This window comes from Rhizobacter sp. P5_C2, assembly GCF_054049715.1.
Genome location: NZ_JBFULV010000009.1, coordinates 57,672 through 102,026 on the forward strand (window position 1 = coordinate 57,672; position 44,355 = coordinate 102,026).

Below are 44,355 nucleotides of genomic sequence, written 5' to 3' on the forward strand. Positions count from 1 at the left end.
TCCTGGTTCGGAGCCCAGACATACAAGAGAGACTAGAGGTCAAGCATGGGCAAGTTGGTCGTATCGCTCGACGGGGTCGTGATCAAGGAAGTGCAGATCACCAAGGACAAGACGACCCTTGGCCGGCGGCCCTACAACGACATCGTGATCGACAACCTGGCCGTCAGCGGCGAGCACGCGGTGCTCCAGATGGTCGGCTCCGACGTGTTCATCGAAGACCTGAACAGCACCAACGGCACCTACATCAACGGCAAGGCCGTCAAGAAGCAACTGCTGGCGCACAACGACACCGTCGAGATCGGCAAGTACAAGATCAAGTACCTGGTCGAGGATGGCACCGACTACGAGAAGACGATGATCATGAAGCCCGGCGCTGCGCCGGTGCCTTCGGCCCAGGGCTTCGCGCAGACACTCGCGCCGGCTTCAGGCTTTGGTGGCTTGAGCACGTCGTCGAGCCCGGCGACCATCAAGGTGCTCAATGGTGCCGCTGCGGGCCGCGAGGTCGCGCTGACCAAGGTGGTCACGACCGTCGGCAAGCCCGGCGTGCAGGTCGCGTCGATCACGAAACGCCCGGGCGGCTATGTGTTCGCCCACGTCGAAGGCTCGTCGCGCCCGACGATCAACGGCAACCCGCTGGCCAGCGACACGCTGCCGCTGAAGAACGGCGACGTGATCGAACTCGCCGGCACGCAGATGCAGTTCGTGCAGGTCTGACGGGCTCGGCACCGGACGAGATTTTCTGTAGCCCGGCCGGCGTGAAGCAATTCACGTCGATCCCGAATGCCGGGTATCGAGGTGTTCAAGGCGGGCCCAATCGCGGCTTCGCACCTTGCATCACCGGGCGGTCGCGGTCAGCATTCAGCGTTCTGTCCTGCTGGCGTGCCTGTGTCGCGCGCCTCCTGCCACCGCCATGAAAATCCGCGTCCTCGGGTGCTCCGGGGCCATTGCCGCAGGCAGCCGGACCACCGCCTTCCTGATTGAACACGATGTGCTCGTCGATGCGGGCACCGGCGTGGGCGACCTGTCGCTCGACGAGCTGGCGCAAATCGACCACATCCTGATCAGCCACTCGCACCTCGATCACATCCTGTCGATCGGCCTGCTGGCCGACAGCGTGATGCGCCGGCGCATGGCCGCCGGCCGGCCGCCGATCCAGGTGCATGCGCTGCCGCAGACGCTCGAGGCGCTGCGCCAGCACATCTTCAATGGCGTGATCTGGCCCGACTTCACGCGGCTGCCGAGCCGCGAGCAACCGGTGCTGCAGTTGCGGCCGTTCGAGGTCGGCCAGCAGCTGGTGCTCGGCGGCAAGACCTTCGAGGTGCTGAGCGCGGCGCACACCGTGCCGGCGGTCGGCTTCGGGCTGCAAGGCGCCGAGGGCTGGTGGATCTACACCGGCGACACCGGGCCGAACCCGCTGCTGTGGGAGCGGCTGTCGTCGCTCAAGATAGAACACCTGGTGATCGAGACGGCGTTCAGCGACGACGAGCGGCAGCTCGCCCGCATCAGCCGCCACCTGTGCCCGGCGGCGCTCAGCCATGAGCTGGCGTCGCTGAAGGGCGCGGTCGATGTTCACATCACGCACATCAAGCCGGGTGAAGTGGCCTCGGTGATGAAGGAAGTTGCCAACCTGGTCACGCCGCATCGCATCGCCGCGCTGCAGGCGGGCCAGATGATCGAACTGGCTTGAAGCATCTGACAACCGTTTGCGCAATCCCGTTTACAGAAACGAAGTGACGGTTTTGGTCAATGCAGAACGGGCGCGGTAGGCATTTGGTGCAAGCGGTGACCGGCTGCGTCAGAACAACGGTCGAAAATCACATCAAAACTAGGGATTGAGCTTGGCACGAGGGCTGCATCTTATTCTTCGTGTCCCACCCGTTCCCATCTCAGGAGAGCTCTACATGAAGCGCGTTCAACAAGGTTTCACCCTCATCGAACTGATGATCGTCGTTGCGATCATCGGTATTCTGGCTGCCGTCGCACTGCCGGCTTACCAGGACTACACCAAGCGTGCCAAGGTCTCTGAAGTCATCCTGGCTGCCTCCGGCTGCCGCACGGCCGTGACGGAAGTCTACGGTTCGAGCTCGCTGTCGGTCATCCCGACCGGCGGCTGGGGCTGCGAGCAAGTCAGCTCGACGTCCAAGTATGTCAGCTCGATCGCTGTCAGCGCCAACGGCGCCATCACCGTCGGCGCTCAAGGCACCGGCGACACGGCCAACATCGACGGCTTCGTTGTGACCCTGGTCCCGGCTGATGCTGCAGGCGCTGCGCTGTCCTACGTGCCTGGCACGGTCATCAACCGCTGGATTTGCGGCTCGAAGACCGTCACCCCGGCCACCACGGTCAACCAGAAGTACCTGCCGGGCTCGTGCCGCGGCTGATCGACTCTCGCAGTCGATACGCAAGGAAGGGCAGCCATTGGCTGCCCTTTTTTATTGGATCCGCGGAAGATGAAATCAACCACCGATTGGCGCTTCGTGCCGGTCGCGCTCATTGGCCTGGCGTGGCTGAATCCGAACCACTATGCACCGTGGGCCGCATTCCACTCCGACTGGCTGGCCACGCTCGCCTTGATCGCCATGTTGGCCGTAGTGGCCTTTGATCGGCGGCGACCGGCTCTGAGCCTTCCCGCGTCGGCGCTCGCAGTGGCCGTGCTGGCACTGGTGCCGCTGCTTCAATCCCTGGCCGGACAGACACTGTTCTTCGGCGACGCCCTCATCGCGGCCGCCTACATGGCCGGACTGTCGATTTCGATCGCCGCGGGAGCCAATGCCACCCGCGGTCAGCTCGCCGACACCCGCTTCAGCGAGGTCGCGGCACTGCTGGTCCTGCTTGCCGCGCTGCTCTCACTGGGCGTGGCACTGACGCAGTGGCTTCGCCTCGATGGCTTCGGCATCTGGTCGGTCGACATGCCTGTCGGCGGCAGACCTTACGGGAACCTTGGGCAGCCCAACATGCTCGCCACCCTGCTGTTTCTCGGCCTGTGTGGCGCACTGTTCCTCTACGAACGAACGGCGATCGGGCTGACCGGGCTGATGCTGTCTGGCGTTCTGATCTGCTTTGGCGTCGCCATGACGCAATCTCGCGTCGGCTGGGTAGAATTCACCACCCTGATCGGTTGGCTGCTGGTGCAGCGTCGGCGCGCTCGGCTCCGGGTTCCGCCGTGGGTGTTGTTCTTCTTCGCCGCCGTGCTGCTGATCTCCGTCGTCGGCTGGGAACGTCTATGCGAGACATTGATGCTGTCGCAAGGGCGCGAACTGCGGGAACAGTTGACGGGCGGTGCCCGGCTCATCCACTGGGAAACCATGCTCGATGCCGCGCTGCGGCAACCCTGGCTGGGGTACGGCTGGAACCAGAGCGCCGTTGCGCAAGCTGTTACGGCCAACGACCACCGCGCCAGCTTCGAGATGGTGGAGCATGCTCACAGCATCCTGCTGGACCTCGTGATCTGGAACGGATTCCCGCTGGCATTGCTGATCCTGGCCGGCGCGATCGCCTGGCTCTGGTCGCGGTTTCGGGCATGCCGTGACGCCGGCACCATCATGCTGATGGTCGCCGTGCTGATCCTGATCGTCCACAGCCTGATCGAGTTTCCGCTGGAGTACGCCTTCTTCCTGTTCCCGTTCGGATTCATGCTGGGCGTACTGGACACCTCCGCGCCGGTGACATGGGCCGTGCGGATTCCACGTGTCGCCGCCGTGTTCGCGTTGCTCGGCTGCATCGCCTTGACGTCGTGGATCACGTGGGAATATGCACAAGCCGAAGAAAGTTACCGCGATCTGCGCTTCGAGGGTGCGAGGATCGGCCCGCCGCGCACTCTGCACGCACCCGACTTGGTGCTGCTGACCCAGCTGCGCGAATTCCTGCACTTCGCCAACACACAGGCGCGGCGAGGCATGCCCCCCGAGGAACTCGACATGATGCGTGATGTCGCAGCGCGATACGGCCACCCGCCGGTCCTGTTCCGATACGCGCTGGCTTCTGCGTTGAATGGCCGTCCCGATCAGGCGCGCGACACTCTGCGCCGCCTCTGCAAGACGCAAATGATCGAGCGATGCGAAGAAGGCCGCGAGGCTTGGGTGGCGGCCAGCCAGGGAGAGTTTCCTGAGCTTCGAGCCGTTGAGTTCCCTGCTGTCCCGACACTGAGCAAGCGGTGAGGGCCTCAGCCGGGCGTTCGCGCATTTGAGAGAATCCGCGATCAGCATCCCTCCCGGCCCATGAAACGCTTCTCCGACCTGCCGCGCCGCCTGCGCGCTACCGTGTTGCACCTGCTGTTCAGCGTCCTGGTCGCGACGGCAGCCAGTCTGCTCGTCTTCGTGCTCTGGTATCCCTCGCCCTACGGGGCGCTGACCGGTGGCCTTGAACTGTTCGGGTTGTTGACCGGCGTCGACCTGATCCTCGGCCCCCTGCTGACGGCGGTCGTCGCGAACGGGGCCAAGCCCAGGCGCGAATTGTTCAGAGACATCGCCGCCATTGCCGTGGTGCAGCTCGCCGCACTGGGCTATGGGCTCCATACCATTGCGCTGGCTCGCCCGGTGGTGATCGCCTTCGAGGTGGATCGCATGCGCGTGGTGACCGCTTCGGAAGTGGCCGTCGACGAACTGCCGTCGGCTCCTGCGGACTTGCAGCACCTTTCTTGGACCGGCCCGAAGCTCATCGCCGCCCTCAAGCCGACGTCGGCCGACGAGCAGTTTCGTTCGATGACGCTCGGAATGAGCGGCGTCGACCTGTCGATGGTGCCGAAGTACTGGGCTGACTACGCGCAGGCACGCGCCGATGTGCTGCGTGTTGCCAAACCGGTCTCCGTGCTGGTTCAACACTATCCGGCCGCGGCCGAGTCGGTGCGCGCTCTGTCCGCCAAGGCCGGTGTGGAAGTGAAGGACCTTCGCTTCCTGCCGCTGATGTCGCGCCGGGCGAGCTGGGTCACGCTGGTCGCGCAACCTGATGCGCGCATCGTCGGCCATCTCCCGCTGGACGGCTTCTTCTGATGGTCGCTTCGCGTTCCACCTCCAATGTCGAACCTGCCCTGGCCAGTGGCCTGTTGCTGGTCGCCATCGCCGTTCCGACGCTGCTGGCCTTCAATGTCCCGCCATCGGCAACGCTGCTGAACCAGGCTGCGGCACTGGCGGGATGGGGTGTGGCTGCGCTGATGCTGTCGCTCACCATCACCCTGCATGCCGTTCCTCCCCGTGGTGCTGCTGCGTCGCTCGCGGCCATAGCGGCGCTGCTGATCCTCTCTGTCTCGGCGCTGGTCGCGCCCGTTGCGACAGGTGCGCCGTGGCCGTTGGCCCTGTCGTCAACCGGCACAATTTTCGCTGCGGCCGTCACGCTGGTCGTCGGCGTCACTGTGGGACGCTCGCTCGAGCAGCGGGACCCGGTGTTCCACTCGCTGTGCCTCGCGCTGTTCATCGCCGGCCTGCTCAGCGTCCTGGTGGCCCTCATCCAGTCCTTCGTCCCCCAGTGGGCCGACGGCAACTGGATCGCCCGGCCTGCCACACCGGGGCGCGCCGGCGGCAACCTGCGCCAGCCCAATCACCTGAGCAGCCTGCTGGTCTGGTCGCTCGCGGCCTTGGCGTGCTTGCACGAGGCCTGGGTCGAGCGTCCGCGGGACCCGCGCCTGGCCATGGCCCGCGTGGCCTCGTTGCTCGCCATGGGCTCGCTGGTCCTCGGGGTTGTGCTGACCGTCTCGCGCACCGGCATGGTCTGCGTGCTGTTGCTTGCCGTCTGGGGCGTGGTCGATCGACGCCTGTCGCGCTTCACGCGCATCTTGCTGTTGCTGATGCCGGTCCTCTACGTGCTGTCGTGGATGCTCGCAACCGCCGGCGTCCAGACCTTCGCCGGCGACTCGCAGATCCACGGATCGGACCCGTCCAGCTCGCGCTTCGGCATCTGGGCCAATGCGCTGTCGCTGATTGCGCAGCACCCCTGGCTCGGCGTGGGATGGGGCGAGTTCAACTTCGCGTGGACCCTCACGCCCTTCCCCGGCAGGCCGGGTGCCTTCTTCGACCACACCCACAACCTCCCGCTGCAGCTGCTGGTCGAGCTCGGCATCCCGCTCGGCACCCTCGTGATGGCCTTGCTGCTGTGGGCCCTGTGGAAGGCGTTCGTCGCAGCGCGGCGAGCGGCGTCGACCGATGGCCTGACCCAGCGCGGTGCCCTCGTGATGGTGCTGACGATGGCGGTCCACAGCATGCTCGAGTACCCGCTGTGGTATGCCTACTTCCTGCTGCCGACGGCCTTCGCGTTCGGCATCTGCCTGGGCGGCATTCGCGAGCCCCGTGAGCTTGCGGCGCCCGCGGCGGCGCGCCGCATCTCGACGGCCCTGGCCATCGGCTCGGCCCTGCTGGTGGTCGGCGCCATCGTGTCGGTGCTCGACTACATGCGCGTCGTGGTCATCTTCTCGCCGCCCGAGAATGCGGCCCCGCTGCCGGAACGCATTGCCGACGGCCAGCGCAGCTGGCTGTTCGCCCACCACGCCGACTACGCCGCCGGCACCATCGCCGAGCATCCCGGCGAGGCGCTGGGCAGTTTCAAGCGCTCGACCCACTACCTGCTGGACACCCGGCTGATGATGGCCTGGGCCAAGGCGCTCGAAGAAAGCGGCGACACCGACCGCGCCCGCTATGTCGCCCAGCGGCTGCGCGAGTTCAACAACCCGGGCGCTGCCGAGTTCTTCGCCCCTTGCGAAGCACCGAAGGCGGCGTCGACCCCGCTGCCGTTCCAGTGCCTGCAGCCGAGCCGCCCGCTGAGCTTCGAAGACTTCAGGTAGCCGCCACCCAGTCCCCCGACTTCCCGCCGTGCTTCTCCAGCACCCGGATCTCCCCCATCACCATCCCGCGGTCGACGGCCTTGCACATGTCGTAGACCGTCAGCAGCCCGACCTGCACCGCCGTCAGCGCCTCCATCTCGACGCCGGTGCGCCCGAGCGTCTCGACCTGCGCAATGCAGCGCACCAGGTTCTGCGCGGGATCGATCTCGAAATCGACCGCCACCTTCGTGATCGGCAGCGGGTGGCACAGCGGGATCAGCTCGGCGGTGCGCTTGCTGGCCTGGATCGCCGCGATGCGCGCGATGCCGATCACGTCGCCCTTCTTCGCGGTGCCACTCTGGATCAGCGCCAGCGTGGCCGGCAGCATGCGGATCACGCCGGCGGCGCGTGCGATGCGGTGCGTCTCGGCCTTGGCCGACACGTCGACCATGTGCGCCTGCCCCTGCGCGTCGAAATGGGTCAGGGCGGGGTCGCTCGCCGGCAGGGACTGCACTGGGGGAAGGGGCTTGGACATGAAGGGAAACATCCGGGCAACGTGGCGCTGGCATCATAGCGATCGGCCGCTCTTCGCCTTCGCGCCCCACCGGATGACACGCCCGATCCCCATCACCGCGCTTATCACCGCGCCTCCCACCCGCCCGACCGTCGCCGCCCGCCTCGTCGCGTCGCTGTGCGCGCTGGCCTTGCTCGGCAGCAGCGGCTGGGCGCAGGCGCAAGGCGCGGCATCCAGCCCCGGCCCCGAGCCGGTGCCGGCCACCCAGAACGCGCTGCCCGCGCTCGGCGATTCGGTGTCGGATGACCTGAGCGTCGGCACCGAGCGCCGCATCGGCGACCAGATCATGCGGGCGATCCGACAAGACCCCGACTACCTCGACGACCCGGTGCTGCTCGAGTACCTGCAGTCGCTCTGGCAGCCGCTGGTCGCGGCCTCGCGCGCCCAGGGCAACATCGGCGGCGAGATCGACCAGCGCTTCGCGTGGGAGCCCTTCCTGGTGCGCGACAAGACCGTCAATGCGTTCGCGCTGCCCGGCGGCTACGTCGGCGTGCACCTGGGCCTGATCGCGATGACGGCCACGCGCGACGAGCTCGCGTCGGTGCTGGCACACGAGATGTCGCACGTCACGCAGCGCCACATCGCGCGCGGCATGGTCAACAGCCGGCGCCAGTCGCTGATCGGGCTGGCCGGCATGATCCTCGGCGTGATCGCCGCCACGCGCAGCACCCGCGTCGATGGCGCCAACGCGATCTTCACCGGCGCGCAGGCCGCCTCGGTGCAGGGCCAGTTGAACTTCTCGCGCGACATGGAGCGCGAGGCCGACCGCGTCGGCTTCAACGTGCTGACCGGCGCCGGCTTCGCACCCGGCGGCATGGCCGCGATGTTCGAGAAGCTCGACCAGGCCTCGCACCTGAACGACAGCGGCGGCTTCCCGTACCTGCGCACCCACCCGATCACCACCGAGCGCATCGGTGATGCCCGCCAGCGCCTGGGCACCGCCGCGCCGGTGCCGCCGGTCAGCGTGCTCGCGCACGTCGCGGCGCAGGCCCGTGCTCGCGTGATGATGGATGCGCGCACCGATGCGCTGCGCCGCTGGCAGTCGCAAGACAAGGTCGCGGCCACCGCCAGCGTCGGCGAGCGCCTGAACGCCGCCTATGCCAGCGCGCTCGCGTCGACGCTGCTGCACGACTGGGCGCGCGCCGATGCCGCGCTGCAGGTGGCGCTCGGCGTGGTGCGCGGCAGCCCGCGCAGCGATGCCACCGCCGAGCGCGAGGTCGTGATGCTGCAGGCGCAGTCGCTGGCCGAACGCGGCGACGGCGTGCGCGCCGGCCAGGTGCTGAAGCCCTACCTCGACGGCGGCGCCACGCCGTCGCGGGCGGTGCTGCTGCTGCAGGCCCAGGTGGCGCTGGCCTCGCCGAAGACCGACCCGGCCATCAAGCGCAGCGCCGACGACCTGCAGACCTGGACCACGCTGCACCCGACCGACGCGCTCGCCTGGCAGCAACTCAGCCGCACCTGGGAGCAGCTCGGCCTGCAGCTGCGCTCGCTGCGCGCCGATGCCGAATCGCACTACGCCGTCGGCGACCTGACCGGCGCGGTCGATCGCCTGCGCGCCGGCCAGCGCCTGGCCCGCACGCCGGGCGGCAAGGTCGATTTCATCGACGCGTCGATCATCGATGCGCGGCTGCGCGACCTCGAAGGCCAGCGCCGCCGGCAGATGGAAGACGAGCGCCGCCAGGAAGGCTGACGTCCCGCTGAATCCGGCCCGGTGTGCCTTATCCTCCCGGCACTTCAGGAGGAGACGGCATGCCACGATCCATCGCCCGGGCCATCGGCGCCGCCACGTTCGCGCTGCTGGCCGCAGCGGCCGTTTCCACGCAGGCCGCCACCATCGCGTCGGTCAGTCCGCAAGGCGAGGTCGCGCAGGTCCGCCAGCTCACGGTGAAGTTCTCCGAAGCGGTGGTGCCGTTCGGCGACCTGCGCCTACCCGACCCGCTCGGCGTGGCCTGCGAAGGCCAGTCGCGTGCCGGCTCGGGCCGCTGGGCCAACGACCGCGTCTGGCTGTACGACTTCCGCGAGGCGCTGCCGCCCGGCACGCGCTGCACGCTGAAGGCGAAACCCGACTGGAAGCCGCTGAACGGCGCGCTGACCGGTGGCACCGAGTTCAGCTTCAGCACCGGCGGCCCGGCCGTCGAGTCGACGCTGCCGTACGCCGGCAACCAGGTCGAAGAAGACCAGCATTTCGTGCTGCGGCTGACCGGCCCGGCGGTCGAGGCCAGCGTCGCGGCGCATGCGGCCTGCGAGGTCGAGGGCATCGGCGAGCGCATGCCGGTGCGCGTGGTCGGCGGCGCGATTCGCGACGAGGTGATCAAGGCGCGGCAGCTCGAGAAGCAGGCCGAGCGCGTCGTCGTGCTGACCTGCCAGCGCCCGCTGCCGCCCGACAGCGTGCTGCGCCTGGTCTGGGGTGCCGGCATCGCGGCGCAGGTCAACCCGAAGATCGTCACGCGCACCGAGCAGCGCTTCAACTTCCGCGTGCGCAAGGCCTTCAGCGCCGAGTTCAGCTGCGAGCGCGAGCGGGCCGAAGCACCGTGCCTGCCGATCCGGCCGATGACGCTGCGATTCTCGTCGCAGCTGCCGCGCGAACTGGCCGCGGCGATCCGCCTGCAGCCGGCCTCGGGCCAGGCGATCGCGCCGGCCTTCGATGCGGACGACAAGTCGACCGAGGTCGACAGCCTGCGCTTCCCGACGCCGCTGCCCGAGCGCGCCACCTTCACGATCGAGCTGCCGCGCAACCTGAAGGACAGCTCGGGCCGCGCGCTCGCGAATGCCGCGAGCTTTCCGTTGAAGGTCGCGACCGGCGATGCTCCGCCGATTGCGAAGTTCGCGGCCGCGCCGTTCGGCGTCGTCGAGCTGAATGCCGACGCGATGCTGCCGGTCACGCTGCGCCATGTGCAGGGCGACCTGCGGCCGGCCGCCGGCGGGGGCGCGGTGCGCATCAAGACGCTGCGCACCGATGCCGACATGCTGCAGTGGTACGCCCGCGTCGCGCGCTACCACGAGAGCCGGCTGACCGCGAAGGAAGCCGGCCTGCCGGCCGCGCAGCACTACGAGATCGAGCGCGTCGTCGACGCCAAGGGCCGCAGCAAGGAAGTGCGCCATGAACGCTACGTCGAGACCCGCGAGCTGTCGCTGCTGAACAGCGCGGGCGACGCGAAGCGCATGGACCTGCCGCAACTCGCCGGCGGCGACCCACGACCGTTCGAGGTCGTCGGCATCCCGATCGCCGACCCCGGCTACCACGTGGTCGAGATCGAATCGCGCCGCCTCGGCGAGGCGCTGCTCGACAAGAAGGCGCCGATGTACGTGCGCGCCGGCGTGCTGGTCACCAACCTCGGCGTGCACTTCAAGCTCGGCCGCGAGAACAGCGTGGTCTGGGTCACGACGCTCGACCGCGGCAAGCCGGTCGCCGAGGCCGACGTCGCCGTCAACGACTGCCGCGGCCGCCGGCTGTGGGCCGGCCGCACCGATGCGAACGGCCTCGCGCGCATCGACCAGGTGCTGGAGCGCGCCGACGAATGCCCGGCCGACACCGGCTTCTTCGTCACCGCGCGCAAGCCGACGCCGAAGGGCCTGACCGACACCGCCTTCGTCTTCAGCAGCTGGCAGAAGGGCATCGAGACCTGGCGCTTCAGCTTCCCGACCAGCAGCGACGCGCAACCCGACGTGCAGGCGCACACGGTGTTCGACCGCACGCTGCTGCGCGCCGGCGAGACGGTGTCGATGAAGCATTTCCTGCGCCGCGAGACCAGCAGCGGCCTGGCCGCGTTGCCGGCCGAGCGGCTGCCGACGCGGCTGAAGATCGTGCACCAGGGCAGCGGGCAGGAAGTCACCGTGCCGCTGAGCTGGAACGGCACGCGCAGCGCGGTGTCGAGCTGGAACATCCCGCCGGCCGCCAAGCTCGGCGTGTATGACGTGACGCTGGAGCGCGAAGGCAGCGAGGCCGAGCGGCAGCGCAGCAGCTGGTCCGCCGGCAGCTTCCGCGTCGAGGAATTCCGGCTGCCGCTGGTCGACGCGCGCGTCAGCGGGCCGAAGGAGGTGCCGATCGCGCCGAAGGAGCTGCCGATCGGCGTGCAGCTGAACTACTTCGCCGGCGGCGGGATGGCGCAGGCCCCGGCGCGGCTGACCGCGCTGCTGCGCCCGCGCGCCAGCGGCTTCGCGGGCTACGACGAATTCAGCTTCGAGCCGCCGCGCGACCCGAAGCAGGCCGGGCGCAGCGACGACGGCGACGAAGGCGCGCCCGAATCGAGCGGCAAGGTGGTCGCCGACAAGCTGCCGGTGATGACCGACCGCGACGGCGCGGCCAGCATCACCGTGAAGGACCTGCCGCCCATCCAGCGGCCGAGCGAGCTCGTCACCGAGCTCACCTTCAACGACCCGAACGGCGAGGTGCAGACCGCGTCGACCACGGTCGCGCTGTGGCCGAGCGCGGTGGTGCTGGGCATGAAGACCGGCTCGTGGGCGAGCGCGCGCGGCAAGGTCAAGCTGCAGGTGCTGGCGCTCGACACCGCCGGCAAGCCGGTCAAGGGCCAGGCCGTCGAGGTGCGCGGCCGGCTGTCGCAGGTCATCAGCACGCGCAAGCGCATGGTCGGCGGCTTCTACGCCTACGACAACCGCACCGAGGTCAAGGAGCTCGGCACGGTGTGCAGCGGCAGCACCGACGACCGCGGCCTGCTGCTGTGCGACGCGGCGCTCGAGAACGCCGGCCAGGTCGAGCTGATCGCGAAGGCGAGCGACAAGGCCGGCCACCTGGCCGAGGCGGCGTCCAGCGTGTGGGTCACGAAGCAGGGCGAACTGTGGTTCGCGCAGGACAACGACGACCGCATCGACGTGCTGCCCGAAAAGAAGAGCTACGAGCCCGGCGAGACCGCGCGGCTGCAGGTGCGCATGCCGTTCCGCGAGGCGACCGCGCTGATCAGCGTCGAGCGCGAGGGCGTGATCGCGACGCGCGTCGTCACGCTGCGCGGCGACGACCCGACGGTGGAGCTGAAGATCGAGCCGTCGTGGGGCCCGAACGTCTACGTCGACGTGCTGGTGCTGCGCGGGCGCATCCGCGAGGTGCCGTGGTATTCGTTCTTCAGCTGGGGCTGGAAGGAGCCGCTGAACTGGGCGCGCTCGTTCTGGTACGAGGGCCGCGAGTACCAGGCGCCGACCGCGATGGTCGACCTGTCGAAGCCGGCCTTCAAGCTCGGCATCGCGGCGCTCAAGGTGGGGTTGCAGGCGCACCGGCTGCAGGTCAGCGTGACAGCAGACAAGCCGCAGTACGCGGTGCGCCAGACCGCGAAGGCGCGCATCAAGGTGCTGCACGACGGCAAGCCGCTCGCGAACACCGAGGTGGCCTTCGCCGCGGTCGACGAGGGCCTGCTCTCGCTGCGCCCGAACGATTCGTGGGACCTGCTCGGCGCGATGCTGAAGCCGCGCGCGCTCGGCGTCGAGACCAGCACCGGGCAGAGCGAGATCATCGGCCGGCGGCACTACGGCCGCAAGGCGGTGGCGGCCGGCGGCGGTGGCGGCAAGAACGCGACGCGCGAGCTGTTCGACACGCTGCTGCTGTGGAAGGCGCAGGTGCTGCTCGATGCCAACGGCGAGGCGGTGGTCGACGTGCCGCTCAACGATTCGCTGACCAGTTTCCGCTTGGTCGCGGTGGCCGATGCCGGGCTGCAGCAGTTCGGCAGCGGCAGCACCAGCATCCGCGTCACGCAGGACCTGCAGGTGCTGTCGGGCCTGCCGCCGCTGGTGCGCGATGGTGATCGGTTCAGCGCGATGCTGACGCTGCGCAACACCACGACGCACGAGATGACCGTGCGGGCCACGCTGACTGGCACCGCCAACAGCGGTGGCGAGCGCGGTGCTGACATCGTGCGCACGCCGATCGAGCTGCCGCCGCAGGAGGTGGTGCTGCCGGCCGGCGGTGCGAAGGAGCTGGTGTGGCCGGTCGACGTGCCGGCCGAGGTGTTCAGCATCGCGTGGGAGGCGGGCGCCGAGGAGCAGGCCGGTGACAAGGCGAAAGACAGGCTGAAGCTCACGCAGCTTGTCAGCGCCGCGGTGCCGGTGCGCGTGCTGCAGGCGACGCTGTCGCAGCTCGACGGCCCGTTCACGCTGCCGGTGGCGGCGCCGGCCGATGCGCTGCCGGAGAGCGGCACCAAGCGCGGCGGCCTGAACGTCGGCGTTCAGCCGAAGCTGACCGGCGCGCTGCCCGGCATCCGCCGCTACTTCGAGACCTACCCATTCATCTGCCTGGAGCAGAAGACCTCGAAATCGGTCGGCCTGAAGGACGCGAAGCTGTGGGCCGGTGTCGCGAATGCGCTGCCGACCTACCTCGACAGCGACGGGCTCGCGAGCTACTTTCCGCCGCGTGCCGAAGACGGCGCGCGCGGCAGCGACCGGCTCACCGCCTACGTGCTGGCCGCTACGCACGAGGCCGGCTTCGAGCTGCCGCCGGCCGCGCGCGACAGCATGCTCGACGGGCTGACGGCCTTCGTCGAGGGCCGCATCGAGCGCAAGTTCTGGTCGCCACGTGCCGACCTGGACGTGCGCAAGCTCGCCGCCATCGAGGCGCTGTCGCGCTACGGCCGTGCGCAGCCGAAGATGCTGGGCTCGGTCAACATCACGCCGAACCAGTGGCCGACCGCCGCGGTGATCGACTGGCTCAACATCCTGCGCCGCGTGCAGGGCGTGCCGGAGCAAGCGAAGCGGCTGGAGGAAGTGCAGCAGATCCTGCGCGGCCGGCTCACCTATGCCGGCACGACCTTGCGCTTCAGCAACGAGGGCGACGACTTCTGGTGGTGGCTGATGGACAGTGCCGACGCCAACGCGGCGCGGCTGATCCTCGCGGTGCTCGACGACCCGGCCTGGCGCGACGACCTGCCGCGCATGGTGGTGGGCAGCCTGGGCCGCCAGCGCGGCGGCGCGTGGCTGACGACCACGGCCAACCTGTGGGGCTCGCTCGCGCTCGACAAGTTCTCGGCGAAGTTCGAATCCGCCAAGGTCGCGGGCCGCACGGTGGCGAGCACCGGCGGCGCGCCGGTCGCGATCGACTGGGGCAAGTCGGCCGACGGCGGCACGGTGACGCTGCCGTGGCCCGACAAGGCCGGCACGCTGGGCGTGGTGCAGGAGGGCGGCGGCAAGCCGTGGCTGACGGTGCAGAGCCTGGCCGCGATCCCGCTGAAGGAGCCGATCCGCGCCGGCTACAGCCTCGCGCGCACGGTCACCGCGGTCGAGCAGAAGGACAAGTCGAAATGGTCGCGCGGCGACGTGCTGCGGGTGCGGGTCGAGGTCGACGCGCAGTCGGACATGACCTGGGTGGTGGTCAGCGACCCGGTGCCGGGCGGCGCGACGCTGCTCGGCTCGGGCCTCGGCCGCGACAGCGCGATCGCGACGCAGGGCGAGAAGCGGCAAGGTGCATGGCCGGTGTACGAGGAGCGCAGCTTCGAGGCCTTCCGCAGCTACTACGACTATTTGCCGCGCGGCAAGCACGTGATCGAGTACACCGTGCGGCTCAACAACCCCGGCCGCTTCGCGTTGCCGCCGACGCGGGTGGAGGCGATGTACGCGCCGGAGAGCTTCGGCGAGCTGCCGAACACGGCGATCGAGGTCGCGCCGTGAAGCGGGCCGCCTGCTCTGCGTTGCTGCTGTTCGCAGCGGCCGCAGCGCAGGCGCTGCCGAGCTTCAGCGAGGTGAAGACGGCGTGGAGGCCGTCCGACGTGACGCTGCTTGCGCGCGACGGCACGCCGCTGCAGACCGTGCGTGTCGACAAGAGCGCGCGCCGGCTGGCCTGGGTGCCGCTGCAGGACATCTCGCCGGCACTGCTCCAGGCAATAGTGCTCAGCGAAGACCGGCGCTTCTATGAGCACAGCGGCGTCGACTGGGGCGCGGTCGCGACCAGCGCCTGGGCCAACGTGTGGAACACCCGCACGCGCGGCGCGTCGACGCTGACGATGCAGCTCGCCGGCCTGCTCGACGACGATCTCGCGCGGCCGGCCGGCGGGCGCAGCGTCGCGCAGAAGCTCGGCCAGGCCGTCACCGCGACGCGGCTCGATGCGCGCTGGAAGAAGAGCGAGATCCTCGAGGCCTACCTGAACCGGGTCGCGTTCCGCGGCGAGGTGGTCGGCATCGATGCGCTGTCGCAGACGCTGTTCGGCAAGCACCCGGGCGGGCTGGACGTCGACGAGGCGGCGATCGCGGCGGCGCTGCTGCGCGGGCCGAACGCGGCGCCTGCCGTCGTCGCGCAACGGGTCTGCGGCGTGCTGCAGCTGCAGAAGCTCGATTGCAAGGGCGTCACCGCGCTGGCGCAGACGGCACTGCTGCGCCAGGGCGGCATGCCGCTGGGCGAGCAGCTCGCGCCGCATTTCGCGCGCCAAGTAGTGGTCGGCGATGCGGCGGTTCAGGCCAGCGTGCAGCGCACGACGCTCGATGCGCGGCTGCAGCGTTTCGCGGTCAACACGCTGCGCCGGCAACTGGCCGAGCTGTCGGGCCGCAACGTCGAGGACGGCGCGATCGTCGTGCTCGACAACGCGAGCGGCGAGGTGCGCGCGTGGGTCGGCTCGAGTGGCAGCTATTCCGACGCGGCCCAGGTCGACGGCGTGCTGGCGCGCCGCCAGCCGGGCTCGACGCTGAAGCCTTTCGTCTACGAACTGGCCTTCGAGCGCCGGCTGATCACGCCGGCCAGCCTGCTCGACGATTCGCCGGCGCAGCTGGCCACCACCAACGGCCTGTACCTGCCGCAGAACTACGACCACGCGTTCAAGGGCTGGATCAGCGCGCGCACCGCGCTCGGCGCGAGCCTGAACGTGCCGGCGGTGCGGGTCGGCGCGATGCTCGGGCCCGATGCGTTGGTCGAGCGGCTGAACGCGCTGGGGCTGGCGCTGCCCGAGACTGGTGGCTTCTACGGCCATTCGCTGGCGCTCGGCAGCGCCGACGTGAGCCTGCTGGCGCTGACCAACGCGTACCGCACGCTCGCCAACGGCGGGATGTTCTCGCCGCCGGCGCTGCGCGGCGCGGCGGGCGCACCAAGGCGTGTCGCGAGCGCGGCGGCGAGCTGGCTCGTCACCGACATCCTGGCCGACAACGCGGCGCGGGCGCGCACCTTCGGGCTGGACAGCAGCCTGGTCACGAAGGGCTTCGCCGCGGTGAAGACCGGCACCAGCAAGGACATGCGCGACAACTGGTGCGTCGGCTTCACCGACCGCTACACCGTCGGCGTGTGGGTCGGCAATGCGAGCGGCGAGGCGATGCACGACGTGAGCGGTGTCAGCGGCGCCGCGCCGGTGTGGCAGGCGCTGGTGCGGCATCTGCACGACGGTGCGCCGTCGAAGCGGCCGGTCGTGCCGGCGGGCGTGGTGACGATGCCGATCCGCTTCGACGACCAGCGCGAGGCGGCGCGCGACGAGGTGTTCGTCGCCGGCACCGAGCAGGCGCTGTGGAGCCCGAGCGCGCAGGTGCGCGGCACGCAGCGCTTCGGCATCGTCAGCCCGCGCGACGGCAGCATCTTCGCGATCGACCCCGACATGCCACCCGCCGCGCAGCGCATCGTGCTGGAAGGCGAGGGCGGCAGCTGGTGGATGGACGGCAAGGCGCTGGGACAGGGCGAGCGGCTGCACTGGGCGCCGTGGCCGGGGCGGCACGAGCTGAAGCTGATGGGGCGTGATGGAGCGCTGTTGCAGGCGGTGAAGTTCGAGGTGCGGGGGGCGGATGTGCGGGCGGCGAAGCGGCGGCTTCGTTGAGTCCGGTGGAACTTGCGCAGGCCGAGCGTCACTCAGGGGTGCAACATGGGCGTGGTGCCCGTGAGCATCTTCTGGAGACTGGCATGTTCAAGGCTATCGGGAATCTCTTCGCAAAGCGTGCAGACGGGCACAAGCGCTTGCCCGAACCAGCCGATGACAAGGCGCTCAACAGCCCGCGAGAGACCGAACCAGTCAACACGGCAATGGCCGCGGAGCGAAAAGGTGCGCAGGACACGACGTCCGATGCGATGACGAAAGAAGAAGACAAAGCCAGAAAAGCCGAGGCCTTCAAGAATTCCCTCAAGGACAAGGGCTTCCTCTGAGCGAGCCGCCGTCTATCATGTGTCCGGGCCGCGCCTCATGCGCGGCTCACGTCGCTCGGACGGTTCCGGGCGCTCACGTGAAAGTCTTCTTCAATGTCCTCCTCCGCAGGCCAGCGCCGCTTCGCGCGCATCGACCGCCTTCCCCCCTACGTCTTCAACATCACCGCCGAGCTGCGCGCTGCCGCACGACGGCGCGGCGAAGACATCATCGACATGAGCATGGGCAACCCCGACGGGCCCACGCCGCCGCACATCGTTGCCAAGCTCGCCGAGGTGGCACAGCGGCCCGACACGCACGGCTACTCCACGTCGAAGGGCATCCCGCGGCTGCGCCGCGCGATCTCGCACTGGTACCAGGACCGCTACGGCGTCGCGATCGACCCCGACACCGAGGCCATCGTGACGATCGGCTCGAAGGAGGGCCTGTCGCACCTGATGCTCGCGACGCTGGACCGCGGCGACACCGTGCTGGTGCCCGACCCGAGCTACCCGATCCACATCTACGGCGCGGTGATCGCCGGTGCCGACATCCGCTCGGTGCCGCTGGTGCCGGGCGTCGACTTCTTCGCCGAGCTGGAGCGCGCGATCCGCGGCAGCTACCCGAAGCCGAAGATGATGGTGCTGGGCTTCCCGAGCAACCCGACGGCGCAGTGCGTCGAGCTGGACTTCTTCGAGCGCGTGGTGGCGCTCGCGCGCAAGCACGACATCTTCGTCGTGCACGACCTGGCCTATGCCGACATCGTGTTCGACGGCTGGAAGGCGCCGTCGATCATGCAGGTGCCGGGCGCGAAGGACATCGCGGTCGAGTTCTTCACGCTGTCGAAGAGCTACAACATGGCCGGCTGGCGCATCGGCTTCATGGTCGGCAACCGCGACCTGGTGGCGGCCCTCGCGCGCATCAAGGCGTACCACGACTACGGCACCTTCACGCCGCTGCAGGTGGCGGCGATCGCCGCGCTGGAGGGTGATCAACAGTGCGTGAAGGACATCGCCGCGCAGTATCAGCGCCGCCGCGACGTGCTGGTGAAGGGCCTGCACGAGGCCGGCTGGATGGTCGAGACGCCGAAGGCCTCGATGTACATCTGGGCGCGCATCCCCGAGACCTACCGGGCGCTCGGCTCGCTGGAGTTCGCCAAGCAGATGCTGGCGAAGGCGAAGGTGTCGGTGTCGCCGGGCATCGGCTTCGGCGACCACGGCGATGACCATGTCCGTTTTGCCCTGATCGAGAACGAGGCCCGCATCCGGCAGGCGGTGCGGGGGATCAAGGCGATGTTCAAGGCGGATGGGGTGGCAGGGGTGCGAACGACCTGACAAACGGCAGCGACGAGACGGGAACTGATCGGGCCCGCCTTGTTACTCAAGGCGGGCAGAGAGGCGGCGTGTCGTGCGTTGCCTTCACTGCGCACCACACGGTCCCTCCAAAGTTCCACTCCTTTCAAGGTCAGGCGTATGTCGTTGCCATCACCCAGCAAAGTTCTTCATTCAGCCACCAAGGTACTGAATAGGCTGAACAAGGCCCCGGAGTACTTCTCCAATGGTCAAAAAGTGAGCGGACGTGCTTGGCACGAAGCGCAAGGGCTGATTTATCACAAGAACAACGCTGACGAGATCGCCGGTGAGGTGGCGGAGAAGACTCTCCAAATCGTCGATGCGGTGGCTCGTAAAGTGAACAAGGCTCGGGACGAAGCGAGGGGTGCGCTGGACGATTGCGTCGGGTCTGCCAAGAAGGTCTGTCATGAGTTGGGCCGCCACGCGAAGAGAGCGATAGGCGGTGCAGTTCTTCAAGTGTCGGAGTCTGGAATTCCGAAGAAGGTGGCCCACCATGCGAAGGGCGCGATGAGCGAAGTCGCTTGTCAAGCGCGGGGAGCGGTCAGTGTTGTCGCTCAAGGGGCGGAAGATGCTGCAAGCAACATGCGCAAGTCAGCGAGGAATGCCGCCTCGCGTGTTCGTGGGGTCGCACGCAAACTGAATTCGACAGGCCGTGATGCTTTGAGCCAGTTGGCCGCGAAGATCAAGAGTCGCAAGTACGAACCCAGAAACTACCAGTACGCGGAACCTGCTCGTGCTGACAGCGAGAAGGGGCATTACCAGTCACATTGCGTGGAGACTCTTGACGTTGTCGCGCAGCAGTGCAGGGTCGATGGAGACACGGGGAACGCTTACAAGGCTTTCTATGACCATGCCGCCTACGTTGCTCAACAGACCCGTCCTCAACAGACTCAACAGACCCACCTGATCAGCTATGCGGAATTGCTGTTGATTGCGCAGCTCGTGCAGAGCAATATGCCTCGACTGCATTCGCACCATCTCAACAACGAGACCGCCGCCTTCACGACACTGGTCTTCGATATGCGCACGCAGGCGCTGTCGCTGCGTACGCAAGAGAATCAGGAAGCTCGCGGCTGAAGGCGCTGGGTTCTCACCCCGCCTTTGACGAAAACACCGCCTCCAGAGCGGTATCGATCACCACCCCGCACAAGCTGTAGATCAACGACCCGATCAGCGCCGCGAAGAACCCGGCGACCGCGAGGCCGCTGAGCAGTTGCGCCGCGAAATAGAACATCAGCGCGTTGATCACGAACAGGAACAGCCCGAGCGTCAGCACCGTGACCGGCAGCGTCAGCAGCACGAGGATCGGCCGCAGCAGCGCGTTCAGCAGGCCCAGCACCAGCGCGGCCAGCATCGCCGAGCCGAAGCTGGTCACCGTGACACCGGGGTAGAGGTGGGCCACCAGCAGCAGGGCGGCGGCCAGCAGGAACCAGCGGATGAGGGTCTTCATCGGCGCGAGCATACCCGGGCACGTCGCGTCGCCGCAATCGAGATCGGGCCGGTCGCGCGGCCGGGCGCCGACGTGGTCTGACGACCCAGGGTTTTCCGCTCCCCCCAGGGTTAGGGGGAAGGAAATGTCACGCCTTGACACACCGGAGGTGCGCCACCGAGCATGCACGCTCCCATCAACCCTCACGCACAGCGCCGTGGCACGCATCCGTGCTTCGCGCTGTCCCGGTCCGGCTTGCAGGCAGTCGGACGGATCGGGTGGACGTGCCCCACAAGGAGTGTCTCGTGTCTATCCGAATTTCCTGGAAGTCCGGGCTGGCCCTCGCCGCCGCGCTCGTCCTGACCGCCTGCGGCGGCGGTGGCGGCAGCAGCGGCGATGCGCCCGATACCGCGTCGGCCGCGGATGCCCCGCTCGCCGACGCGCCGGTGCGCACCATTCAGCAGACCGCCGTGCCCGGCGGCCGTGTCGACGTGCTCGACACGCGCCTGTCGAAGGCGACCGGCGCCGTCGACGTGTGGGTGACGCTCGACGACGCGCCGGTGGCCGCTGCCGCCGCGCAGCTCGCGATCGCCGCCTCGACCACCGAACGCACGCTCAGCGTGAAGACGCTGCGCGAAGCCCCGCAGGCCACGCGCGAAGCGCTGGCCGCGCACCGCAAGTCGGTGCTGTCGCACCAGGACGCGCTGCAGTCGCGCCTGTCCACGCTCGGCGCCCAGGAGTTGGGCCGCGTCCACATGGCGCACAACGCCATCGCGGTGCGCGTCGATGCCTCGCAGCTGAAGGCGATCGCGGCTCTGCCGGGCGTCGCCAAGGTGCGCCGCGTGAACCACTACGAGATGAGCCTGAGCGAAACGGTGCCGTACATCGGCGCGACCGCCGCGCAGCAGGCGGGTGCCGACGGCACCGGCGTGCGCGTGGCGGTGATCGATTCGGGCATCGACTACACGCACCGCAACCTCGGCGGTGCCGGCACGCCCGAGGCCTACCTGAAGGCCTACGGCACCGACCCGAGCGACCCGCGCAACACCACCATCGACCCGAGCGTGTTCCCGACCGCCAAGGTCATCGGCGGGTTCGATTTCGTGGGTGACGTGTGGCCGAACGGTCCGCGCACCGAAGACCCGAACCCGATCGACTTCCAGGGCCACGGCACGCACGTCGCCGACATCATCGCCGGCAAGAGCCTGGACGGCACCCACAAGGGCGTCGCCCCCGGCGCCAAGCTGCTGGCGCTGCGCGTGTGCAGCGCGGTCGCGACCAGCTGCAACGGCGTCGCGATCCTGAAGGCGATCGACTGGTCGATCGACCCGAACGGCGACGGCGACCCGTCCGACGCGGTCGACGTGATGAACCTGTCGCTCGGTTCCGACTACGGTCAGGTGATCGACGACTCCACCGAAGCCATCTCGACGGCGGTGGACGCCGGCATCGTCGCGGTCGTGGCCGCGGGCAATGCCGCGAACAAGCCGTACATCGTCAGCTCGCCGTCGATCGCCCCCGGGGCCATCAGCGTCGCGCAGACGCAGGTGCCGAGCGCGGTGGCCTTCGGCCTGAAGATCAACTCGCCGGCCTCGATCGCCGGCACCTATGGCAACACCGCGACGGTCGACTGGGCGCCGATCGCCGGCGGCTTCAGCGGCGACGTGGTCTTCGTCGGCACCGCCTGCCCGGGCGTGCCGCTGTTGGCCGACCCCACCGGGAAGGTCGCGTTGATCGACCGCGGCACCTGCTCGGTCAGCCTGAAGGTGGACGCAGCCGGCGCGGCCGGTGCCACCGGCGTGCTGCTCGGCCTGGTCGCTCCCGGCGACGCGGTGTCGTTCAGCAACGGCGGCGGCACGCACTTCGTGCCGACGCTGGTGATCACGCAATCGACGTCGAACAAGATCAAGGCCAACATCGCGGCGCCGGTCAACGTGACGGTCAGCGACGGCACCAAGGTGCCGCTGGTCGGCAGCATGGCCAGCACCTCGGCGCGCGGCCCGAGCATCAGCTACCAGACCATCAAGCCCGAGATCGGCGCGCCCGGCGCGTCGGTGTCGGCGGTGGCCGGCAGCGCGACCGGCGAAGAGGCCTTCGGCGGCACCTCGGGCGCGACGCCGATGATCGCCGGCTCGGCGGCCATCCTGATCGGCAAGTACCCGAACCGCACGCCGCTGCAGATCAAGTCGATGCTGATGAACAGCGCGACGAACCTGGTCTACACCAACCCGGCGCTGCTGCCGGGCGTGCTGGCGCCGATCACGCGCATCGGCGCGGGCGAGGTGCGGGTCAACAAGGCGCTGGCGCTGAATGCCATCGCCTATGAGCCGACCTCGCTGTCGGCGGCGTTGTCGTTCGGTGCGCAGGAGGTCTCGGCCCCGGCCGAGTACGAGAAGAAGCTGGTGGTCGAGAACTTCGGCACCACGGCCAAGACCTTCTCGATCAAGAGCGCGTTCCGCTTCGCCGACGACCAGGCCAGCGGCGCGGTGACGATCTCGGCACCGAGCTCGGTGAAGGTGGCTGCGGGAGGCCGCCAGGTGATCACCGTGAAGCTGCGCGTGAACCCCGCGAAGCTGCCCGAGTGGACGCTGGACAGCGGCGCGCTGGGCGGCAGCGGCGACCTGCTCGACGCGCCGGAGTACGACGGCTACCTGACGCTCACCGCAGGCACCGAGCTGCTGAGCGTGCCGTGGCACATCCTGCCGCGCAAGGCGGCGCAGACGCTCGCGGTGGCGGCGGTGCGTCCGAACTGGCCGGGCGGCATCATCCTGATGGGCAACGTCGGCGCGGCCGACAGCGAGTTCGACATCTTCGCGCTCACCGGCACCAGCAAGAAGGCCGATCCGGCCGAGCTGCCGCAGCCGGGCGACAACTTCGCGTTCATCGACATGCGTGCGATCGGCGTGCGCTACGTGGCCGACGGCGGGGCGCTGCAGTTTGCGCTGAGCACCTTCGGGCGGCGCGCGACGGCGAACTACCCGGCCGGCTTCGAGGTCGACATCGACGTCGACCGCGACGGCGTGCCGGACTTCGCCGTCTACAACGCGGAGCAGGGCGGGTTCGGTGTCACCGGCATCAACCTGATCAACGTGGTGAACCTCGCGACGGGCGTGGGAGGCGCCTATTACTACGCGGATGCGGACTTCAACTCGGCCAACATGATCATGACGGTGCCGCTCGCGGCGCTGGGCCTGACGCCCGACCAGCAGTTCGACTTCACCGCGAGCGCGGCCGACAACTACTACACCGGCAACGTGACCGATGCGTTCGACAAGATGACCTTCACGCCGGCCAAGCCGCGCTACGCGGTCAACGGCGACAGCAGCGGCATCGTGCGCAGCCTGCGCATCCAGCGCGTGGACACGCTGACGCCGGTCGGCGGCGCGGTGGCGTCGCCGTCGCAGAAGGGGTTCCTGGTCATGCTGCGCCGCGAGGCCGGCACGGAAGCCCAGGTGATCGTGGCGAAGTGACGCCCACCCCCGAGGCGCTTCGCGCCTCCCCCTCGAGGGGGCGCCCTCAGTGGCCCGGCGGAGCCGGTTCCACGAGGGCCGCTTGATGGATCGGCCCCGCCATGGCGGGGCCTCTTTTTTTGGTGTGCGTGCTCTGTTCCGGGTGGCTTCAACGGCAACCAATGAGAATCGTTCTCGTTTGTGTTAAAGTTTTTGAAGTAGTTTGAAGTTGCCCTCGCAGTACCCGCACCCCACCCCTCCACCATGGCCGCCGTTCCCGTCTCCGCGACGCATTCGCCGTTGCCGCCGCTCAGCCGTCGGCCGGTGCGCACCGACGGGCTGTCGCGGGCGCAATTGCGTGGCGTGGTCGCAGCCATCGCCGCGATCCACCTCGGGGCCGGCTGGGCGATCCTGCAGGTGCCTGCGGTGCGCGAGGCCGTCGTGCAGGCCGCGCCGATCTTCGTCAACCTGATCGCGCCGCCGGCACCGCCCACGCCGCCGGCCCCGCCGCCTCCGCCCGTCAAGCCGGTGACGCGAACCCCGCCGCCGCCGACCCCGCTGATCACCACCGCGCCGTCGCCTGCGCCGGCCGCCTTCGTCGCGCCGCCTCCGCCGGTCGAGCCGCCGCCGCCCGCGCCGGTCGCCATAGAAGCGCCGCCGGCCCCGCCCGCGCCCCCGGCGCCACCGAAGCAGATCCCGGCCTCGGCCGTGCGCTACCTGAAGGCCGAGCCGCCCGAGTACCCGCGCGCGTCGAAGCGCCTGAAGGAAACCGGCGCCGTCGTCGTGCGTGTCTGGATCGACGAGGCCGGCGCGCCGCAATCGGTGCAGATCGGCAAGTCGTCCGGCTACCCGCGGCTCGACGAGGCCGCCGTCGACGCGGTGCGCAAGTTCCGCTTCGAGCCCTACACCGAGAACGGCCGCCCGACCGCGGGCTGGGCCCTGATCCCGTTGAATTTTGATCTGGAGAAATGACCGTGAACGCAGACGCTGGCTTGGGATTCGGCCACTTCATCGCCCAGAGCGATGTCGTGGGCAAGACGCTGCTCGGCATCCTGGTGCTGATGTCGATCGCGTCCTGGGTGATCATCGTGATCAAGGGCCTGTCGCTGGTCTCGCGCCGCCGTCACAGCCAGACCTTCCTGAACTTCTTCTGGAACGCGACCTCGCTCGAGGCCGTCGCCAACGAGATCACCACGCACGGCGTGCACGACCCGTTCTCGCACCTGACCAGCCATGCGATGCACGCGCAGGTCCACCACGCGAAGTACGGCGCCGCCAAGCTCGAAGAGGCCGGCACCTCGGGCGAATTCGTCACCCGCACCATCAAGAAGGTGCTCGATGAGGAAACCACGCGGCTCGAGAACGGCCTCGCGATGCTGGCCACCGTCGGCGCCACCGCGCCCTTCGTCGGCCTGTTCGGCACGGTGTGGGGCGTCTACCACGCGCTGGTCGCGATCGGCATGAGCGGTGCCGGCACGCTGGACAAGGTGGCCGGCCCGGTCGGCGAGGCGCTGATCATGACCGGCCTCGGCCTCGCGGTCGCGATCCCCGCGGTGATGGGCTACAACTGGCTGACGCGAGCCAACCGCGTGATGTCGTCCAAGCTGGATGCCTTCGCCTACGAGCTGCACACCTTCGTGTCGATGGGCCAGCCGCTCGGCAATGAAGCGGCCCAGCCGGCCAACGTGCGTGCGCTGGCCTCGCGGCCGGTCGCCGCCTGACGCGAGGTCGCCGCCATGGCCTTCGCCAGTTTCGATTCGAAGAACGCCGGCGCGCCGATGGCCGAGATCAACATGGTCCCGCTGATCGATGTGATGCTGGTGCTGCTGGTGATCTTCATCATCACCGCGCCGCTGCTGACCAACGCCGTCAAGCTGGAGCTGCCGAAGGCGAGCTCGCAGGTCAACCAGACGGCGGCCGACAAGGTCGAGTTCGCGATCGATGCCGGCGGCCTGCTGTACTGGAACGGCGAGCTCGTCACGCGGCCCGAGGCGCAGAAGCGCTTCACCGCCGAGAGCGGCAAGCAGCCGCAGCCCGAGATCCACCTGCGCGCCGACCAGGCGGTGGCCTACCGCTACGTCGCGCAGACGCTGGCCGATGCGTCGAAGGCCGGCCTGACCAAGGTCGGCTTCGTCAGCGAGCCGGAGGCCGCGCAGCCATGAGCGCCACCTTGCGCGTGTGGGCCTGGCCGGCCGGCTTGGCGGTACTGAGCGCCGTCGGCCTGCTGTCGGCGCTGCTCGGCGATGGCGCCTGGGATGCGTTGTCGTGGGCCGCGCTCGGCCTGCCGATCGCGGTCGCTTCCTGGTACGCACTGCGACGCTGACACGAATTTCTCCATCCAGCCGGCGCCGGTCTCGGGCCGGCTGTTTTTCTGCCTGATTCCGTCGAACCACCACCGATCCCAGCCAGCCATCGGGCCAGCCAAGACAACACAAAAACCTCTCCAGGAGCACCCCTTGGCCTACATCAAGAGCCGCAAGCACGCGGCAAGCAAGACATCCGCGTTGGCTCAGATCGGCCTGATGGCCGTCGCATTGCCGGTGGCCGCCCAGACGGCGCTGGTCTCTGACGCGCCGAAGAAGCCCGACGCGCCGGAGACGACGCTGCCGGCGCTGCGCGTCACCGGCCAGACCGGCAGCGACTTCAAGGCCGACAACGCGTCGAGCCCGAAGTTCACGCAGCCGCTGCTGGACACGCCGCAGACCATCACCGTGATCAAGAAGGAAGTGCTGCAGCAGCAGGTCGCGACCACGCTGGCCGAGGCGCTGCGCAACACCCCGGGCATCACGATGCAGCTTGGCGAGAACGGCAACACGACGACTGGTGACTCGATCTTCATGCGCGGCTTCGACACGACGAACAGCATCTTCGTCGACGGCATCCGCGACCTGGGCAACATCTCGCGCGACGTGTTCAACATCGAACAGGTCGAGGTCATCAAGGGCCCGTCGGGCTCCGACAACGGCCGCGGCGCGTCGTCCGGCTACGTGAACCTGGTGTCGAAGACGGCGACCCGCGAGGCCTTCAACAACGGCACGCTGACCGCCGGCACCGACAACCGCCTGCGCGCCACCGCCGACCTGAACCGGCCGCTGGACCTGGGCATCCCCGGCTCCGCATTGCGCCTGAACGTGCTCGCGCAGGACTACGGCACGCCGGGCCGCGACGAGGTCAAGAGCAAGCGCTTCGGCTTCGCGCCGTCGCTGGTGCTGGGCCTCGGCACGCCGACGCGCACCACCCTCAACTACCTGTACGTCGACCAGAAGAACCGCCCGGACGGCGGCGTCACCACCTACGGCCAGGACGGCTACGTCTTCGGCGCGCTGCCGGTCGGCCCGGCGGTCGACTCGAAGAACTACTACGGCTCGCTGGACGACTACGACGACGTCACGCTGCACATGTTCACCGCGCGCATCGAGCACGACTTCGGTGGCGGCGTCACGCTGCGCAACACCTCGCGCCTCGGCCACACCGAACAGGACTTCCTGCTGACCGGCGTGAATGGCGTCACGTTCACCGGTGGCCAGCTGACGGTGCAGCGTTCGCGCCAGGCGCGCCACCAGACGAACGAGATCCTGACCAACCAGACGAACCTGTCGACCGAGTTCGCCACCGGCGCGGTCAAGCATTCGCTGTCGAGCGGCTTCGAGTTCATCTACGAGAAGCAGAACCAGGCCAACGCGCAGACGCTGACCGACGTGAGCCGCAGCGGCACGACGCTGCCCACCACGCCGCTGTCGCAGCCGCGCGCCGACGTGTACAACCCGAGCACCGGCGATGTCTTCCTGACGCCGCCGTTCAAGGGCGCCTACACCAACGGCAACACGCTGAGCGCCGCCGTCTATGCCTTCGACACGCTGACGCTGAACGAGCAGTGGCTGCTGAACGGCGGCGTGCGCTGGGAGAAGTTCCACACCGAAACCAACAGCGCCACCTTCACCGCTGCCTCGAACACCGGCGTGACGCCCGTCACGGCCGAGAGCCTGGCGCAGAACGCGCCGCTCTCGCTGACCGACAACCTGGTGAGCTGGAAGCTGGGCGCGCTGTTCAAGCCCACCAAGGACGGCAGCGTCTACCTGACCGTGTCGAACTCGTTGCAGCCGCCGGGGGGCGCCAGCTTCTCGCTGAACGCGTCGTCGACCAACCAGGCCTCGCCGCTGGCCGATCCGCAAGAGGGCAGCAACATCGAGCTCGGCACCAAGTGGGACCTGTTTGGCGGCAAGCTGTCGGCCACCGCGGCCATCTACCGCAGCGAGAACAAGAACGAGCTGGTCTCCGATGGCGCCGCCGTGCCCACCTTCGCGCAGATCGGCAAGCGGCGCGTCGACGGCGTCGAGCTGGGCCTGGTCGGCCAGGTCACGCCGGCGCTGAACCTGAGCGCCGGCCTCGCCTACATGGACCCGAAGATCATCCAGGGCGTGAAGCAGGGCGCCAATGCCAACGACGGCGGCGTGATCGTGTTCTCGCCGAAGGTGACCTTCAGCTCGTGGGCGTCGTACAAGCTGCTGGACGTGCTGACCGTCGGTGGCGGCGTGCGCTACGTCGACACCGTGGCGCGCAACAGCAACACCACGGCACCGACCAGCAACCTGCTGAACACCAAGTCGTACTGGGTGGCCGACATGATGGCCGCCTACGATCTCAGCAAGAATGTGTCGCTGCAGCTGAACCTGAATAACCTGTTCGACAAGGAGTACATCGCGTCCTTGAACAACGGGGGCTCGCGCTACAAGCCGGGTGAAGCACGCAACGTGCTGCTGAGCGCCAACCTGAAATACTGATGCCGCCATGATGCTCCACGTGCCCGGCGTGCTGACGCCGTCCCAGGTCGCCGAGATCCGCGAGGCCCTCGATGCGGCCGACTGGAACGACGGCCGCGAGACGGTCGGCGCGCAGGGGGCGCAGGTCAAGCGCAACCGCCAGCTGCCCGAATCCGGGCCGCTGACGCAGCGCTTCGGCGCCGTCATCCTGGCGGCGCTGGAAACGCATCCACTGTTCGTCTCGGCGGCGCTGCCGCTGCGCTACGTGCCGCCGCTGTTCAACCGCTACGAGGGCGGCGAGCAGTACGGCCTGCACGTCGACGGCGCGGTGCGCGGCGTGCCGGGCACCAGCCTGCGGCTGCGCACCGACCTGTCGTGCACGCTGTTCCTGGCCGACCCCGGCGACTACGACGGCGGCGAGCTGGAGGTGATGGACACCTACGGCGCGCACGAGGTGAAGCTGCCGGCCGGCGACCTGATCCTGTACCCGTCGAGCAGCCTGCACCGCGTGCTGCCGGTCACGCGCGGTGCGCGGGTCTGCTCGTTCTTCTGGCTGCAGAGCCTGGTGCGCGACGATGCGCAGCGCGGCATGCTGTTCGAGCTCGACCAGACCATCCAGCGGCTGCGCGAGCAACATGGCGACAACGCTGAGCTGCTTGCGCTGACCGGCCACTATCACAACCTGCTGCGGATGTGGTCCGAGGTCTGATGGACGCCACGCCCGCCGCCGCCCCGGCGCCGCAGCGCGCCTACTGGCTGAAGACGCTGCACCAGTGGCACTGGATCAGCTCGGCGCTGAGCCTGGTCGGGCTGCTGCTGTTCACCGTCACCGGCTTCACGCTGAACCACGCGTCGCAGATCGAGGCGAAGCCGCAGGTCACGAAGCGCGCCGCGCAGGTGCCGCCGGCGTTGCTGCCGCTGGTCACCGCGAAACCGGCCGACGACAAGCAGCCGCTGCCGCCGGCGCTGGCCGCGTGGGTCGAGCAGAGTTTGTCGATCGAGGTGGCCGGCCGCGCGGCCGAATGGTCGCCCGAAGAAATCTACCTGCCGCTGCCTCGCCCCGGCGGCGATGCCTGGCTGCGCATCGACCGTGCGGAAGGATCGCTCGAATACGAGCGCACCGACCGCGGCTGGATCTCGTACCTGAACGATCTGCACAAGGGCCGCCACACCGGCAGCGCCTGGAGCTGGTTCATCGACCTGTTCGCCGCGTCGTGCCTGGTGTTCTCGGTGACGGGGCTGTTCATTCTGAAGATGCATGCCGCCAAGCGCCCGAGCACCTGGCCGGTGGTGGCCGGCGGCCTGGTGCTGCCGCTGCTGCTGGCGATCCTGTTCATCCATTGATTCCGATTCCCCGATCTTCCAGAAGGACCCCCATGAAACTGAGCTATTCGATGGCGATGGGCGCCGCCGCCGCGCTGGCCGCACCGGCCTTCGCGGCCGACGCGAACCTGAAGCTGGAGCTGCCGCAGCTGAGCGTGGCCGAGTACCACAAGCCCTATGTCGCGGTGTGGGTCGAGAAGGCCGCCGACCAGGGCTTCGCGTCCAACGTCGCGCTCTGGTACGACCTGAAGAAGCGCGACAACGGCGGCGCGAAATGGCTGAAGGACATGCGCAGCTGGTGGCGCAAGAGCGGGCGCGAGCTGCAGACGCCGATCGACGGCGTCACCGCCGCCACCCGCTCACCGGGCGAGCATGTGCTGGGCCTGTCGAACGCCAAGGGGCTGGCCTCGCTGCCGCCGGGCAGTTATCAGTTGGTGGTGGAAGCCGCCCGCGAGAACGGCGGCCGCGAGGTCGTGCGCCTGCCGTTCGACTGGCCGGTGAAGACCGCCCAGACCGCGAAGGTGCAGGGCGAGCATGAACTCGGCGCCGTGTCACTCGACCTCAAGCCTTGAGGAGCCCCGCATGAAAACCTTCCACCGATCGATGCTCGCACTGCTCGCCGTGGCCGCGCTGTTGCCCCTCTCCGCGCAGGCGCACCGCACCTGGCTCGTGCCGTCGGCGACCGTCGTCAGCGGCCGCGAGGCCGCCGTCACGGTCGACGCCGCGGTCTCCGAAGACCTGTTCGAGTACGACACCAATGCGCTCGTGCTCGACAAGCTCAGCATCGTCGCGCCCGACGGCAGCCTCGTCGCGCCGGAAAACCTCGTCGCCGCGCGCCGCCGCAGCAGCTTCGACGTGAAGCTCGCGCAGCCCGGCACCTACCGCATCGTCAACTTCAGCGAGAGCGTGTTCGCGAACTACAAGCTCAACGGCGAGCAGAAGCGCTGGCGCGGCACGGCCGACGCGATGGCCAAGGAGATCCCGGCCGACGCGACGGAGCTGCAGGTGACGCGCATGCAGAGCCGGGTCGAGACCTGGGTCAGCAACGATGCGAAAGGGGAAAAAGCGGGCGACAAGGCGGCCACGAAGCCCGCCGACAAGGCCTTCGCGCCGCAGGGTGCCGGCCTCGAGTTCGTCCCGCTGACCGCGCCGACCGACCTGAGCGCCGGCGACAGCTCCAGCTTCCGCGTGCTGCTCGACGGCAAGCCGGCCGCCAACCTCGACGTGACGATCCTGCGCGGCGGCAACCGCTACCGCTACAAGCTCGGCGAGATCGCGCTGAAGACCGACGCGCAGGGCCAGTTCAGCGTCAAGTGGCCGGAGGCCGGGCGCTACTGGATCGGCGTGAGCCACAGCGTGCGCGCCGCCGAAGGCACGCCGCCGACGCGCCGCGTGAACGCCAGCGCGACGGTCGAAGTGCTGCCGCAGTAAAGAAGGCGATGCAGACGGCGCGGGTGCTGGTCCCGCAGCGCATCGCGACCCGTGCGCCGGCGCTCGGCGCGCAGGTGCATGCGCTGCAAGGCGTCACGATGGGCACGAGCTGGTCGGTGCGCGTGGCGGGTCCGCGCGCGCTGGTGCTCGCGCCGCTGGCGCAGGCGATCCAGCAGGAGCTGGACCTCGTCGTCGCGCAGATGAGCCCGTGGGAGCCCGGCTCGGACATCAGCCGCTTCAATCACGCGCCCGCGGGCCGCTGGCAGGCGCTGCCCGAGGCCTTTGCCGAGGTGCTGGCCTGCGGGCTGCAGGTGGCGCGCGACAGCGACGGCGCCTACGACCCGTGCGCTGGCGCGCTGGTCGATGCCTGGGGCTTCGGGCCGCGCATGCGCCATGACGAGCCCGGCTTCGCGCCGCCCGACGACGCGGCGGTGCAGGCCGCGCGCGCCGTCAGCGGTTGGCAGCGGCTGGAGACCGGCCCGCAGGGCGTGCGGCAACCGGGCGGCCTGCGGCTGGACCTGTCGGCGATCGCCAAAGGCTACGCGGTCGACCGCGTCGTGCAGCGGCTCGCGCGCTCGTTCGGACTCGACGATGTGCTGGTCGAGGTCGGCGGCGAACTGCGCGGCGAGGGCGTGAAGCCCGACGGGCAGCCGTGGTGGGTGGCGCTGGAGCCGGTGCCGCGCTGGCACGACGGTGCGTGGCAGGTCGATGCGGATCCGGTGCCGACGCGCATCGCGCTGCACGGCCTGAGCGTCGCGACCTCGGGCGACCACCGGCGCTTCTTCGCCCGCGACGAGCGCCGCTACCCGCACACGATCGACCCGCGCACAGGTCGGCCGATCGCGCACGGCGTGGCGGTCGTGACGGTGCTCGATGCGTCCTGCATGCGGGCCGATGCGCTGTCGACCGCGCTGACGGTGATGGGGCCGCAGGCCGGCCTGCCGTGGGCCGCGCATCGCGGCATCGCGGCCTTGTTCGTCACGCGGCGCGCCGACGGTGGGCTCGACGAGCACGTCACGCCGGCGTTCTCGGCGCTCGAATGACGCCGCTTTCCCGCGCCCTGGCGGCCGGCGCCGTCGCGATGGCCTACCTCGCGTTCTGCGCCTTCGTCGTCTGGCGCGAACGGCGTCGCCGTGCGGCTGCCTCGCGCGATGCCGCTGCCCTCGACCACGCCGATGCGCAGGCCTCGCCGGTGCTCGTCGCCTTCGCGAGCCAGACCGGCTTCGCCGAGCAGCTCGCGTGGCAGACCGCGCGCCTGCTGCACACCGCCGGCGTGCCGGTGCGGTTGCTGCCGCTCGGCGAACTGCGGCCCGACGAACTGGCGCGCACCGAGCGCGCGCTGTTCATCGTCAGCACCTACGGCGAGGGCGACGCGCCCGATGCGGCCTCCGCGTTCGCGCGCCACATGGCCGAGGGTGGCCAGCCGCTGCCACGCCTGCACCACGCGGTGCTGGCGCTCGGCGACCGCAGCTACGCGCAGTTCTGCGGCTTCGGCCGCCGGCTCGACGCCTGGCTGCAGGCGCAGGGCGCGACGCCGCTGTTCGAACGCATCGAGCTCGACAACGAGGATGCGGCGGCGCTGAAGCAGTGGCAGCAGCAGGTCGCCCACCTCGCCGGCACGATCGACGTGCCCGACTGGCAGGCGCCCGGTTTCGACGCCTGGCGCCTGGTCGAGCGGCGCGTGCTGAACGACGGCAGCAGCGCCGCGCCGGTGTGTCACCTCGAACTCGAGCCGGCCGACGGCACGCCGCTGCCCGACTGGCAGGCCGGCGACCTGGTGCAGGTGCAGGCGCCGGGCGACCCGCAGCGCCCGCGCGAGTACACGATCGCGTCGGTGCCGTCGGCCGGCCGGCTGCACCTGATGGTGCGGCAGGAGCGGCATCCGGATGGCGGCCTGGGTGTCGCGTCGGGCTGGCTGACGACACACCTGCCCGTGGGCGAGCGCGTGCCGCTGCGGCTGCGCGCGCACGGCAGCTTCCGGATCGGCGACAACGCGGCGCGTCCGCTGGTGCTGATCGGCAACGGAACCGGCCTGGCGGGCCTGCGAGGCCACCTGATGGCCCGCGCAGGGCAGCAGGCACCCATGGCCTGCTGGCTGCTGTTCGGCGAGCGCCAGGCCGCGCATGACGCGCATTACGCCGCCGACACCGACCGCTGGCAGGCCGACGGCGTGCTCGCGCAGGTCGACCGCGTGTTCTCGCGCGACCAGCCGGCGCGCCGCCACGTGCAGCACCGCCTGCTGGAAGAAGCCGATCGATTGCGCGAATGGGTGGCCGATGGCGCAGCCATCTATGTGTGCGGCAGCCTCGAGGGCATGGCCGCCGGCGTCGACGAGGCGCTGGCCCAGGTGCTCGGCGCCGACCAGCTCGCCGCGCTGGCCGACGCCGGCCGCTACCGCCGCGACGTTTATTGAGCGTGCAGTTCGTAGCCCGGATGCAATCCGGGTCCCGGCTTGTCACCGGAGCTGCGAGACGGTGTGGCCCAACTCGGCGGCAGCCGATCCAGGACTTCCCGCGCATCGAGCGAGCGGATCGGCACGCTGTTGTCGACCGGAATCCGCTGGTGCGCCTGCAGCGCCATGTAGCGCAGCGCGCTGACGCGCAGGAACGACGCGAAGTTGCCGACCTCGCCACGCGCCGCGACGAGCTCGTCGTAGAGCCGCTCCAGCAGGTGCGTGACGCTCATGCCGTCGCGCGCGCCGATCTCGGTCAGCACCTCCCAGTGCAGGTTCTCGAGCCGGATGCTGGTCACGACGCCATGCAGGCGGACCGAGCGCGTGCGCGATTCATAGGACGACGGATCGGCGCGGATGAAGACTTCGCACATGGTCGTGTTCCTCGATGCGGCGGAGCGGGGCGCCATCTTCGGCCGATCCCCGGCCCGCTGCAACGAGGGGTTTCTTCAGTGCTGGATGCGCGTGCCGAGCACCGTGAGGAACTGCGCCAGCCAGGCCGCATGCGCCGGCCAGGCCGGTGCGGTGACGAGCTTGCCGTCCGTCACCGCCTGGTCGACCTCGATCGCCGCGTAGCTCGCGCCGGCCAGTTCCACCTCGGCCGCGCAGGCCGGATAGGCGGACACGCGCTTGCCGCGGATCACGCCGGCCGCCGCGAGCAGCTGCGCGCCGTGGCACACCGCGGCGATCGGCTTGTCGGCGCGCGAGAAGTGCTGCACCAGCGCGATCACCTGCTGGTTCATGCGCAGGTATTCCGGCGCGCGGCCGCCGGGGATCAGCAGCGCGTCGTAGTCCTCGCCCTTCACCGACGCGAAGGTCGCGTTCAGCGTGAAGCGGTGGCCGGGCTTCTCGGAGTAGGTCTGCTGGCCTTCGAAATCGTGCACCGCGGTCATCACGAAATCGCCGGCCTTCTTGTCCGGACAGGCCGCATGCACCGTGTGGCCGACCATCTGCAGCGCCTGGAACGGCACCATGGTCTCGTAGTCCTCGGCGTAGTCGCCGACCAGCATCAGGATCTTCTTGCCCATCGTTCGTCTCCTTCACAAGGACGGCAGCGCACCATGCGGCACCGTCGAAACGCATTCTCGGAAGCGCTCGATGCGCACGGGTAACAGCCCGCTGCGACACCTCGAGAGCGCGCAGGTGAGGCTCACAGGCGACAAAACATCGCGCGAAGGCGCATGAATGCGTGTTTCACCTATGAAAACTGCTTCTCAATGCAGCACTCTCGCAGTAGTATTCGCTCCGCACGTGGACCTGGAGAACCGAGAGCTCATGCGGCTCTCACCCAACCCGGGCACATCAACAACGTTATTGATGGAGAAATTCAACATGGCAACTGCGAAACCGCCCGCTCGGAAAGCGGCTCCTGCAAAGAAAGCGGCACCGGCCAAGAAGGCTGCACCCGCGAAGAAAGTAGCGGCGAAGAAAGCCGCGCCGGCCAAGAAGGCCGCTCCCGCCAAGAAGGCAGCGCCGGCCAAGAAGGCCGCTGCGAAGAAGGCCGCTCCGGCCAAGAAGCGCACCCCGAACGCTGCCTTCATGAAGGCCATGACCCCGAGCCCGACGCTGGCCGCCGTGATTGGCGCCAACCCGCTGCCGCGCACGGAAGTGACCAAGAAGGTGTGGGAGTACATCAAGAAGAACGACCTGCAGGACAAGGCCAAGCGCACGATGATCAACGCCGACGCCAAGCTGAAGGAAATCTTCAAGAAGGCCCAGGTCTCGATGTTCGAGATGACCAAGCTGATCAACTTGCACCTGAAGTAAATCAGGTTCAGTTCACTTCAAAAAGCCGGCGCTTGCGCCGGCTTTTTTCATGGCCCGTCGGGTGGTTCCATCGCCTTCGCGACGGCGTCCAGCACGCGCGCCACGTTGATCGGCTTGGTCCAGTAGTCGTCGAAGCCGGCCGCGAGCGCGGCGTCGATCTGCGGCTGCATCGCGTCGGCCGACAGCGCGATGCAGCGCAGCCCGGCGGTGCGCGCGTCGTCGCGCAGCCGGCGGATCAGCGCCAGGCCGCTGGTGTCCGGCAGGTTCATGTCGATCAGCAGCAGGTCCGGCGCCTGCTCGCGCGCCGCCGCGAGGCCGCCGGCGCCATCGCTCGCGACGCTCAGCCGCCACTGCGGGCGGCCCTTGAAGACCTCCTGCATCAGCATCACGTTCAGCGGCTCGTCCTCGATGTAGAGCACGTGCTTCAGCGCGGCAGCGGGCGTTGCCGGCGGCGTGGTGGGTAGCGCGGCGGCAGCGGAGGCCTGCGCCGCCTGGCCGGCCGGCAGCAGCAGCGTGAAGGTCGAGCCCTCGCCCGGCGTGCTGCGCAACAGCAGCTCGCCCTGCATCGCCGCCGCCAGCGTGCGCGCGATCACGAGCCCCAGGCCGCTGCCTTCGATGCGGCGCTGCTCGGCCCCGAGCCGGTTGAACGGCTGGAACAGCTGCAGCTGCTGCGCGGTGGTCAGCCCGTCGCCTTCGTCGCTCACCGCCACCGTCACGCGCTCGCCGTCGCACTGCAGCGCCAGCTGCACGGTGCCGCCGGGGCGGTTGTACTTGATCGCGTTCGACAGCAGGTTCAGCAGCACCTGCTCGACCGCGCGCGCATCGGCCGTCGCCCAGCAGCCGGTGGGCTGCTGCGGCGCGAGCAGCCGGATGCCGGCGTTGTCGGCCAGCGGCTGGATCATCGCGAGGCAGCTCTCGACCGCGGCGGCGAGGTCGACCGGCGCCGGCTTCAGCGAGAAGTCTTCCTGCTCGATGCGCGCCAGGTTCAGCACGTCGTTGATCAGCTCGAGCAGGTGGCGGCCGGCGTGCATCACGCTGTCGATGCGGCGGCGCTGGTCGGGCGCGAGCGGGTGCAGGCGGTCCAGCGACATCAGCTGCGCGAAGCCGAGGATGCCGTTCAGCGGCGTGCGCAGCTCATGGCTGACGCGCGACAGGAACTCGCTCTTCGCGCGGTTCGCCTGCTCGGCGGCCTGCTTGTCGCGGCGCAACTGCTCCAGCGCCGCCTGCTGCGTGATGTCGCGGCAGGTGCCGACCAGGCCGTCGACCCGGCCGGCGGTGTCGTGCGTGCAGCGCGCGAAGAGTTCCAGCATCGCCGGCACGCCGTCGGAGCGCAGCAGCCGGTAGCGGGTCTCCAGCCGGCCGTCGGTGGCCAGCGCGCGCTGGATCGCGGCCTCGGTGGCGGCCCGGTCGTCGGGGTGCACCGCCGCGATGAAATCGGCCAGCGTGTGGTGCGCGAGCGGCCACGGCTGGCCGTGGTTCGCGCACGCGCGGCGGTCGAAGGCGACCTCGCCGCTTGCGAGCGCGAACTGCGCCACGCCGATGCCCGCGGCCTCGGCGGCCATGCTCCAGCGCTCCTCGCTGCCGCGCAGCGCGATCTCGGCCTGCTTCTGCGCGGTGGTGTCGGCGGTGAAGCCGTGCCACAGCGTCGAGCCGTCGGCCAGCCGCTCGGGCATCGCGCGGGTTTCCATCCAGCGCACGCTGCCGTCATCGCGCACGATGCGGTAGCTGCGCTGCCACGGCGACAGCGCGCGCGCCGACGCCTCGATGCTGTCGAGGTAGCCGCGCTGGTCGTCGGGATGCAGCAGCCGGAACGGCACGGTCGGGTCGCCGCCGTTGCCGTCGCGCGGCGGCTCGACGCCGAACAGCTCGCGCGAGGCGTCGCTCGCATACGGGTAGCTGACGGTGCCGTCGGGGTGCAGCTGGAACTGGAAGATCACGCCCGGCACCTGCGACGACAGCTTGCGCAGCAGCTCGGCCTGCGCATGCGCCTGGCGCTCGGCGGCGATGTGCGCCGAGACATCGCGCGCGGTGCCGCGGTAGCCGGCGAACTGCCCCTGTGCGTCGAACACCGGCACCGCGCTGCGCGAGATCTGCAGCACGCCTCGGTGGGTGTGCTTGTCGGTCAGCACGCGGGTGATCGGCCGGTGCTCGTGCAGCAGCTGGTGGAAGCTGCGCCCGCCGGGCAGCGGGTGCGCCAGCTCGTCGAGCAGTGGCGAATCGGCGATCTGCCGGCCGATCATCGACTGCGGCGGCACCCCGGTGATCGCCTCGAACGCGCCCGAGACCCAGGTGTAGCGCAGCTGCGCATCGGTCTCCCACATCCAGTCGCCCGAGGCACGCGCGAAATCGAGCAGGCGCGTGCGCTCCAGGTCGGGCGATGGGGGGTGCATGGCGGGCATTGTCGAGCAGCGCCGTGCGGCACTCAAGCCGCTTGAACCCGCGGCGCCGCCATCGGCGGCAGCTTGTCACGCGGCCATGCGCGCGGCTGTAGGGCATCTCCCACACCCGCAAATTGAGTTGTCCGGCAGACCGGCCGAGGGGCGCTGCCTAAGCTTGCCGCACCGGCTTCAGGCCATTTCGTTCGAGGAGATATCCAAATGACCAAGCAACAATCGCTGTCGTGCATCACCGCTGCCGTCGCTGCACTGATGTTCAGCACCGGCGCCTTCGCCGCCGACAAGACCGCCTACGACCAGGCCAAGGCCTCGGCCAAATCGACGTATGAAGCGGCGCACAAGCAGTGCGAATCCTTGTCGGGCAACGCCAAGGACATCTGCGTCGCCGAAGCGAAGGCGGCTCGCGTGAAGACCGAGGCGATGGCCGAAGCTGACTACAAGGGCACCGCAAAGGCGACCTACAAGGCGAAGGAAGACATCGCCGAGGCCGACTACAAGGTCGCGAAGGAGCGTTGCGACGACAAGGCCGGCAACGAGAAGGACGTCTGCGTGAAGGAAGCCAAGGCCGTCGAGACCAAGGCCAAGGCCGATGCGAAGGCCGAGCGCGACACCAAGAAGGCGAATGCCGAAGCCACCGACGACAAGAAGACGGCGGCGTACAAGGCCGAAGCCGAGAAGTGCGATTCGCTGGCCGGTGACGCGAAGACGGCCTGTGTGACCAGCGCCAAGGCCAAGTTCAACATGTGATGACGGGTGCGCAGGCCGGCCGCGAGGCCGGCGGCGTGCCGACCGGAGGCCACCATGAGTTTCTTCATTGCTGCAACCATCACCGTCGTCACGGCGGTCGGCCTCCTGGTGGCGCTGATCGCGCTGCTGCTGCAGCCGAACGTCGAGGAGTTGATCCAGGGCAACTGGGTCACCGACGCGCCGGACGCGGACAGCGCGGTCCGCAACGGCTAGGCAAGGGCTGGCTCAGCCTTGCTGCAGCCGACGCTGCACGAAATCGAGCCGGTCCTGCCCCCAGAAGATCTCGCCGTCGATCACGTAGCTCGGCGCGCCGAACACGCCGGCGGCAATCGCGGCCTCCGAATCCTGCTCATAGCGCTCGTGCACCGCCTGCGAGTGCGCGTCGTCCATGCGCTGCGCCGGCAGCCCCTGCTCGGTCACGATGGCTTGCAGCACCGCCAGGTCGGCGATGTTGCGTTCTTCCACCCACACCGCCCGCAGCACCGCCGTCGTGATGCGCAGCGCCGCCTCGGTGCCGTCCTTCATGTCGACCGCGATGATCAGCTGCGACGCATCGTCGCTGTTGACCGGAAAGTACTTCGGCTGCAGGTTGATCGGCTGGTTCAGCCACGCGCTGAAGCGCTTCAGTTCGACCAGCCGGTAGGCCTGGCGTTGCGGCGCGCGCTTCGACAAGGGCAGGCCGCCCGACACCGGGAACACCTTGCCGCCCAGGTCGACCGGCAGCACGTTGACCTTGGCACCCGCGGCTGCCGCGATCTCGCAGAAGCGCTGGTGGCCCAGGTAGGTGTAGGGCGAGTGCGGGGACAGGTAGTAATCAATCGTCTGGCTCACGGCAGGCTCCTCTCGAAGGGCTGCAGTCTAGCCACGTCCGGTGACGCCGTTGCTGCGGGTGTTCCCGTCACTCGGCCAGCAGGGGTTTCAGGTACTGCCCGGTGAAGCTCGCCGGGTTTGCTGCTATGTCTTCCGGTGTGCCGCTGGCCACCACCATGCCGCCGCCGGCGCCGCCCTCGGGGCCCATGTCGATCAGCCAGTCGGCCGTCTTGATGACGTCCAGGTTGTGCTCGATCACGACGATGGTGTTGCCGGCGTCGCGCAACTGGTGCAGCACGCGCAGCAGCAGGTCGATGTCGGCGAAGTGCAGCCCGGTGGTCGGCTCGTCGAGGATGTACAGCGTGCGGCCGGTGTCGCGCTTGGACAGCTCCAGCGCCAGCTTGACCCGCTGCGCCTCGCCGCCCGACAGCGTGGTCGCGCTCTGGCCGAGCCGCACGTAGCCGAGGCCGACGTCGAGCAGCGTCTGCAGCTTGCGCGCGATGTTGGGCACCGCGTTGAAGTACGCATGCGCGTCCTCCACCGTCATCTCCAGCACCTCGGTGATGTTGCGGCCCTTGTAGAGCACCTCCAGCGTCTCGCGGTTGTAGCGCTTGCCGTGGCACACGTCACAGGGCACGTAGACGTCGGGCAGGAAGTGCATCTCGACCTTCAGCACGCCGTCGCCCTGGCAGGACTCGCAGCGCCCGCCGGCCACGTTGAAGCTGAAGCGTCCGGCGCCGTAGCCGCGCTCCTTGGCGGTGTTCATCTCGGCGAACAGCTCGCGGATCGGCGTGAACAGTCCGGTGTAGGTGGCCGGGTTGCTGCGCGGCGTGCGCCCGATCGGGCTCTGGTCGACGTTGATGACCTTGTCGAAGACGTCCAGGCCCTCGATGCTGTCGTGCGCCTCCGGCTCGGCATGGCTGCCGTAGAGCTTGCGCGCGACCGCGGCATACAGCGTGTCGTTGACCAGCGTGCTCTTGCCCGAGCCGGACACGCCGGTCACGCAGGTCAGCAGCCCGACCGGGATCTCGACCGTGACGCCCTTCAGGTTGTTGCCGCGCGCGTTGACGATGCGCAGCGACTGCGGCTCGGCGGTGTCCTGTACCCGGTGGCGCTGCGTCGGCACCGCGATGCGCAGCACGCGCGACAGGTAGCGGCCGGTCAGCGATTCGGCGCTGGCCGCCACCGCGTCGGGCGTGCCCTGCGCGATCACATGCCCGCCGTGCACGCCGGCGCCCGGGCCCATGTCGATCACGTGGTCGGCCGCGCGGATCGCGTCTTCGTCGTGCTCGACCACCAGCACGCTGTTGCCGATGTCGCGCAGGTGGCGCAGCGTGCCGATCAGGCGGTCGTTGTCGCGCTGGTGCAGGCCGATGCTCGGTTCGTCGAGCACGTACATCACGCCGGTCAGGCCGGACCCGATCTGGCTGGCCAGCCGGATGCGCTGCGCCTCGCCGCCCGACAGCGTGTCGGCGCTGCGGTCCAGGCTCAGGTAGTTCAGGCCGACGTCGTTCAGGAACTTGAGCCGCGAGCGGATCTCGCGCACCACCTTGTCGGCGATCTCGGCCTTGGCGCCGCGCAGCTTCAGGCTGCCGAAGTAGTGCAGGCACTCGCGCAGCGTGAAGTGCTCGACGCGGAAGATCGGTTCGCCCTTCTCGTCGCTGCCCTCGCCCTGCAGGAACACGTTGCGCGCCTCGCGCCGCAGCCGCGTGCCTTCGCAGTCGGGGCAGGGGCGGGCGGCCTGGTAGCGCGCCAGGTCCTCGCGCACCGCGGCCGAGTCGGTTTCCTTGTAGCGCCGCTCGAAGGTCGGGATGATCCCTTCGAACGGGTGCATGCGCTTGACGCTGCGCGAGCGGCTCTTGCCGGTACCGCTGCCCTCGCTCTCGTAGACGAAGGCGATGTCCTCGTCGCCGGAGCCGTACAGCAGCACCCGCTGGCCCTCCTTCGGCAGGTCCTCGAACGGCGCGTCGATGTCGAACTTGTAGTGCTTCGCGACGCTCTCGAGCAGCGAGAAGGTGTAGCCGTTGCGGCGGTCCCAGCCCTTCACCGCGCCGCTGGCCAGGCTCAGCGACGGGAAGGCGACGACGCGTTCCGGGTCGAACGCGGTGACCAGCCCCAGCCCGTCGCAGCTCGGGCAGGCGCCGACCGGCGAGTTGAACGAGAACAGCCGCGGCTCGAGCTCGCTCAGCGAGTAGCTGCAGATCGGGCAGGCGAACTTGCTCGAGAACAGGTGCTCGCGGCCATGGTCCATCTCGAGCGCGACCGCGCGGCCCTGCGCGATGCGCAGCGCCGCCTCGAAGCTCTCGGCCAGGCGCTGGCGCAGCCCGCTGGCGGCGGCGTCGGGCTGCACCTTCACGCGGTCGATCACGACGTCGATGTCGTGCTTCTCGGCCTTCTTCAGCTTCGGCAGCTCGGTGGCCTCGTGCGTCTGGCCGTCGATGCGGAAGCGGATGTAACCCTGCGCCTGCATCTCGGCGAACAGGTCGGTGAACTCGCCCTTGCGGTCGCGCACCACCGGCGCCAGCACCATCAGCCGGGTGTCCTCGGGCAGCGCGAGCGCGGCGTCGACCATCTGGCTGACGCTCTGCGCCTGCAGCGGCACGTGGTGGTCGGGGCAGAACGGCGTGCCGGCGCGGGCGTACAGCAGGCGCAGGTAGTCGTGGATCTCGGTGACGGTGCCGACGGTGGAGCGTGGGTTGTGGCTGGTGGCCTTCTGCTCGATGCTGATGGCCGGGCTCAGGCCCTCGATCACGTCGACGTCGGGCTTGTCCATCAGCTGCAGGAACTGGCGCGCATAGGCGCTCAGGCTCTCGACGTAGCGGCGGTGGCCCTCGGCATACAGCGTGTCGAACGCCAGGCTCGACTTGCCCGAGCCGCTCAGCCCGGTGATCACCACCAGCTTGTTGCGCGGGATGTCGAGGTCGATGTTCTTCAGGTTGTGCGTGCGGGCGCCGCGGACGCGGATCAGCTGCAGCTCGATCGAGGCGTCGGCCGGGGGGGTGGTCACCGGATCAGGGGGAACGGGAGGTCGAGGCGCAGGCATCGGATCGCAGGCACGAAACCGGACATCATAAAGGCGCAGCGTGTCGCGGCCCCAGGGCGGGGTTCCGCCGAACGGGGGATGCTGACAAACCCCCGCTGGCTCGCCGACCATTTCGTATACGATATACGAATGCTGCCCTGGACCGCTTCCGCCACCGCCGATCGCCTCAACGATGTGCGCGACACCTCCCTCGCCAAGCTGGTGCGCGACGACGTGCTCGAGCTGATCCTGCATGGCGCGCTGCTGCCCGGCCAGCGCATCAACGAGCCCGACATCGCGGCCCGCCTGAAGGTCTCGCGGGTGCCGGTGCGCGAGGCGCTGCGCGAGCTGGAGAGCTCCGGCCTGGTGGTCTCGCGCAAGAACGCCGGTGTGTTCGTGCGCCAGCTCGAGGCGATCGACGTGCGCGAGCTGTACGAGCTGCGCGAGATGCAGGACGGCTATGCCGCGTCGCGCGTCGCGGCGCTGCCCGCCGCGCGGCGCCAGCCGCTCGCGCGCCGTCTGGAGGCTGCTATCGGCGTGATGAACGCCTCGGTCGACAGCGGCGACGCGCAGGCCTATTACGCCGAGAACCTGAAGTTCCACTGGGCCATCGTCGAGGCGGTCGGCAACCGGCAGTTGCTGGATGCCTACCGCGGCGTGATCCAGCGCCTGCATGTGGCGCGCCTGACCAACCTGTCGGGCGACGCCGGCCGGCGCATCTCGATCGCCGAGCACCTGCAGATCGCGAAGGCGCTGCGCCAGGGCGATGCCGCCGCCTGCGAGCAACTGGCCCGTGCCCACGTCACCGACGCGCATGCGCGCCTGATCCCCACACAACAGACCGGAGACACACGATGAAACGACGTTCGCTGCTGCACGCCGCAGCCCTTTCGGCGCTGCCCGCCTTCGCGCAGGCCCAGTCCAGGTTCCCGAACAAGCCGCTGCGCTACATCGTGCCGGTGGCCGCCGGCGGCGGCAGCGACATGATCGGCCGCACCGTCACCGAACGCTGGGGCGTGCTGCTCGGCCAGACCATCGTGGTCGACAACCAGGGCGGCGGCGGCGGCGTGATCGCCGGACAAACCACCGCGCACGCGGCACCCGACGGCTACACGCTGATGCAGGGCTATGTCGGCACGCACGGCACCAGCCCGGCCACGCGCAAGCTGCCGTACGACGCGGTCAAGGACTTCACGCCGATCGGCATGATCGGCGCCACGCCCAACGTGCTGGTGGTCAACGCCCAGCTGCCGGTGAAGACGCTGAAGGAGTTCATCGACTACCTGAAGAAGAACCCCGGCAAGGTCGCCTACGGCTCGGCTGGCCCGGGCTCGCTGACGCACCTGACGATGGAGCTCTTCAAGCAGCAGGTGGATTCGTTCATGGTGCACGTGCCGTACCGCGGCATCGCACCGGCCTTCACCGACCTGATCGGCGGGCAGACGCAGGCGATGTTCCCCGGCCTGGCCGCCGCGATGCCGCACCTGCGCAGCGGCAGCGTGCGCGCGCTGGCGGTCACCGGCACCAAGCGGCATCCGCAGGCCAAGGACGTGCCGACGCTCGAGGAATCCGGCTTCAAGGGCTTCGACGCGATGCAGTGGTACGGCGTGGTCGGACCGGCCGGCATGCCGGAGACTATCGTGCGCCAGCTCAACGAGACGCTGGCGACGGTGCTGAAGGCGCCGGACCTGCGCGAGAAGCTGGCCGTCGAGGCGGTCGAGCCGACGCCGATGACGCCGGCGCAGTTCGGCGACTACATGCGCAACGACATCGCGCGCTGGGCCAAGCTGGCCAAGGCGCGCAACATCCAACTCGACAACTGAAGAGACCGCCATGGCCCGCAACACCCAGGTCGCCGCCGACCACAACGCCCCGCCCATCACGCAGATCCTCGCCCGCTTCGTCGCCGAACACCCGTCGCGCGGCTGGAGCGATGCGGTCGACCACGAGGCGCACCGCACCTTTCTGAACTGGCTCGGCTGCGCGGTCGGCGCGGCCCGCCACGAGGCGGCCGATGCCGCGCTGGCGGCGGTCGGCATGCTGCAGCCGGCGCCGCAGGCCACCGTGCTCGGC

37 protein-coding genes are annotated in these 44,355 nt (G+C 69.2%); 30 read left to right on the plus strand and 7 right to left on the minus strand.

The genetic code is table 11. The features are described from left to right. The first annotated feature begins 45 nt into the window (after positions 1–45). The 6 genes from ACXJLU_RS05015 to ACXJLU_RS05040 all read left to right on the plus strand — a co-directional run bounded on the left by ACXJLU_RS05015 (position 46) and on the right by ACXJLU_RS05040 (position 6,769). Entirely contained in the window at positions 46–714 is a 669-nt protein-coding gene (locus tag ACXJLU_RS05015; RefSeq protein ID WP_073465199.1) for an FHA domain-containing protein, read from the plus strand. Positions 715–910: 196 nt separating this feature from the next. Continuing rightward, positions 911–1,687: an MBL fold metallo-hydrolase gene (locus ACXJLU_RS05020; RefSeq protein ID WP_457329363.1), complete on the plus strand. Its 777-nt coding sequence runs from the start codon at positions 911–913 to the stop codon at positions 1,685–1,687. 214 nt (positions 1,688–1,901) lie between these two features. Then, on the plus strand, positions 1,902–2,381 hold the full coding sequence (locus ACXJLU_RS05025) for a pilin (RefSeq protein ID WP_457329364.1): 480 nt from the start codon (positions 1,902–1,904) through the stop codon (positions 2,379–2,381). Between the two features lie 69 nt (positions 2,382–2,450). Continuing rightward, a complete protein-coding gene (locus ACXJLU_RS05030; RefSeq protein ID WP_457329365.1) occupies positions 2,451–4,157 on the plus strand; it encodes a PglL family O-oligosaccharyltransferase in 1,707 nt (568 codons plus the stop codon). Between the two features lie 60 nt (positions 4,158–4,217). Beyond that, positions 4,218–4,988 carry a TfpX/TfpZ family type IV pilin accessory protein gene (gene tfpZ, locus ACXJLU_RS05035; protein WP_457329366.1) on the plus strand — a complete coding sequence of 257 codons (771 nt, stop codon included), beginning with the start codon at positions 4,218–4,220 and terminating at the stop codon, positions 4,986–4,988. Next, a complete protein-coding gene (locus tag ACXJLU_RS05040) occupies positions 4,988–6,769 on the plus strand; it encodes a PglL family O-oligosaccharyltransferase (protein ID WP_457329367.1) in 1,782 nt (593 codons plus the stop codon). Before tfpZ ends, ACXJLU_RS05040 begins: the two co-directional genes overlap by 1 nt. Here ACXJLU_RS05040 and moaC read toward each other — a convergent pair. Continuing rightward, positions 6,762–7,283, minus strand: coding sequence for a cyclic pyranopterin monophosphate synthase MoaC (moaC, locus tag ACXJLU_RS05045; RefSeq protein ID WP_457329368.1), 522 nt, complete (start codon positions 7,281–7,283; stop codon positions 6,762–6,764). The two genes, ACXJLU_RS05040 and moaC, sit on opposite strands and share 8 nt — an antisense overlap. A gap of 73 nt (positions 7,284–7,356) precedes the next feature. Between moaC and ACXJLU_RS05050 the strand changes: the two genes are divergently transcribed. From ACXJLU_RS05050 to ACXJLU_RS05075, 6 genes are all read left to right on the plus strand, one after another. Further along, a complete protein-coding gene (locus ACXJLU_RS05050) occupies positions 7,357–9,012 on the plus strand; it encodes a M48 family metalloprotease (protein WP_457329369.1) in 1,656 nt (551 codons plus the stop codon). 59 nt (positions 9,013–9,071) lie between these two features. Next, positions 9,072–14,927, plus strand: a complete 5,856-nt coding sequence (locus tag ACXJLU_RS05055; protein ID WP_457329370.1) for an alpha-2-macroglobulin family protein — start codon at positions 9,072–9,074, stop codon at positions 14,925–14,927. Continuing rightward, positions 14,924–17,044: a penicillin-binding protein 1C gene (gene pbpC / locus ACXJLU_RS05060; RefSeq protein WP_457329371.1), complete on the plus strand. Its 2,121-nt coding sequence runs from the start codon at positions 14,924–14,926 to the stop codon at positions 17,042–17,044. Before ACXJLU_RS05055 ends, pbpC begins: the two co-directional genes overlap by 4 nt. An 83-nt stretch (positions 17,045–17,127) precedes the next feature. After that, on the plus strand, positions 17,128–17,367 hold the full coding sequence (locus tag ACXJLU_RS05065; RefSeq protein ID WP_457329372.1) for a hypothetical protein: 240 nt from the start codon (positions 17,128–17,130) through the stop codon (positions 17,365–17,367). A gap of 93 nt (positions 17,368–17,460) precedes the next feature. Further along, entirely contained in the window at positions 17,461–18,678 is a 1,218-nt protein-coding gene (gene alaC, locus ACXJLU_RS05070; RefSeq protein ID WP_457329373.1) for an alanine transaminase, read from the plus strand. A 138-nt stretch (positions 18,679–18,816) separates the two neighbouring features. Then, positions 18,817–19,773, plus strand: coding sequence for a hypothetical protein (locus ACXJLU_RS05075; protein ID WP_457329374.1), 957 nt, complete (start codon positions 18,817–18,819; stop codon positions 19,771–19,773). 13 nt (positions 19,774–19,786) lie between these two features. Here ACXJLU_RS05075 and ACXJLU_RS05080 read toward each other — a convergent pair whose 3' ends face one another. Then, positions 19,787–20,146, minus strand: a complete 360-nt coding sequence (locus ACXJLU_RS05080; protein ID WP_457329375.1) for a phage holin family protein — start codon at positions 20,144–20,146, stop codon at positions 19,787–19,789. Positions 20,147–20,430: 284 nt separating this feature from the next. Between ACXJLU_RS05080 and ACXJLU_RS05085 the strand changes: the two genes are divergently transcribed. The 12 genes from ACXJLU_RS05085 (at position 20,431) to ACXJLU_RS05140 (ending at position 33,501) form a co-directional block, all read left to right on the plus strand. Next, a complete protein-coding gene (locus tag ACXJLU_RS05085) occupies positions 20,431–23,595 on the plus strand; it encodes a S8 family peptidase (protein ID WP_457329376.1) in 3,165 nt (1,054 codons plus the stop codon). A 243-nt stretch (positions 23,596–23,838) separates the two neighbouring features. Continuing rightward, complete coding sequence (locus tag ACXJLU_RS05090) at positions 23,839–24,546, plus strand: energy transducer TonB (RefSeq protein ID WP_457329377.1); 708 nt, start codon at positions 23,839–23,841, stop codon at positions 24,544–24,546. Next, positions 24,543–25,295: a MotA/TolQ/ExbB proton channel family protein gene (locus tag ACXJLU_RS05095; protein ID WP_073465186.1), complete on the plus strand. Its 753-nt coding sequence runs from the start codon at positions 24,543–24,545 to the stop codon at positions 25,293–25,295. The genes ACXJLU_RS05090 and ACXJLU_RS05095 overlap by 4 nt, the downstream gene beginning before the upstream one ends. Positions 25,296–25,310: 15 nt before the next feature. After that, positions 25,311–25,736: an ExbD/TolR family protein gene (locus ACXJLU_RS05100; protein ID WP_457329378.1), complete on the plus strand. Its 426-nt coding sequence runs from the start codon at positions 25,311–25,313 to the stop codon at positions 25,734–25,736. Then, on the plus strand, positions 25,733–25,897 hold the full coding sequence (locus ACXJLU_RS05105; RefSeq protein ID WP_457329379.1) for a hypothetical protein: 165 nt from the start codon (positions 25,733–25,735) through the stop codon (positions 25,895–25,897). Before ACXJLU_RS05100 ends, ACXJLU_RS05105 begins: the two co-directional genes overlap by 4 nt. A 133-nt stretch (positions 25,898–26,030) precedes the next feature. Then, positions 26,031–28,355, plus strand: coding sequence for a catecholate siderophore receptor Fiu (locus tag ACXJLU_RS05110; protein WP_457329380.1), 2,325 nt, complete (start codon positions 26,031–26,033; stop codon positions 28,353–28,355). 7 nt (positions 28,356–28,362) lie between these two features. Further along, positions 28,363–29,043, plus strand: a complete 681-nt coding sequence (locus ACXJLU_RS05115) for a Fe2+-dependent dioxygenase (RefSeq protein ID WP_457329381.1) — start codon at positions 28,363–28,365, stop codon at positions 29,041–29,043. Beyond that, positions 29,043–29,678 carry a PepSY-associated TM helix domain-containing protein gene (locus tag ACXJLU_RS05120; protein ID WP_457329382.1) on the plus strand — a complete coding sequence of 212 codons (636 nt, stop codon included), beginning with the start codon at positions 29,043–29,045 and terminating at the stop codon, positions 29,676–29,678. The genes ACXJLU_RS05115 and ACXJLU_RS05120 overlap by 1 nt, the downstream gene beginning before the upstream one ends. A 32-nt stretch (positions 29,679–29,710) precedes the next feature. Then, positions 29,711–30,229 (plus strand): DUF2271 domain-containing protein, encoded by a 519-nt coding sequence (locus ACXJLU_RS05125; protein ID WP_457329383.1) that lies wholly within the window; start codon positions 29,711–29,713, stop codon positions 30,227–30,229. A 10-nt stretch (positions 30,230–30,239) separates the two neighbouring features. Beyond that, positions 30,240–31,088, plus strand: a complete 849-nt coding sequence (locus ACXJLU_RS05130) for a DUF4198 domain-containing protein (protein ID WP_457329384.1) — start codon at positions 30,240–30,242, stop codon at positions 31,086–31,088. An 8-nt stretch (positions 31,089–31,096) separates the two neighbouring features. Beyond that, the gene (locus tag ACXJLU_RS05135; RefSeq protein WP_457329385.1) at positions 31,097–32,131 is read left to right on the plus strand and encodes an FAD:protein FMN transferase; all 1,035 of its coding nucleotides are present in this window, start codon (positions 31,097–31,099) and stop codon (positions 32,129–32,131) included. After that, the gene (locus ACXJLU_RS05140) at positions 32,128–33,501 is read left to right on the plus strand and encodes a sulfite reductase subunit alpha (protein WP_457329386.1); all 1,374 of its coding nucleotides are present in this window, start codon (positions 32,128–32,130) and stop codon (positions 33,499–33,501) included. Before ACXJLU_RS05135 ends, ACXJLU_RS05140 begins: the two co-directional genes overlap by 4 nt. Here the strand turns inward: ACXJLU_RS05140 and ACXJLU_RS05145 are convergent. Both ACXJLU_RS05145 and ACXJLU_RS05150 read right to left on the minus strand, forming a co-directional pair. Next, positions 33,495–33,914 (minus strand): ribbon-helix-helix domain-containing protein, encoded by a 420-nt coding sequence (locus ACXJLU_RS05145; protein ID WP_457329387.1) that lies wholly within the window; start codon positions 33,912–33,914, stop codon positions 33,495–33,497. The two genes, ACXJLU_RS05140 and ACXJLU_RS05145, sit on opposite strands and share 7 nt — an antisense overlap. A 75-nt stretch (positions 33,915–33,989) precedes the next feature. After that, positions 33,990–34,568: a DJ-1/PfpI family protein gene (locus tag ACXJLU_RS05150; protein WP_073465176.1), complete on the minus strand. Its 579-nt coding sequence runs from the start codon at positions 34,566–34,568 to the stop codon at positions 33,990–33,992. 304 nt (positions 34,569–34,872) lie between these two features. Between ACXJLU_RS05150 and ACXJLU_RS05155 the strand changes: the two genes are divergently transcribed. Next, positions 34,873–35,307 (plus strand): SWIB/MDM2 domain-containing protein, encoded by a 435-nt coding sequence (locus ACXJLU_RS05155; RefSeq protein WP_457329398.1) that lies wholly within the window; start codon positions 34,873–34,875, stop codon positions 35,305–35,307. Positions 35,308–35,354: 47 nt separating this feature from the next. Here the strand turns inward: ACXJLU_RS05155 and ACXJLU_RS05160 are convergent, their stop codons facing one another. After that, on the minus strand, positions 35,355–37,697 hold the full coding sequence (locus ACXJLU_RS05160) for a hybrid sensor histidine kinase/response regulator (RefSeq protein WP_457329388.1): 2,343 nt from the start codon (positions 37,695–37,697) through the stop codon (positions 35,355–35,357). A 207-nt stretch (positions 37,698–37,904) separates the two neighbouring features. Between ACXJLU_RS05160 and ACXJLU_RS05165 the strand changes: the two genes are divergently transcribed. Then, complete coding sequence (locus tag ACXJLU_RS05165) at positions 37,905–38,450, plus strand: hypothetical protein (protein ID WP_457329389.1); 546 nt, start codon at positions 37,905–37,907, stop codon at positions 38,448–38,450. Positions 38,451–38,504: 54 nt separating this feature from the next. Continuing rightward, positions 38,505–38,663: a hypothetical protein gene (locus tag ACXJLU_RS05170; protein ID WP_457329390.1), complete on the plus strand. Its 159-nt coding sequence runs from the start codon at positions 38,505–38,507 to the stop codon at positions 38,661–38,663. Positions 38,664–38,675: 12 nt separating this feature from the next. On the opposite strand, the gene ACXJLU_RS05175 is transcribed toward ACXJLU_RS05170, so the two are convergent. Together ACXJLU_RS05175 and uvrA are read right to left on the minus strand one after the other, a co-directional pair. Beyond that, positions 38,676–39,281 (minus strand): 2-hydroxychromene-2-carboxylate isomerase, encoded by a 606-nt coding sequence (locus tag ACXJLU_RS05175; RefSeq protein WP_457329391.1) that lies wholly within the window; start codon positions 39,279–39,281, stop codon positions 38,676–38,678. 67 nt (positions 39,282–39,348) lie between these two features. Then, complete coding sequence (gene uvrA / locus ACXJLU_RS05180) at positions 39,349–42,303, minus strand: excinuclease ABC subunit UvrA (protein ID WP_457329392.1); 2,955 nt, start codon at positions 42,301–42,303, stop codon at positions 39,349–39,351. 129 nt (positions 42,304–42,432) lie between these two features. Between uvrA and ACXJLU_RS05185 the strand changes: the two genes are divergently transcribed. The 3 genes from ACXJLU_RS05185 to ACXJLU_RS05195 all read left to right on the plus strand — a co-directional run. Continuing rightward, entirely contained in the window at positions 42,433–43,140 is a 708-nt protein-coding gene (locus ACXJLU_RS05185; RefSeq protein WP_457329393.1) for a GntR family transcriptional regulator, read from the plus strand. Then, on the plus strand, positions 43,137–44,105 hold the full coding sequence (locus tag ACXJLU_RS05190) for a Bug family tripartite tricarboxylate transporter substrate binding protein (protein WP_073465170.1): 969 nt from the start codon (positions 43,137–43,139) through the stop codon (positions 44,103–44,105). Before ACXJLU_RS05185 ends, ACXJLU_RS05190 begins: the two co-directional genes overlap by 4 nt. A 10-nt stretch (positions 44,106–44,115) precedes the next feature. Continuing rightward, positions 44,116–44,355: MmgE/PrpD family protein (locus tag ACXJLU_RS05195; RefSeq protein ID WP_457329394.1), on the plus strand; the 240-nt coding region annotated here is incomplete at its 3' end.

Coding starts and splice junctions, on each gene's coding strand:
- ACXJLU_RS05115 (WP_457329381.1), top strand. CDS start 28,363: ATGATGCTCCACGTGCCCGGCGTGCTGACGCCGTCCCAGGTCGCCGAG.
- ACXJLU_RS05135 (WP_457329385.1), top strand. CDS start 31,097: ATGCAGACGGCGCGGGTGCTGGTCCCGCAGCGCATCGCGACCCGTGCG.
- ACXJLU_RS05025 (WP_457329364.1), top strand. CDS start 1,902: ATGAAGCGCGTTCAACAAGGTTTCACCCTCATCGAACTGATGATCGTC.
- ACXJLU_RS05055 (WP_457329370.1), top strand. CDS start 9,072: ATGCCACGATCCATCGCCCGGGCCATCGGCGCCGCCACGTTCGCGCTG.
- ACXJLU_RS05050 (WP_457329369.1), top strand. CDS start 7,357: ATGACACGCCCGATCCCCATCACCGCGCTTATCACCGCGCCTCCCACC.
- ACXJLU_RS05065 (WP_457329372.1), top strand. CDS start 17,128: ATGTTCAAGGCTATCGGGAATCTCTTCGCAAAGCGTGCAGACGGGCAC.
- ACXJLU_RS05120 (WP_457329382.1), top strand. CDS start 29,043: ATGGACGCCACGCCCGCCGCCGCCCCGGCGCCGCAGCGCGCCTACTGG.
- ACXJLU_RS05075 (WP_457329374.1), top strand. CDS start 18,817: ATGTCGTTGCCATCACCCAGCAAAGTTCTTCATTCAGCCACCAAGGTA.
- ACXJLU_RS05090 (WP_457329377.1), top strand. CDS start 23,839: ATGGCCGCCGTTCCCGTCTCCGCGACGCATTCGCCGTTGCCGCCGCTC.
- ACXJLU_RS05040 (WP_457329367.1), top strand. CDS start 4,988: ATGGTCGCTTCGCGTTCCACCTCCAATGTCGAACCTGCCCTGGCCAGT.
- ACXJLU_RS05145 (WP_457329387.1), bottom strand. CDS start 33,914: ATGTGCGAAGTCTTCATCCGCGCCGATCCGTCGTCCTATGAATCGCGC.
- ACXJLU_RS05030 (WP_457329365.1), top strand. CDS start 2,451: ATGAAATCAACCACCGATTGGCGCTTCGTGCCGGTCGCGCTCATTGGC.
- ACXJLU_RS05160 (WP_457329388.1), bottom strand. CDS start 37,697: ATGCACCCCCCATCGCCCGACCTGGAGCGCACGCGCCTGCTCGATTTC.
- ACXJLU_RS05130 (WP_457329384.1), top strand. CDS start 30,240: ATGAAAACCTTCCACCGATCGATGCTCGCACTGCTCGCCGTGGCCGCG.
- ACXJLU_RS05150 (WP_073465176.1), bottom strand. CDS start 34,568: ATGGGCAAGAAGATCCTGATGCTGGTCGGCGACTACGCCGAGGACTAC.
- ACXJLU_RS05155 (WP_457329398.1), top strand. CDS start 34,873: ATGGCAACTGCGAAACCGCCCGCTCGGAAAGCGGCTCCTGCAAAGAAA.
- ACXJLU_RS05105 (WP_457329379.1), top strand. CDS start 25,733: ATGAGCGCCACCTTGCGCGTGTGGGCCTGGCCGGCCGGCTTGGCGGTA.
- ACXJLU_RS05185 (WP_457329393.1), top strand. CDS start 42,433: ATGCTGCCCTGGACCGCTTCCGCCACCGCCGATCGCCTCAACGATGTG.
- ACXJLU_RS05080 (WP_457329375.1), bottom strand. CDS start 20,146: ATGAAGACCCTCATCCGCTGGTTCCTGCTGGCCGCCGCCCTGCTGCTG.
- ACXJLU_RS05095 (WP_073465186.1), top strand. CDS start 24,543: ATGACCGTGAACGCAGACGCTGGCTTGGGATTCGGCCACTTCATCGCC.
- ACXJLU_RS05170 (WP_457329390.1), top strand. CDS start 38,505: ATGAGTTTCTTCATTGCTGCAACCATCACCGTCGTCACGGCGGTCGGC.
- uvrA (WP_457329392.1), bottom strand. CDS start 42,303: ATGCCTGCGCCTCGACCTCCCGTTCCCCCTGATCCGGTGACCACCCCC.
- ACXJLU_RS05125 (WP_457329383.1), top strand. CDS start 29,711: ATGAAACTGAGCTATTCGATGGCGATGGGCGCCGCCGCCGCGCTGGCC.
- ACXJLU_RS05140 (WP_457329386.1), top strand. CDS start 32,128: ATGACGCCGCTTTCCCGCGCCCTGGCGGCCGGCGCCGTCGCGATGGCC.
- ACXJLU_RS05100 (WP_457329378.1), top strand. CDS start 25,311: ATGGCCTTCGCCAGTTTCGATTCGAAGAACGCCGGCGCGCCGATGGCC.
- moaC (WP_457329368.1), bottom strand. CDS start 7,283: ATGTCCAAGCCCCTTCCCCCAGTGCAGTCCCTGCCGGCGAGCGACCCC.
- ACXJLU_RS05165 (WP_457329389.1), top strand. CDS start 37,905: ATGACCAAGCAACAATCGCTGTCGTGCATCACCGCTGCCGTCGCTGCA.
- alaC (WP_457329373.1), top strand. CDS start 17,461: ATGTCCTCCTCCGCAGGCCAGCGCCGCTTCGCGCGCATCGACCGCCTT.
- tfpZ (WP_457329366.1), top strand. CDS start 4,218: ATGAAACGCTTCTCCGACCTGCCGCGCCGCCTGCGCGCTACCGTGTTG.
- ACXJLU_RS05015 (WP_073465199.1), top strand. CDS start 46: ATGGGCAAGTTGGTCGTATCGCTCGACGGGGTCGTGATCAAGGAAGTG.
- ACXJLU_RS05190 (WP_073465170.1), top strand. CDS start 43,137: ATGAAACGACGTTCGCTGCTGCACGCCGCAGCCCTTTCGGCGCTGCCC.
- ACXJLU_RS05020 (WP_457329363.1), top strand. CDS start 911: ATGAAAATCCGCGTCCTCGGGTGCTCCGGGGCCATTGCCGCAGGCAGC.